The sequence below is a fragment of the Chryseobacterium sp. S0630 genome (genome assembly GCF_024158915.1).
In the GTDB taxonomy this organism is placed as follows: Bacteria; Bacteroidota; Bacteroidia; order Flavobacteriales; family Weeksellaceae; genus Chryseobacterium.
Genome location: NZ_JAMZGF010000028.1, coordinates 1 through 57,671, shown reverse-complemented (window position 1 = coordinate 57,671; position 57,671 = coordinate 1). Strand labels below are relative to the sequence as shown.

48 protein-coding genes (1 of these 48 running past the window's edge) are annotated in these 57,671 nt (G+C 36.4%); 26 read left to right on the top strand and 22 right to left on the bottom strand.

Features of this window, described 5'->3' with window-relative positions:
- The 4 genes from NK356_RS13630 to NK356_RS13615 all read right to left on the bottom strand — a co-directional run.
- Positions 1–892 carry the 5' portion of an aspartate aminotransferase family protein gene (locus NK356_RS13630; protein WP_253317232.1) on the bottom strand. The gene continues 248 nt to the left of window position 1, outside the view, so the window shows 892 of its 1,140 coding nt (coding positions 1–892); it begins with the start codon at positions 890–892; its stop codon lies off the left edge, out of view.
- Positions 893–983: 91 nt separating this feature from the next.
- Complete coding sequence (gene argC / locus NK356_RS13625; RefSeq protein ID WP_253317231.1) at positions 984–1,949, bottom strand: N-acetyl-gamma-glutamyl-phosphate reductase; 966 nt, start codon at positions 1,947–1,949, stop codon at positions 984–986.
- Positions 1,950–2,001: 52 nt separating this feature from the next.
- Positions 2,002–3,198 carry an argininosuccinate synthase gene (locus NK356_RS13620; RefSeq protein ID WP_034696251.1) on the bottom strand — a complete coding sequence of 399 codons (1,197 nt, stop codon included), beginning with the start codon at positions 3,196–3,198 and terminating at the stop codon, positions 2,002–2,004.
- Entirely contained in the window at positions 3,170–3,859 is a 690-nt protein-coding gene (locus NK356_RS13615) for a GNAT family N-acetyltransferase (RefSeq protein WP_034696255.1), read from the bottom strand. Before NK356_RS13615 ends, NK356_RS13620 begins: the two co-directional genes overlap by 29 nt.
- Positions 3,860–4,019: 160 nt before the next feature.
- Here NK356_RS13615 and NK356_RS13610 point away from each other — a divergent pair, with 160 nt between their 5' ends.
- From NK356_RS13610 to nhaA, 12 genes are all read left to right on the top strand, one after another.
- Positions 4,020–4,436, top strand: coding sequence for a helix-turn-helix domain-containing protein (locus tag NK356_RS13610; protein ID WP_034696257.1), 417 nt, complete (start codon positions 4,020–4,022; stop codon positions 4,434–4,436).
- Between the two features lie 327 nt (positions 4,437–4,763).
- On the top strand, positions 4,764–6,143 hold the full coding sequence (locus NK356_RS13605; RefSeq protein ID WP_253317230.1) for a porin: 1,380 nt from the start codon (positions 4,764–4,766) through the stop codon (positions 6,141–6,143).
- A gap of 188 nt (positions 6,144–6,331) precedes the next feature.
- Positions 6,332–7,912: an MFS transporter gene (locus tag NK356_RS13600; RefSeq protein WP_051934342.1), complete on the top strand. Its 1,581-nt coding sequence runs from the start codon at positions 6,332–6,334 to the stop codon at positions 7,910–7,912.
- Between the two features lie 43 nt (positions 7,913–7,955).
- Complete coding sequence (locus tag NK356_RS13595) at positions 7,956–8,183, top strand: DUF6814 family protein (RefSeq protein WP_034696261.1); 228 nt, start codon at positions 7,956–7,958, stop codon at positions 8,181–8,183.
- Positions 8,184–8,245: 62 nt separating this feature from the next.
- Positions 8,246–8,440, top strand: a complete 195-nt coding sequence (locus NK356_RS13590; protein WP_213278718.1) for a hypothetical protein — start codon at positions 8,246–8,248, stop codon at positions 8,438–8,440.
- The gene (locus NK356_RS13585) at positions 8,433–11,135 is read left to right on the top strand and encodes an ATP-binding protein (protein WP_253317235.1); all 2,703 of its coding nucleotides are present in this window, start codon (positions 8,433–8,435) and stop codon (positions 11,133–11,135) included. The genes NK356_RS13590 and NK356_RS13585 overlap by 8 nt, the downstream gene beginning before the upstream one ends.
- Positions 11,136–11,144: 9 nt before the next feature.
- Positions 11,145–11,504 (top strand): response regulator transcription factor, encoded by a 360-nt coding sequence (locus NK356_RS13580; protein ID WP_253317229.1) that lies wholly within the window; start codon positions 11,145–11,147, stop codon positions 11,502–11,504.
- Positions 11,505–11,593: 89 nt separating this feature from the next.
- Entirely contained in the window at positions 11,594–13,480 is a 1,887-nt protein-coding gene (locus tag NK356_RS13575; RefSeq protein ID WP_253317234.1) for an AMP-binding protein, read from the top strand.
- A gap of 366 nt (positions 13,481–13,846) precedes the next feature.
- Positions 13,847–15,775, top strand: a complete 1,929-nt coding sequence (gene acs, locus NK356_RS13570; RefSeq protein ID WP_367399306.1) for an acetate--CoA ligase — start codon at positions 13,847–13,849, stop codon at positions 15,773–15,775.
- A 1,098-nt stretch (positions 15,776–16,873) separates the two neighbouring features.
- A complete protein-coding gene (locus NK356_RS13565) occupies positions 16,874–17,239 on the top strand; it encodes a hypothetical protein (protein WP_079241209.1) in 366 nt (121 codons plus the stop codon).
- A gap of 109 nt (positions 17,240–17,348) precedes the next feature.
- A complete protein-coding gene (locus tag NK356_RS13560) occupies positions 17,349–19,559 on the top strand; it encodes a bifunctional (p)ppGpp synthetase/guanosine-3',5'-bis(diphosphate) 3'-pyrophosphohydrolase (protein WP_034696272.1) in 2,211 nt (736 codons plus the stop codon).
- A gap of 2 nt (positions 19,560–19,561) precedes the next feature.
- The gene (gene nhaA / locus NK356_RS13555) at positions 19,562–20,740 is read left to right on the top strand and encodes a Na+/H+ antiporter NhaA (RefSeq protein WP_034696273.1); all 1,179 of its coding nucleotides are present in this window, start codon (positions 19,562–19,564) and stop codon (positions 20,738–20,740) included.
- Here the strand turns inward: nhaA and NK356_RS13550 are convergent.
- A complete protein-coding gene (locus NK356_RS13550; protein ID WP_034696274.1) occupies positions 20,737–21,750 on the bottom strand; it encodes a YihY/virulence factor BrkB family protein in 1,014 nt (337 codons plus the stop codon). The genes nhaA and NK356_RS13550 overlap by 4 nt on opposite strands.
- Positions 21,751–22,025: 275 nt before the next feature.
- Here NK356_RS13550 and NK356_RS13545 point away from each other — a divergent pair, with 275 nt between their 5' ends.
- Positions 22,026–22,499 carry a 23S rRNA (pseudouridine(1915)-N(3))-methyltransferase RlmH gene (locus NK356_RS13545; protein WP_253317227.1) on the top strand — a complete coding sequence of 158 codons (474 nt, stop codon included), beginning with the start codon at positions 22,026–22,028 and terminating at the stop codon, positions 22,497–22,499.
- A gap of 115 nt (positions 22,500–22,614) precedes the next feature.
- Here NK356_RS13545 and NK356_RS13540 read toward each other — a convergent pair whose 3' ends face one another.
- From NK356_RS13540 to NK356_RS13525, 4 genes are all read right to left on the bottom strand, one after another.
- Positions 22,615–23,067 carry a tRNA (cytidine(34)-2'-O)-methyltransferase gene (locus tag NK356_RS13540; RefSeq protein WP_034696276.1) on the bottom strand — a complete coding sequence of 151 codons (453 nt, stop codon included), beginning with the start codon at positions 23,065–23,067 and terminating at the stop codon, positions 22,615–22,617.
- A gap of 65 nt (positions 23,068–23,132) precedes the next feature.
- Positions 23,133–23,945 carry a lipopolysaccharide assembly protein LapB gene (locus tag NK356_RS13535; RefSeq protein WP_253317226.1) on the bottom strand — a complete coding sequence of 271 codons (813 nt, stop codon included), beginning with the start codon at positions 23,943–23,945 and terminating at the stop codon, positions 23,133–23,135.
- Positions 23,942–24,508: a phosphatase PAP2 family protein gene (locus NK356_RS13530; RefSeq protein WP_253317225.1), complete on the bottom strand. Its 567-nt coding sequence runs from the start codon at positions 24,506–24,508 to the stop codon at positions 23,942–23,944. The genes NK356_RS13535 and NK356_RS13530 overlap by 4 nt, the downstream gene beginning before the upstream one ends.
- Before the next feature lie 2 nt (positions 24,509–24,510).
- On the bottom strand, positions 24,511–24,852 hold the full coding sequence (locus NK356_RS13525; protein WP_253317224.1) for a twin-arginine translocase TatA/TatE family subunit: 342 nt from the start codon (positions 24,850–24,852) through the stop codon (positions 24,511–24,513).
- Positions 24,853–25,285: 433 nt separating this feature from the next.
- Here NK356_RS13525 and NK356_RS13520 point away from each other — a divergent pair, with 433 nt between their 5' ends.
- A complete protein-coding gene (locus NK356_RS13520) occupies positions 25,286–26,233 on the top strand; it encodes a hypothetical protein (RefSeq protein ID WP_034696280.1) in 948 nt (315 codons plus the stop codon).
- Between the two features lie 78 nt (positions 26,234–26,311).
- Here the strand turns inward: NK356_RS13520 and NK356_RS13515 are convergent, their stop codons facing one another.
- From NK356_RS13515 to NK356_RS13495, 5 genes are all read right to left on the bottom strand, one after another.
- Complete coding sequence (locus NK356_RS13515; RefSeq protein ID WP_253317223.1) at positions 26,312–27,115, bottom strand: arylamine N-acetyltransferase; 804 nt, start codon at positions 27,113–27,115, stop codon at positions 26,312–26,314.
- A gap of 108 nt (positions 27,116–27,223) precedes the next feature.
- Entirely contained in the window at positions 27,224–28,477 is a 1,254-nt protein-coding gene (locus NK356_RS13510; protein WP_034696282.1) for a tetracycline resistance MFS efflux pump, read from the bottom strand.
- A gap of 215 nt (positions 28,478–28,692) precedes the next feature.
- A complete protein-coding gene (locus NK356_RS13505; protein WP_253317222.1) occupies positions 28,693–29,961 on the bottom strand; it encodes a hypothetical protein in 1,269 nt (422 codons plus the stop codon).
- Positions 29,962–30,043: 82 nt separating this feature from the next.
- Positions 30,044–30,616 carry a hypothetical protein gene (locus tag NK356_RS13500; RefSeq protein WP_253317221.1) on the bottom strand — a complete coding sequence of 191 codons (573 nt, stop codon included), beginning with the start codon at positions 30,614–30,616 and terminating at the stop codon, positions 30,044–30,046.
- Positions 30,617–31,059: 443 nt separating this feature from the next.
- Positions 31,060–33,969: a protein translocase subunit SecDF gene (locus NK356_RS13495; protein ID WP_034696285.1), complete on the bottom strand. Its 2,910-nt coding sequence runs from the start codon at positions 33,967–33,969 to the stop codon at positions 31,060–31,062.
- Between the two features lie 217 nt (positions 33,970–34,186).
- Here NK356_RS13495 and NK356_RS13490 point away from each other — a divergent pair, with 217 nt between their 5' ends.
- On the top strand, positions 34,187–35,554 hold the full coding sequence (locus NK356_RS13490; RefSeq protein WP_034696286.1) for a sorbosone dehydrogenase family protein: 1,368 nt from the start codon (positions 34,187–34,189) through the stop codon (positions 35,552–35,554).
- 640 nt (positions 35,555–36,194) lie between these two features.
- Here NK356_RS13490 and hemN read toward each other — a convergent pair.
- From hemN to NK356_RS13475, 3 genes are all read right to left on the bottom strand, one after another.
- Positions 36,195–37,553: an oxygen-independent coproporphyrinogen III oxidase gene (gene hemN / locus NK356_RS13485; RefSeq protein ID WP_034696287.1), complete on the bottom strand. Its 1,359-nt coding sequence runs from the start codon at positions 37,551–37,553 to the stop codon at positions 36,195–36,197.
- 178 nt (positions 37,554–37,731) lie between these two features.
- On the bottom strand, positions 37,732–38,745 hold the full coding sequence (locus NK356_RS13480) for a glycosyl hydrolase (protein ID WP_253317220.1): 1,014 nt from the start codon (positions 38,743–38,745) through the stop codon (positions 37,732–37,734).
- Positions 38,746–38,795: 50 nt separating this feature from the next.
- Complete coding sequence (locus tag NK356_RS13475; protein ID WP_034696290.1) at positions 38,796–40,313, bottom strand: amino acid permease; 1,518 nt, start codon at positions 40,311–40,313, stop codon at positions 38,796–38,798.
- Between the two features lie 164 nt (positions 40,314–40,477).
- Between NK356_RS13475 and pnuC the strand changes: the two genes are divergently transcribed.
- From pnuC to NK356_RS13450, 5 genes are all read left to right on the top strand, one after another.
- Complete coding sequence (gene pnuC / locus NK356_RS13470) at positions 40,478–41,140, top strand: nicotinamide riboside transporter PnuC (RefSeq protein WP_253317219.1); 663 nt, start codon at positions 40,478–40,480, stop codon at positions 41,138–41,140.
- A 4-nt stretch (positions 41,141–41,144) separates the two neighbouring features.
- The gene (locus tag NK356_RS13465) at positions 41,145–41,810 is read left to right on the top strand and encodes a hypothetical protein (protein ID WP_253317218.1); all 666 of its coding nucleotides are present in this window, start codon (positions 41,145–41,147) and stop codon (positions 41,808–41,810) included.
- 88 nt (positions 41,811–41,898) lie between these two features.
- The gene (gene dapF, locus NK356_RS13460; protein WP_079241193.1) at positions 41,899–42,666 is read left to right on the top strand and encodes a diaminopimelate epimerase; all 768 of its coding nucleotides are present in this window, start codon (positions 41,899–41,901) and stop codon (positions 42,664–42,666) included.
- A gap of 33 nt (positions 42,667–42,699) precedes the next feature.
- On the top strand, positions 42,700–43,725 hold the full coding sequence (gene mltG, locus NK356_RS13455) for an endolytic transglycosylase MltG (RefSeq protein WP_034696294.1): 1,026 nt from the start codon (positions 42,700–42,702) through the stop codon (positions 43,723–43,725).
- A gap of 131 nt (positions 43,726–43,856) precedes the next feature.
- Positions 43,857–46,442, top strand: a complete 2,586-nt coding sequence (locus tag NK356_RS13450) for a TonB-dependent receptor (protein ID WP_034696296.1) — start codon at positions 43,857–43,859, stop codon at positions 46,440–46,442.
- 45 nt (positions 46,443–46,487) lie between these two features.
- Here the strand turns inward: NK356_RS13450 and NK356_RS13445 are convergent, their stop codons facing one another.
- The 4 genes from NK356_RS13445 to NK356_RS13430 all read right to left on the bottom strand — a co-directional run bounded on the left by NK356_RS13445 (position 46,488) and on the right by NK356_RS13430 (position 49,721).
- Positions 46,488–46,940 (bottom strand): adenylyltransferase/cytidyltransferase family protein, encoded by a 453-nt coding sequence (locus NK356_RS13445; protein ID WP_034696297.1) that lies wholly within the window; start codon positions 46,938–46,940, stop codon positions 46,488–46,490.
- 140 nt (positions 46,941–47,080) lie between these two features.
- A complete protein-coding gene (gene galE / locus NK356_RS13440) occupies positions 47,081–48,103 on the bottom strand; it encodes a UDP-glucose 4-epimerase GalE (RefSeq protein ID WP_253317217.1) in 1,023 nt (340 codons plus the stop codon).
- 27 nt (positions 48,104–48,130) lie between these two features.
- Positions 48,131–48,589 (bottom strand): hypothetical protein, encoded by a 459-nt coding sequence (locus NK356_RS13435; RefSeq protein WP_034696299.1) that lies wholly within the window; start codon positions 48,587–48,589, stop codon positions 48,131–48,133.
- Positions 48,590–48,596: 7 nt separating this feature from the next.
- A complete protein-coding gene (locus NK356_RS13430; protein ID WP_034696300.1) occupies positions 48,597–49,721 on the bottom strand; it encodes a DegT/DnrJ/EryC1/StrS aminotransferase family protein in 1,125 nt (374 codons plus the stop codon).
- An 88-nt stretch (positions 49,722–49,809) separates the two neighbouring features.
- Between NK356_RS13430 and NK356_RS13425 the strand changes: the two genes are divergently transcribed.
- Positions 49,810–51,411, top strand: coding sequence for a S8/S53 family peptidase (locus NK356_RS13425; protein ID WP_034696301.1), 1,602 nt, complete (start codon positions 49,810–49,812; stop codon positions 51,409–51,411).
- Between the two features lie 201 nt (positions 51,412–51,612).
- Here NK356_RS13425 and NK356_RS13420 read toward each other — a convergent pair whose 3' ends face one another.
- Positions 51,613–54,147, bottom strand: a complete 2,535-nt coding sequence (locus tag NK356_RS13420; RefSeq protein WP_034696302.1) for a phosphoenolpyruvate carboxylase — start codon at positions 54,145–54,147, stop codon at positions 51,613–51,615.
- A 127-nt stretch (positions 54,148–54,274) separates the two neighbouring features.
- Between NK356_RS13420 and NK356_RS13415 the strand changes: the two genes are divergently transcribed.
- The 5 genes from NK356_RS13415 (at position 54,275) to NK356_RS13395 (ending at position 57,377) form a co-directional block, all read left to right on the top strand.
- Entirely contained in the window at positions 54,275–55,006 is a 732-nt protein-coding gene (locus NK356_RS13415) for a hypothetical protein (protein ID WP_034696303.1), read from the top strand.
- 64 nt (positions 55,007–55,070) lie between these two features.
- Positions 55,071–55,637 carry a Crp/Fnr family transcriptional regulator gene (locus tag NK356_RS13410; protein WP_253317216.1) on the top strand — a complete coding sequence of 189 codons (567 nt, stop codon included), beginning with the start codon at positions 55,071–55,073 and terminating at the stop codon, positions 55,635–55,637.
- 56 nt (positions 55,638–55,693) lie between these two features.
- Positions 55,694–56,275, top strand: a complete 582-nt coding sequence (gene def, locus NK356_RS13405; protein ID WP_253317215.1) for a peptide deformylase — start codon at positions 55,694–55,696, stop codon at positions 56,273–56,275.
- Positions 56,276–56,329: 54 nt separating this feature from the next.
- On the top strand, positions 56,330–56,734 hold the full coding sequence (locus NK356_RS13400) for a hypothetical protein (RefSeq protein ID WP_253317214.1): 405 nt from the start codon (positions 56,330–56,332) through the stop codon (positions 56,732–56,734).
- Between the two features lie 37 nt (positions 56,735–56,771).
- The gene (locus tag NK356_RS13395; protein ID WP_253317213.1) at positions 56,772–57,377 is read left to right on the top strand and encodes a hypothetical protein; all 606 of its coding nucleotides are present in this window, start codon (positions 56,772–56,774) and stop codon (positions 57,375–57,377) included.
- The last annotated feature ends 294 nt before the right edge of the window (positions 57,378–57,671 follow it).

Here is a 57,671-nt window from a genome sequence, read left to right as displayed (position 1 = left end):
CACCCATCTGTTGAGCATTTTCAAGAAGATTTTCATCTTTCATAACTTCCAGAACAGCAATTGAAGCAGCACAAGCCAGATGATTCCCTCCAAATGTAGTTCCCAGCAAACCGTTGCTTGCCTGGAATTTAGGATGAATCAAAACTCCGCCAACAGGAAATCCGTTCCCCATTCCTTTAGCTGTCGTAATAATATCTGCTTCTACACCAAATTCCTGATGCGCAAAGAAATATCCGCTTCTTCCGTATCCGGACTGAACTTCATCTAAAATAAGAACGGCATCATATTTTTCACACAATTCTTTGATTTTAGATAAAAATTCCGGAGTTGGAATCATAATTCCTCCTACTCCCTGAATTCCTTCGATGATTACGGATGAAATTTCATTCCCAAATTGTTCAAAGGTTTCTTCTAGCTGTTTTACATCATTCCATTCTGATTTGATAAATCTTTCGGAGAAGTTAACCGGAGCCACAATTTTTGGATTATCAGTCACAGAAACCGCTGCAGAAGTTCTTCCATGGAATGAACCTGAGAAATAAAGTACTTTACTTTTTCCGTTATGAAAAGAAGCCAATTTCAATGCATTTTCATTCGCTTCCGCTCCAGAGTTACATAAGAAAAGGTTATAATCTTCATACCCTGAAAGCTTTCCTAATTTCTCTGCCAGTTCAGTCTGTAATTCATTCTGAACAGAGTTAGAATAGAAAGATATTTTTTCCAGCTGATCTTTCAGTTTGTTCTGATAATGCGGGTGATTATGACCAATAGAAATCACAGCATGACCTCCGTAAAAATCAAGATACTGCTCTCCTTTATCATCCCAAAGAAATGATCCCTGAGCTTTTACCGGATTTATGTTAAATAATGGATATACGTTGAATAAATTCATGTCTTTTTATAAGTGATAATTGATAAATAATGAATGATGCTGGATGCGGGATTCGGGTTTCGAGTTCCCATACATCAATCTACTTTCTATATTAGAATGCTATCGGTTTCAGGTTCAATCCTGCATTTTCCTCCCAGTTCATCGCCAGATTCATATTCTGAACAGCCTGTCCCGAAGCACCTTTTAACAAATTGTCAATCGCTGAGTGAATAACGACAACATTTCCACTCTTTTCGATTTGAATCACACAGCGATTGGTATTGACAACCTGCTTTAAATCAACTGCCCTGCTACTTACCGTAACAAAAGGCTCCTCCGCATAAAAATCCTGATACAATTGTTCTATTTCCTCCAACGTCAAATCCGTCTTCATGGTGGAACTTGTAAAAATCCCTCTTGCAAAATCTCCTCTCCATGGAACAAAATTCAGGGTTACTTCTTTATTATTGAATGAAATCAGCTGCTGCAAAATCTCATCAACATGCTGATGAGTTAATGTTTTGTACGCTGAAACATTATCATTTCTCCAGGTAAAATGAGTGGTAGCCTGCAGAGATTGTCCGGCTCCCGTAGAACCTGTAATCCCTGTAGTAAAAACTTCATTTAACACTCCTTTTTCTGCCAATGGCAACAATGCCAATTGAATGGCCGTAGCAAAACATCCCGGGTTCGCGATGCTTTTAGCACCCACCAGTTGGTTTTTATTGACTTCAGGCAATCCGTAGATAAAATCTCTGTTTCCGAAATTTCCTTCCAAACGGAAATCGTTTCCAAGATCAATCACCAATGTTTCATCTTTAACAGGATTCTGAGTTAACCAGTTTTGACTTTCTTTATGCGGAAGACACAGAAAAAGAATATCTACGTCTTCAGGTTTGTCCGTCAAAACCATTTCACAAACCGTCGTTAAATCCGGGTACAGATCCGAAATTCTTGTTCCCGAATTCGAACGACTATATAAAAAACTCAATGTCACATGGGGATGAAAAGCCAGTAAGCGTATCAGCTCACTTCCTGTATAACCGTTGGCACCAATTATTCCTACTGTTTTCTTCATTTTAATTCTGACAGCATTTTGTGCTGCCTTTCATTATATCGTCCCTTCGGAACTAGTTGATATTTTGGTTAATCTGATGGTATATATTTAAAGAATTGCTTACAATCTTAGTATATCCTTTTACATCTTCTCCCGTCCACGCTCTGTTAGCTTCTCCGTAGCTTCCGAATTTATCAGACATCAGATCATGAGCAGATTCAATTCCATTCAAAATAAATCTGTATGGGTGAAGCGTTACAAATACTTTTCCACTCACTGTTTTTTGAGAATCTACTAAGAAAGACTCAATATTTCTCATCACAGGATCTAAGAAAAGTGCCTCATGAAGCCAGTTTCCATACCAATCGGATAACTGAGACTTCATCATTTGCTGATATTTTGAAAGAGTGTGCTTTTCCAATAAATGATGCGCTTTGATAATCACCGATGCCGCTGCTGCTTCAAATCCTACTCGTCCTTTAATTCCAACAATGGTATCTCCTACGTGAATATCACGACCAATTCCATATGCTGAAGCCAATTCTTCTATTTTTTGAATGGCATATACTGAATGTTCAAAGCTTTCTCCATTGACTCCTACCACTTCTCCGTTTTTAAACTCGATCTCCAGTTCTGAAGGCTGAGTTTCTTTAATTTGAGACGGAAAAGCTTCCTCCGGAAGATAATTCCTTGATGTCAATGTTTCTTTTCCTCCTACTGAAGTTCCCCAAAGTCCTTTATTGACAGAATATTGCGCTTTCTGGAATTCCATTTCATAACCATGTTCTTTCAAAAACTCAATTTCCTCTTCACGGGACAAAGCCATATCACGGATGGGTGTAATGATTTCAATATTCGGGCACATCACCTGGAAAATCAGATCAAAACGAACCTGATCATTTCCAGCTCCCGTACTTCCGTGAGCAATAGCATCTGCCTGTACTTCAATAGCATATTTTGCAATTTCCTGCGCCTGAATAGTACGTTCAGCACTTACAGAAAGAGGATAGGTATTGTTTTTCAGTACATTCCCGAAAATCAGATATTTCACACATGAATTATAATAATCTTCCTGAGCGTCAACGCACCTGTATTCTTTTACCCCAAGGTTTAAAGCTTTTCTCTCCAATTCTTTTTCCTCTTCTTTTGAAAAACCTCCGGTATTTACAGTAACTGCATACACCTCATATCCTAGTGTTTCACTAAGATATTTAGCACAGTAGGAAGTATCTAAACCTCCGCTAAACGCTAAGATGACTTTCTTTTTCATCTGGACTCTTTTTATTTTTATTAATTGTCAAATGGAACTCATCAATCGAATTCTGAGCAGAATACTCAAAATCAGCCTGACTCATTTCAAAATATTTACTTTCAGGCAGATTATCTACTACCTCATCTTTTTTTTTATCATTTTCAGGAACAAATAACATGGCTGTACACAGACAGTTTTTGCGTTCCTTCATCATTAAAATCTCATAGTTCACGCAGTTTTTGCAACCATTCCAGAATTCCTCATCCTGAGTCAGTTCAGAATAAATGACCGGCTTATAGCCTAAATCACTATTGATTTTCATTACTGCCAAACCTGTTGTCAAACCAAATACTTTCGCATCCGGATATTTATCTCTAGATAATTGGAAAACTTTCTGCTTAATCTGAGTAGCTACTCCTCCGTTCCTGAATTTCGGTGACACAATCAGCCCCGAATTGGCCACAAACTTCCCATGTGACCAGGTCTCTATATAACAGAAACCTACCCACTCGCCGTTTTCAGTGGCTACCACAGCATTGCCTTCTGAAATCTTCTTACTCAAATATTCTATAGAACGTTTTGCGATACCCGTCCCTCTACGCTGTGCAGAATCGTACATTTCCTGCTGTATTTCACTCACATACATTAGATGTTCGCATGAGGAAATTTCTATTTCCATTTATTTATCTAATTTTTTTGGCAAATTTAAAATATATTTTCTTTTAAATCCAAATAAAAAAGATATTTTTTTTGTTTTAAAATTTTAAGCAGGTAAAATTATCTTTACAGAAAAATATACATTTGCTAATTTATTATATATTTGCTAAAATAATATAGTTATGGAAAACACCTGTCCTAAATGCAAGAGTATCAAAGTAGTAAAAAGCGGTATCATTAATGAGAAACAACGCTTCCACTGCAAAGACTGCAACTATTATTTTACCGTCAAAAAACTGGGAAAACAAATTGATGATTACTATGTCACCAAAGCTCTTCAGCTTTATTTAGAAGGCTTAAGTTACCGTGAAATCGAAAGAATCATCGGAGTTTCCCATGTTACAATAAGCTCATGGATAAAAAAATACAACATCACAAGACCTCCTCATTCAGAATTCCATCCTGTCTATAAAATCCTGAAACAGAGCGAACTCATTGAATACATTGCACAGGAGGAAAACATTAAAAATTCCGGAATTATCATCACCCAGTTTGCAGATAAATACATGCTGATTAAATGGGAAAGATTTAAAAAGTAGTGCATGGTTCGGGGTGCGAGTTACGGGGTACAGGATCCGAGTTATATAATGCGACTATGAAAACATTGCGGGTTACGAGGTTTAAAAATCAAGGGAAAAACATCCTCACAAAATATTGTATATCAAATTATTAAAAATTATAATTTTAAAATATCGAATCCCGAATTACAAAAACCCGAATCCCGAAACCCGAATCCTTCACCCCGAAACTCAAAGCTTCACAAATCATAACTATACTATTACCAATAATATATATTAAATTTTCATAAACAAATTATTAATTACAATTTGGCATTCACAAAAAACAACGCCAAAAATTGATAATTTATGAAGAAATTACTTACATTCATTGGATTAGCCTTAATCAGCAGTTCTGCCTACTCACAAGGCTCTCCTGATTATGGCAATGGCTTAAAAATTAACCTCAACCAAAACGGTGATAAATTCGTCAGATTTATTTTATGGGACCAGTTTTGGCTAAGAAACACTTCCATGAACCCCGGAACTATGGTAGGAGGCGAACCTACCGACAATTCATGGAGCCTGGGAAACAGACGATTACGTGCTTTAACGTATGCTCAAATTTCTAAAAGATACATGATTCTCCTTCATTTCGGAATCAACAATCAGACATTCATTAACGGTGGCGCTTCAGGAACTTCAGGCACAGGCGGTTATGGAAACGGAAAGAAAACCCAGTTATTTTTTCATGATGCCTGGAACGAATACGCAGTTATTTTACCTGGAGAAGCAGGAAAATTCAGTTTAACTTTAGGGGCGGGACTTCATTACTATATGGGACTTTCCCGTATGACTATGGCTTCTACGCTTAATTTCCTCACATTAGATTCTCCTGTTTTTTCATGGCCACTGATTGACAATTCCGACCAGTTTGCAAGACAACTGGGAATGTTTGCTAAAGGAAAATACGGAAAACTGGAGTATCGTTTCAGCTTAAACAAACCTTTCTCCACAGATCTTATTCCTGTGAATGTAACAGATCCTTCAAAAGCTGTAGCCGTAGATAACAACGGAAACCCAAGTTTCTCAAAGGCAGGATATGTTGAATATCAATTCCTTGATGAAGAATCCAATACACTGCCTTTCAAAGTAGGGTCTTACCTGGGAACGAAAAAAGTATTCAATGTAGGAGCCGGTTTTTATCATCAGGCTGATGGAACAAGAACTTCCGTCAATTCAAATATTGAAAAGCATGACATCACTCTTTTCGCAGTAGATGCTTTCGCAGACATTCCTTTGGGAGAAGCGAAAAACAAGATGGCCGTTTCAGCATATGCAGGATATTATAATTACAATTTCGGCCCCAACTATGTAAGAAATCTGGGAACGATGAATATTGGGGCATCAGATCCTAATTTCATCGGCAATAAAGCCATTGCAGGACCAGGAAATCTACAACCGACCATCGGAACAGGTAATATTATCTACGCACAGGCTGGTTTACTATTACCAAGTCAGGCAGAAAAGCCAAAAATCAGAATACAACCTTTTGCCGCTTATACGCACAAAAGTTTTGAGGCTTTCGATAAATCTTCATCACAGTTTGATGTGGGAGCCAACTGGTTCATAGACGGACATCATGCAAAAATAACCACACAATATTCAACAAGACCTGTTTATACAAGTCCTACAGAAAGCCCTTCTTCTAAAGGAGAATTCATTGTACAGTTTCAAATCTACCTATAAAATCTGAACCATTAAGATAGAGTAAAGAAATTAAGATATGTTAAGCTCCACCAAAGATGGATAAAGTATACCGCTGAATAAAATGCTTTAGCTATAATCTTAATTAGTCTTAACCCCTTAAAAACCCTTAATGGTTTAAAACAATTTCAAATTAAATCCTATTCCACTAACATCAAAAACTAATCGATATGAGTGAAAATCATCACGAAACCTACGAAAATATGACCGACAGGCAGAAAAACCGCACCATCTGGAGCGTGATCACCGCCTCATCCCTTGGAACATTAATAGAATGGTATGACTTCTACATTTTTGGAAGTTTGGCCGTTGTTTTAGCTACCAAATTTTTCCCTGCTGACAATCCTACAGCTGCCTTTTTATCTACTTTGGCAACTTTTGCTGCCGGATTTGTGGTAAGGCCTTTCGGAGCATTATTTTTCGGGAGACTGGGAGATATTATCGGAAGAAAATACACTTTCCTTGTTACTTTACTGATTATGGGATTTTCTACATTCCTGATCGGATGTATTCCAAGTTATGAAACCATTGGCTTTATGGCTCCCGTTCTAGTTTTAATCTTGAGGTTACTTCAAGGACTTGCTTTAGGAGGTGAATATGGAGGTGCAGCCACGTATGTTGCAGAATATGCCCAACCTCATCGCCGTGGATACTGGACTTCATGGATTCAGACGACTGCAACAGCCGGACTTTTCATTTCATTAATTGTCATTCTCATCACTAAGACAACGCTGTCTGCAGAAGAATTCGATACCTGGGGATGGAGAGTTCCATTCTGGATTTCTATTCTAATGGTTGCTGTATCTTACATCATCAGAAAGAATATGAAGGAATCTCCTCTTTTTGCGAAAGCCAAAAGCGAAGGTAAAACCTCTAAAAATCCTTTAAAAGAAAGTTTTGGAAATAAATATAACTTCAAGTTTGTCCTATTGGCTTTATTCGGAGCAGCGATGGGACAAGGGGTAATCTGGTATACAGGGCAGTTCTATGCGATGAGTTTCCTTCAAAAAGTAATGAATGTAGAATCTGCACAAGTGGATTCATTGATGGCAACGGCTTTATTTTTAGGAACACCTTTTTTTGTATTCTTCGGATGGCTATCTGATAAAATCGGAAGAAAAGCGGTGATGATGACCGGAATGTTAGTTGCTATTTTAGCCTACAGACCCATTTATGACAGCATGTTCAAGAGTGTCAACCTCGAAAATAAAACGGTTGCAGCCAACGGGATTACCGAAAAAAGAACGGCAAAAATCCACAATGATATTGCAACAGACAGTTTAGTTACTTTTCACAAAGAAACTCTTTATACCGATGGAACCTTAATCAAAAAAGACAGTATTGTTCACTGGTCGCCTGCAGGAGTTGTCATGAAAGACGGAAAAGCTGAGGAAGCCAAAGTTTCTCAAAGTTTAAAATTAAGTGATGACACCAAATGGTATCTTATCTTCCTTGTATTCATTCAAGTGATATTTGTGACTATGGTATATGGACCAATCGCTGCTTTCCTTGTCGAAATGTTCCCTGTGAGAATCCGTTACACTTCAATGTCATTGCCTTACCATATTGGGAACGGAGTCTTCGGTGGACTTCTTCCGGCGGTAGCAACTTATCTGGTAACCACAGGAAAAGAAGCAGGACATGCGACATGGTATCTGGAAGGGCTTTGGTATCCGATTGGAGTCGCTACAGTGTGTTTGATCATCGGATTATTTTATCTTAAAAATAAGAACAATAATCTTCACGATTAGGTACTGAATCACTCAAATTTTTATTAATTTTAAAACAACTAAAATGAACGGACTAAAAAAAATATTAGGCATTCTCTGGATTGCAATAGCAGTAATTGTAGGCTATTTCGGAATTACGGTATTGGGAATACCAAAAATCGCATCCGGAAAACAGGAAGATCTGGTTTTTGGCATCATCATTCTTTTTGTGCTGATGCCGATTATCTCAGGCGGAATGGCCATTTTCGGTTATTATGCCTTAAAAGGAGAATATTCTGACGATAAAATTTAAAAACAATAGAGATAATTGATGAATGCAGTGATTCATCAATTATCTTTTATTAAAAATCATTTATGAAAAAAAGACACGAGCAAAAACTTATCATACTGAGTGTAGGGCTTATGATTGCTTTCAGTATTCCTATTTCATTGCTTTTCAACAGTGAGAGGGAAGTCTTGGGCTATCCTATGATCCTGATCTATCTGTTCGTGATCTGGATGATCTCCATTGTGATTTCTTTTGTAATTGTAAAAAGGCATGATGAGTAGTTTCGCTTTATTTTTTGTTGTTCTGTTTTACCTGGCTCTTCTTTTCTTAGTTGCTCATCTGGCAGAGAAGAAAAGGAGTAAAGTATGGATCAACAATCCATATATCTACGCTTTGTCTCTTGCAGTATATTGTACTGCATGGACCTATTATGGAAGTATTGGCGTGGCAGCTACAAGCGGATTAAACTATCTTCCGATTTATATTGGCCCTATTATGATTATTCCGGCGTGGATCTACATCAATACCTGGATTGTAAGAATTTCAAGAGTCAATAAAATAAGCAGCCTTGCCGATTTCATTTCATTGAGATACGGTAACAGCAGAAGCCTGAGTGCAATTATCACAGTAGTCTGCCTTCTGGCCATAGTTCCTTATATCGGACTGCAGATCAAAGCTATTTCTGAAACCTTTCATTTGGTGACAGAAACACCTATGTCTAAAGATATTCTAACGGACAATGCAACTTTTGTAGTGGTTTTAATTGCACTATTTTCCTCTTATTACGGAACACGATACGTGGATGCTTCGGAAAAAAGGCTGGGAATTATCTCCGCCATTGCTCTGGAAAGTTTTTTGAAACTATTTTTTATCATTATTCTTGGACTTTTCGTTATTTATTATGCTTTTGATGGATTCTCTGATATTTATGAGAAGGCAAGTAAGTTCGAAGATTTTAAAGAAAAAAATACATTCAACGGAATTGAAGGAGCCATGAACTGGATGGTTCTCTGTATGATTTCCGCCACAGCGATCTGCATTCTTCCGAGACAGTTCCACACTGCAATTGTAGAAAACAGACAGGAAAAGCATATCAGAACAGCCATTTGGTTTTTCCCGCTTTATCTTTTAATTTTTACCATATTCATTTTCCCGATTGCATGGGGAGGAAGATTAATTTTCGATGGACAGAAAGTAAATCCTGAGTTCTATTCTATTCTCATTCCACAGCATTTTGATAATACTTTAATCACAGTGCTTGTTTTTCTTGGTGGATTAAGCTCATGTATTTCCATGATTATTATTTCTGCCATTACTTTATCCATCATGCTTTCCAACAACCTTATCATTCCATACGGATTGCTGGGAAAATTAAAATCTGAAAGCGAAGAAAAAAATACGAGAAGCATCACCAACATCAGAAAGTTCAGCATTTTTGCCCTGATTATTATGGCTTTTGCCTTCTATAAATATTTCATTCTAAAAACATCACTGGATTCCGTAGGATTAATTTCATTTGTTGTCATCGCACAATTGGCTCCTGCATTTTTCGGGGCCTTATTCTGGAGAAGAGGAAGTTATAAAGGTGCTGTTACAGGTCTTTTAGCCGGATTAGTGATCTGTTATTTTGGATTAATTATTCCTCAGTATTATTTTTCCTACAATCAGGAATTCAAAGGAATAATCAGGGAAATGTATGATGCTTTCGGCTTTTTTACCATTCCTTATTTAGGGAGAATTCCGCAGATCTTTTTCTGGTCAATGCTGGTCAATACAAGTCTGTTTACTATTGTTTCCGTGAGTTCAAAAGGAAATTACCGTGAGAGAAACTTTGCTGAATTGTATGTAGATATTGACAAATATATTCAGAATCATGAAAATGCTTTCATCTGGCGTGGAACAGCTTATATTTCAGACATTCAGAATATTCTGGAACGTTTTTTAGGCAAAAATAAAACAGAGCAAGCCTTAAGAATTTTTAATTTAAAATATAATATTGATTCAAAAACTGAAACTGCGGATTCAAGATTTATCAAATTTTCAGAAAACCTTTTAGCCGGAAGAATCGGTACAGCTTCCGCAAAAATACTGATCGAAGGAGTAACCAAAGAAGATAAAATATCTTTAAAAGAAGTTTTAAATATCCTTGAAGAATCAAAAGAAAATATCAGCTTAAATAAAAAACTTACTGAACAGTCTGAAGAATTACAAAAACTCTCAGATGACCTAAGAACAGCTAACGAAAGTCTGATCATCAAAGACCGTCAAAAAGACGACTTCCTGGACTCTGTTGCGCATGAGCTCCGAACTCCAATCACTGCCATACGCTCTGCCGGAGAAATTTTAGCCGATGATGATGATATTCCTTTTGACATCAAACAGGAGTTTTTAAACAATATCATTACAGAATCTGACAGATTAAGCGAAATCATCAACGATATTCTTTATCTGGACAAATTACAGCATGGCGAAATCTCTTTACACATTCAGGAAAATAACATTATTGAAACGTATAAAAAAGCATTAAACCCTCTCCTTCATCTGATACAGCAGAAAAATATTCATTTGAGTGAAGTTAATCTCCTGAATCATTTTATATTTGAATATGATGAAGCGAGAATGATTCAGCTGTTTCAGAATATCTGGGGAAATGCCTTAAAATTCACAGAAGAACAGGGAACAATCCAGACTAAATTATTTGAAAAAGACCAAGAGTTGGTAATTACCATTTTCAATACCGGAAAACATATTCCGGAAGAGGATCTGGAAATGATTTTTGACAAGTTTTATCAGTCCAAAAACCAGAATATTTTAAAGCCTACAGGAAGCGGACTGGGACTGGCCATTTCCAAAAAAATAGTACAGGCACACGGAGGAAATATAAAAGCAGAAAACAGCGGATTGGGTGTAACTTTCACCATCAGCCTTCCTGAAAAAACTAAAAAAGAGATTACAAATGAAGTTGAACACCATTAAAACCTTCCTATGAGAAAGATAATTATTGCGGATGACGAACACAAAATATTAATGTCGTTAGAATACAGCTTTAAGAAAAACGGATACGATGTCTATATCGCCCGTGACGGAACAGAAGTTCTTGAATTCCTGAAAACAATGATTCCGGATGTTATTCTTCTCGATATTATGATGCCTAACCTTGATGGTTACAGCACACTCGATCTCATTAAACAAGATGAAAGAATGAAAGACACCAAGGTGATCTTTCTGAGTGCTAAAAACAATCCAAGAGATATTGAAAAAGGATTGGAAATGGGAGCAGATGCTTACGTTACCAAACCCTACTCGATTAAGAAACTGATGCAGCAGATTGAGGAGATGTTTTGACACATCAAATAAACCATTAAGATATTGCTTCGCCTTTGGCTCGCAATGACATGCAGATACGCAACACAACTATTGACCTTGATATTGATATGAATACAGATACCTTATTTAAACAAAGCATAGAAAACAAAGAAGACTTCTGGAAAAAACAAGCAGAAGAAATCAAATGGTTTGAATTTCCACAACAGATTCTTTCAAATGGGGAAAACGATTACCCACAATGGTTTTCTGACGGAAAACTCAATATGTGTTATTTGTGTATTGACAAACACATTGAAGACGGTTTCGGGGATCAGTTAGCAATTGTTTACGATTCTCCTGTAACCCATCAGAAGAAAACCTATACTTTCCATCAGGCAAAAGAAGAAATCTCAAAACTGGCAGGAGGATTGGTTTCTCTGGGATTAAAAAAGGGAGACACTGCTGTTATTTATATGCCTATGATTCCGCAGACGCTTTTTGCTATGCTGGCTTGCGCAAGAATCGGGGTTATTCATAATGTGGTTTTTGGAGGCTTTGCTCCACATGAGCTTGTTGTGAGAATTGATGACTGCAAACCTAAAGTTTTAATTACCGCTACAGCCGGTGTGGAAATTGCCAAAAGAATCCCTTATCTGCCGTTGGTAGAAAAAGCAATTGAACTGGCACAGGATAAAGTAGACAATATCATTGTATACAACAGAAAATTAGTAGATAATCAAGATGAAATGTTCGAAGGATTGATTGATTATGAAGAACTGGTAGAAAAATCTACTCCAGCAGACTGTATTTCTGTAGAATCTACTCATCCGCTTTATTTGCTTTACACCTCGGGAACTACCGGAAAGCCTAAAGGTATTGTTCGTGATACCGGAGGTTATGCTACGGCATTACAGTTCTCAATGAATTATGTTTATGGTGTAGAACCAGGAGAAACCTATTGGGCAGCTTCAGACTTTGGATGGGCCGTAGGGCACAGTTTTTCCGTGTACGGACCATTAATCAACAGAAATACAACGATAATTTTTGAAGGAAAACCCATCATGACTCCAGATGCAGGTACTTTCTGGAGAATTATTTCGGAATATAAAATTTCGGTGATGTTTACGGCTCCTACCGCCATCAGAGCGATTAAAAAAGAAGATCCCAACGGAGAACTGGTAAAAAAATATGACCTCTCGCATTTCAAAAAACAGTTTCTGGCTGGTGAAAGATGTGATGTAGCCACTTTGGACTGGTTTGCAAAACATATTGGTGTTCCCGCAATAGATCACTGGTGGCAGACAGAATCCGGCTGGCCTATGCTTGGATTGCTGACTCACGATGAAAGTTATCAGATCAAAAGAGCATCAGCTGGGAAACCTGTTCCAGGATATGACATTAAAATCTTTGATGAAAACGGATTGGAACTCGATCCTCACCATGAAGGTTATCTGGTAATCAAACTTCCTCTTCCACCCGGTGCCATGCTTGGAATATGGAAAGATTACGGCCGTTTTGAAAGCAGCTATCTGTCTCAGTACAAAGGATATTATTTTTCTGGAGATGGTGCCATTCAGGATGAGGATGGCTATATTTTCATTACAGGAAGAGTGGATGATGTGATCAATGTAGCGGGGCACAGGCTTTCCACTTCTGAAATGGAAGAAATTGTTTCATCCCATCCCGATGTTGCAGAATGTGCGGTGGTAGGTATTGATGATGATTTAAAAGGACAGGTTCCTTTTGCCACGGTTGTTTTGAAAAACGGTTCAGCTATCTCTGAAGAAGACATTGAAAAAGATATCATTCAGATGGTCCGCAACAAAATCGGAGCAGTGGCTTTTCTGAAAAATGTAATGGTTGTCAAACGCTTGCCTAAGACAAGATCGGGAAAGATATTAAGAAAACTGATCCGAACACTGCTTGACGGAAAAGATTTTCAGATTCCGTCCACCATTGATGATGAAAAAATCATTGATGAAATTCAGGAAAAAATCAAGGAATATAGAGGCTAAACGGGAAATTAGACTTAAATTTAAATACATGTTTAATTCAATAAAAAAATTAAACCATTAAGAGAAATAAAGATGTTAAGGAAAATTAAGTTCATCCAAGATGAATAAAACAAATAGCTTACTCTATGACTTCAACAATATTAAATCATGGAGCTGTTTAAACTTATCAAAAATATTGGATATTTCTTAAACCATTAAGAAAGATTTAAGCAGTAAAGCATAGTTAAGTTAAGATAAATCATTCTGATTTTTAAGCTTAAAGCGAAGCTCACCTTAATGCAATCTTAATGGTTCAAAAATGTTAAACAAGTTCCATTTAAAATTTAATGGCTTAAAAATCAAAACATAAAAAATTATCAAAATAAAATCAATAAAAACGAAAGGGATATGAGAAATTACTTAATAGAAGATTTACCACAATATTTTGAAGACTATAAGAAGTCTATCAAAAATCCTAAAAAATTCTGGGATAAGGTAGCGGATCAAAACTTCGTGTGGTATCAAAGATGGAGCAAGGTTGTTAAGTACGACATGAATGAAGCTAAGATCACCTGGTTCAAAAATGCGAAACTCAATATTACTAAAAACTGTATCGACAGACATCTTACCATAAGAGGAGAAAAAACAGCAATCATCTGGGAACCTAACGATCCTAAAGAAGAAGCACAGCATATTTCTTACAATGAACTGTATACACGCGTTAATAAAACAGCCAATGTTTTACGCGATATGGGAATTGAAAAGGGAGACAGAGTCTGTATTTATCTTCCCATGATTCCTGAGCTGGCCGTTACGATGCTTGCCTGTGCAAAACTGGGCGCTGTACATTCTGTTATTTTTGCAGGATTTTCTGCTTCTGCAGTGGCTTCAAGAGTCAATGACTGTGAAGCCAAAATGGTCATCACATCAGACGGAAGCTACAGAGGAAATAAAGTTCTGGATCTGAAAACTATTGTAGACGATGCTCTGGAAAAAACGCCGACTGTTGAGAAAGTTCTTGTTGTAAAAAGAACCCACAACGAAATTAAAATGAAAGAAGAGAGAGATTACTGGATGGCTGATTTATATGAGAAAGCTTCTCCTGATTTCGTTACTGTCATTATGGATTCTGAAGATCCGCTTTTCATTTTGTATACTTCCGGATCTACAGGAAAACCCAAAGGAATGCTGCATACCTGTGCAGGCTACATGGTGTACACCGCTTATACCTTCAAAAACGTATTCAATTATAAAGAAAATGATATTTATTGGTGTACCGCAGATATCGGATGGATTACAGGACACTCTTATATCCTTTATGGACCATTATTAAATGGAGCGACTACCGTAATCTTTGAAGGCGTACCTACTTACCCTGAACCTGATCGTTTCTGGGAAGTGATTGAAAAACATAAAATCACTCAGTTTTACACCGCTCCTACCGCCATTCGTTCTTTAGCAAAAGAAAGTACGGAATGGGTGGATAAGCATGATTTGAGCTCTCTGAAAGTAATCGGATCTGTAGGAGAACCTATCAACGATGAAGCATGGCACTGGTTCAATGATCATGTAGGAAAGAAAAAATGTCCGATTGTGGACACATGGTGGCAAACGGAAACAGGAGGAATTATGATTTCACCATTACCTTTTGTAACACCTACCAAACCTACTTATGCCACTCTCCCATTGCCTGGTGTACAACCTGTATTAATGGATGATAAGCGAAACGAAATTACAGGAAATCAGGTGACCGGAAATCTTTGTATCCGCTTTCCATGGCCGGGAATTGCCAGAACCATCTGGGGTGACCACCAAAGATATAAAGAGACTTATTTTACCGCATTCCCTGGAAAATATTTTACAGGTGATGGCGCTTTGAGGGATGAAGTTGGATACTACAGAATTACAGGCCGTGTAGATGATGTGATTATTGTTTCAGGGCACAACCTTGGAACAGCACCTATTGAAGACAGTATCAACCAGCACCCTGCCGTTGCTGAATCTGCTATTGTAGGTTATCCACATGACATCAAAGGGAATGCATTGTACGGTTATGTGACACTTAAAGAAACCGGGGAAGGACGTGATAAGGAAAATCTGAAGAAAGAGATCAACCAACTGATTTCAGATCAAATAGGACCTATTGCAAAACTGGACAAGATACAGTTCGTTTCCGGGCTTCCAAAAACACGTTCCGGAAAAATTATGCGTAGAATCCTGAGAAAAATTGCCGAAGGTGACTTCAGTAATTTCGGAGATATCAGTACGCTTTTAAATCCTGAAATTGTAGAGGAAATCAAAAACGAAAGAATATAAATTTTATCAATTTTTTAACCAATAGAAGCTCTGGAAATGATTTTCAGGGCTTTTTATTATAGAACAAGAAAATTATCATAGATGAAGACACATCTTATCCCTAGCTACCGCACGATTGCACCGTGTGAAACCTATACTACCAATCCAATATCTATCAGGTGTGATGTTGATATATTAACTTAGAATAATAAACAGTTTTAACCACACGAAAGGATTCGTGCGGCAGCAGGGAAAATATAAGATCATTAAAAAAGAAAAGTTTTTAGGAATTCAAGCTGAGGTTTTGATCTATAGTTTTAACCACACGAAAGGATTCGTGCGGCAGCAGGGGAATTCAAAAACGAAAGAATTTAATTAATCATTATTTAACCAATAGTGGGCCCCGGAATTTATTTCAGGGCTTTTTGTTTATAAATAATTTAAACCAAATCACCTCGCCTTTCTCCTACTCATTAAATACTGTAACTTAATAAAGTAGATTTCACTATTTTTATACCGTGAACTAAACTAAATTTTAATTCAATCAAAATCTTTAAGCAATTAAATTCAATAGAAAAACGATGAAAAGGAATATCATAAGAGCAATTATATATTTATTGATGTTTTGTGGAATTATCTTAGTGATTGATATTACATATAGCCTTACAGTTTCTCATCATTTAACATCAACTAATCTAATAGTTGATCTTGTTTTTGGTTTTTTATTTTGGATATTATTTATTTTTTCTGGTAAATTAAAAAAATAATGCTTTAGAATTTTCCTTTGCTACTTTGGGCATTAAGTATGATGATAAGGCAACTTTGAAATCCTTCGCTGGCACGAGCATCTCGCTCGTTTAAAAAAACCTTGCAAGTTGTGAGTTTTTTTGTTTGTGACTTTCTATTTTAAACAGAAAACAAAGCGAAAGAGACATCCAGGTTTCAAAAAGACACATATTATCCAATTGTTAAAATTAAACACCCGTTCAATAATTATTCTTAAACATTATCATTATCTATTGAAAACTGAATATTAATTAACAAATTATATTGACTCAAATGCAATGATAATAAGAAAATTATTACTAACTTTAATGAGAACTTTAAAACCAATTAACTATGTCACATATATTAGCTGGAGTATTTGGTCATCACAGCGACTACAAAAAACTGGAAAGTGATCTGGAAAACTCAGGATTCGGAACTTCAGATTACATTGTATACCTTAATGATGGTTCCGGTAATTCCCAATATTTGGCAAGTGTTACCGTTAATGATCTTAATCAGATTGACCTTGCACGAAATGCATTTGTTCAGAATGCAGCATTGAAATCCTATCTCTTTGAAAACATGAAGATCAATGAAACCAATTACGATACCATCAAAAAGTATATTGATGCAAGAAACAGAGCAGAAATCCACAGCAGCCCTGATATTAAAATCAAAACGTCAAGTGACGGTATGAATTCTGAAGTGAAATTCTAATCGATATAAAATCTAATAGCCGGAGATCCGCAGTATATGCTGCGGATCTTTTATGTTTGAAAAAACTAAAAAATTTCGTATTTTCGTCTTATTATAGGCATGTGCACAAATGAGCTACGATTTAGAACAAGAGAATAAAGAGATCCTTGCCAGATATAAGGACCTGATTTCTAACACATACAGAACATTGGATGAGGAAAACAATAAACTCATCCGAAAGGCATTCGATATTGCGCTGGATGCCCACAAGGATCAAAGGAGAAAATCCGGAGAACCTTACATCTACCACCCTATTGCTGTTGCTAAAATTGTAGCGACAGAGATTGGTCTGGGTGCTACTTCTATTGCCTGTGCGCTTTTGCACGACGTAATTGAAGATTCCGATTATACCTACGAGGATCTGAAGAAAATCTTTGGTGAGAAGATTGCGAATATCGTGAATGGACTGACCAAAATTTCCATCATGAACCATCAGAATATTTCCGTACAGTCTGAAAACTACAGAAAACTGTTATTGACATTATCTGAGGATTTCAGGGTGATTCTGATTAAAATTGCTGACCGTCTCCATAATATGAGGACTCTGGAAAGCATGGCTCCGGACAAGCAGAAAAAAATTGCTTCCGAAACGGTTTATATCTACGCTCCAATGGCTCACCGTCTTGGGTTGTACAACATCAAATCTGAGCTTGAAGATCTTTCTTTAAAGTATAACAGCCCCGAAGTATACAACGAAATCACGGAAAAATTGGAACTGGCCAAAGAAAGCCGTGAAAGATATATCGAGGAATTTAAGAAAGAAGTATCTGAAAGACTTCATGAAGAAGGCTTAAACTTTAAAATCAAAGGCCGTGCAAAAGCGATCTCTTCTATTTACAGAAAGATGCTGAAACAGGGCGTTTCCTTTGAAGAAGTTTTTGACAATTACGCCATCAGGATTATTTATAAATCGGATGCAAAAAATGAAAAATTTCTGGCATGGAAGATCTACTCTATCGTTACGGACGTATACCACAGTAACCCTTCAAGAATGCGTGACTGGATTACACAGCCCCGTTCTACAGGATATGAAAGTTTACATTTAACCGTTTTAGGGCCGGACAGAAAGTGGATTGAAGTACAGATCCGTTCGGAAAGAATGGATGAAATTGCTGAAAAAGGGGTCGCTGCTCACTATAAATACAAAGAAGGTTACAAACAGAGTTCTGATGACAGAAACTTTGAAAAATGGGTGACCGAGATCCGCGAGGTACTGGAACAACAGCAGAACCTTTCCACTTCGGAACTCTTGGACAATATTAAGCTTAACTTATATTCGAAAGAAGTATTTGTCTTTACTCCAAAAGGAGAAATTAAAATCCTACCAACCAATGCTACCGCTCTGGATTTTGCCTTCTCTGTTCACTCCGATCTGGGAATGAAATGCTTAGGTGCCAAAATCAATGGAAAGCTGGTTCCTATCTCTTACATTCTTCAAAATGGAGATCAGGTAGACATTCTTTCTTCACAGAATCAGAAGCCAAAATCTGACTGGCTGGAATTTGTAGTAACTTCGAAAGCCAAATCCAAGATTAAAAGTTATCTGAACTCTCAGAAAAACCAATTGGTAGAAGAAGGAAAAGAAATTCTGCAGAGAAAACTTCGTCATGCGAAAATCAATTTTAATGATGAAGAAATTAATAAGCTTCAGAAGTTCTTTAATTTAAAATCATCTCAGGAGCTCTTCCTTAAATTCCAAAGTAATGAACTGGATGTAAGCAGCCTGAGAAAATATATAGAAAGTAAAAACGTATTTAATAACTTACTTTCAAGATTCAGAAAATCACCTAATAAAAGCCAGCATTTCGAGGATCCGAAAGAGGAAAACCTTGACATGATTGTTTTTGGGAAGGATGAAGAGAAGCTTAACTACACGTATGCAAAATGCTGTACCGTGATTCCGGGAGATAAAATCTTCGGATTCATCACCATTTCAGATGGAATCAAGGTGCATAGTGACAACTGCCCGAATGCCATCAATCTGAGAGCTCAGTATGATTACCGTGTTATTCCGGCCAAATGGGTGAATGCAGAAAGCTTCAAAAACAGAGTAAAAATTGAAATTGAAGGACTTGACAGAATGGGAATGATTAATGATATCACAACTGTCATCAGTGGAAGTATGGGGATGGATATGAAAAGTATGTCTATTGAATCCAACAATGGTGTTTTCACAGGAAATATCAACCTCGAAGTCAAAAATAAAGGTCAGTTAGAAGAAACCTTTAAAAAACTTAAAAATATTAATGGTGTTTCCAGAGTGAGACGAGTACAATCGTAAACATGAATTTATCTCTTTATTTTAAAAAATTTTTCAACAACAGTCAGTCCTCAGGAATTATTCTTATTTTCTGTGTACTTATTTCATTGCTTATTGCCAATTCATCTGCTGCAGAGAACTTTCAGCATTTTTTAGACCAGGAAGTGGGCACTCATCTTTTTGGATTAGAATATCCTGTCAGTATCTGGATCAATGACGGATTAATGGCAGTTTTCTTCCTTCTGGTAGGCCTTGAAATAAAACGTGAACTCGTAGAAGGTGAACTGTCATCCTTTAAAAATGCCTCCCTTCCTATTTTTGCAGCGGTAGGCGGAATGCTTGTTCCTGCAGTAATCTACAGCATTTTCAACACAGGAACGGAATACAGTAATGGTTGGGGAATTCCTATGGCAACCGATATTGCATTTTCCCTTGCTATCATTTCGATGTTAGGTAAAAAAATCCCTAATTCTATCAAAATATTTTTGGCAGCATTAGCTATTGTAGATGACCTGGGAGCGATCCTCGTAATTGCAATTTTCTATACAGAACAAATCCACTGGAGTTATCTTCTACTATCTTTTGGAGTGACTGCCCTGCTTTTTATTTTAAACTTTTTAAAAGTAACCAAAACAATATTTTACATCATTCCGGGATTGTTCTTATGGTATTTCCTTCATCATTCCGGAATTCATGCGACGATAGCAGGTGTTTTGCTTGCATTTTCCATTCCTACCAATGCATCGAATGTAGAAATTTCACCATTGGAAAAGCTGGAGCATCAGCTTCATATTCCGGTAAGTTTTCTGATTATGCCCATATTTGCTTTAACGAATACCAATATTACTTTTTCCAGTGAAATGGTGGCAGGAGTTACAAGTACATTAGGATTGGGAATTATCTGTGGATTGGTATTGGGTAAGCTGATTGGGATCAATTTATTTTCATTGATTGCCATTAAATTAAAACTCAGTTCCCTTCCTCAAAACAGTAACTGGCTACAGATGATTGGTGTAGGATTGTTAGCCGGAATCGGGTTTACCATGTCTATTTTTATTGCATTGCTTTCTTTTAAGGGAGAAATTCCGATTCAGGATGAAGCGAAGTTTGCGATCCTGATTGCGTCCTTTATCGCTGCAATTGCCGGATTTACCATACTCAGCGTAAGCTCAAAAGAAAACCCTGAACTGGAAGAGAATTAATCTTTCTTCCGGTTCTCCAATTTTCTTTTATGTTCCTCATCACTATCAAAATCAGGTTCAGTAATCTGGGCATGATATTCTGAGGCTTCCTTCTCGATCTCATCAGACAACAGCTTTTCTATTCTGAGTTTTCTAATCGCCATATTCAGCTCATTTCCGAATAAAAGGAGATATACATTAACATTCACCCAAACCATCAGTAGAATCATACTTCCAATAGAGCCATAAAGTACGTTATATCGGGCTATATCCTTTACATAAATGGCAAAAATATACGTTGTAACCACAAACAATACTGTGGTAAGAATAGCTCCTGGAACCGCTTGTCGGAATCTTGTAATCTTCACAGTTCCCAGCCAGTAAAATAAAGTCAGAAGTATAAAATAAAAAAGCGGAAAAGAAACAAACCCGATAATTTTGGAAAGGTTGTCTACAAGCCACGTTACATCATACGCCGGAGTAAAAAGCTTCATTACAACCTCTGCATAATATACTCCGAATAAGGTTAGAAAAACGATGGTGATAAAGCCTATGGTGATAAAGAATGAAAGGATAAACTCTTTTACATCACTTAATTTTTCATCCGTATTTTCATTAAAACCGTTGATCAGGGAAAATGTACCGTTGGTAGCAAAAATAAGAGCCAGAAGAATGGTCAGGTTACTGATTCCTTTCATGTTCGGAATGATATTGCTTACGATATATCCTTTTACGTCTCCTTCCATATTAGAAGGAAAAACATTATGCATCAGCACATCAAAAATATAGAACTGAAGCTCATCATATAGCGGCATATGAGGCAGCACAGAAAGCAGAAACAGAATAAAAGGAAAGAGGCTTATGGTAAAGCTCCACGAAATTGCAGCTGCTTTTCTTCCTATTTTTCCTTTAAAAATTCCGGAGATATAGATCTGAAACATCTGCCAAAGCGATATTCCCAAAACAGGAATATGAATGCTGTCAAAAAACTCTTGAATCTTTAAAATAAATTTAGGAACCTTTACACTCATCGATCTGTTTGTCTTTATACAAAGGTAGGGGAATTAAATTAAATAGGGAAAAGATAGGTGGCAGATGTTAGGTAGCAGGTGGCAGGTTTTAGAGATTAGGGGTTTGAGAGTTTGAGAGTGGGAGGGCTTTAGAGTTTAAGGTAACCCGCAACCAATATAACTTGCAACTCGAATCCCGGAACCCGAAACAAATAACCTTGAATCCCGAAACTGCAACCAAAACCAGCAACAAATTAGCCGCTAAACCCTATCTTTGCACTCTGAAAATTCTTACAATGCGAATCAGTTTACTTTGTATCGGTAAAACAGATGATAAGGAAATTACCTCTTTAATCAATTATTATCTCAACCGCTTACCCAAACACTGGAATTTTGAAATCACAGAAATTCCGGATGTAAAAAATGCCAAAAACCTATCCCCTGACCTTCTTAAAAAGGAAGAAGCCAAGTTATTCTTAAACCATATTGACAAAAACGATCTGGTTGTGATTCTTGATGAAAAAGGGAAACAGTTTACCAGCCGTGAATTTTCTCAGAAAATTGATACCTGGATGAATTCTTCTGTAAAAAAAGTACATATTCTGATTGGAGGAGCCTATGGCTTTTCTGAAGAGATCTACACCAGAGCCAATGAAAAAATGTCTTTATCCAAAATGACGTTTACCCACCAGATGATCCGTCTGTTTATTGTAGAACAGCTTTACCGTGCAGATCAGATTTTACAGGGGAAACCTTATCATAACGATTAAAACAAAAGAGGCTCTCAAGAATGTCATTCTAACGAAGGAAGAATCTCACCAATACAATTTATGAGATTCTTCACTACATTTCGTTCAGAATGACATTTTTTAACAACCTCCTTTTTTATTTCAGACTGATCTGTCTCTTGGCTTCACCCACTACAAAAGCAACGGAATTGGCAATATTAAAGCTCCTGATGAGTTTCGACATAGGAATGGTTAAATGATTTTCAAAACGGTCCAGAACCTCTTTACTCAGTCCCACACTCTCCTTTCCGAAAACCAACCAGTCTCCATCCTGAAAATCAGTTTCAAGATATGATTTTTCGGCATGTGAACTCATTAAAAATACCCGTGACTTATCAGGGATACTTGTAATCCATTCTTCCACATCTGCATATTCAGTAACATCGAGATGCACCCAATAGTCCAATCCCGAACGTTTTAGATTTTTATCATTAATTACAAATCCAAACGGATGAATCAGATGTAATCTGCTTTCGGTTCCTACACATAATCTTCCGATATTTCCTGTATTATTAGGTATTTCAGGTTCTACAAGAACAATATTCAACATCTTTCTATCTCTTTCGTTTTTTAGTATGGATTTATTTAAATGATTTGGGTAGAGTATTTTTTAATTTACTTCTTTATACATTTAGCATAAGAATCAGTCAGGACTGCTTTTTCATACCCTAAAGCGACCGCTTTATCCAGATTTTCACAAGCTTCCTTAATTTTGGAAGTGTCCATCAGAATCATGGCTTTGCTTACATAAGACTGGGCAAATTTTGGGTCTATGGAAATCGCTTTATTGGCATCTGTAAGAGCTTCTTTATATTTTTTCATTTTAAAATAGACGTCTGCTCTGCCGTTATAAAGTAATGATTCCGGTTTTTCAGCAATAAGTTTATTATAATCTTTTAAAGCTCCGTCAAGGTCACCATTATTCTTTTTCAGATTGGCCAACCCTGTTTTTGCAAAAATATTATCCGGAGCAAAAGTCAGAATCTGATTTAGATCTTTGATAGCAAGTTCTTTTTTTCCCTGACTGTCGTAAATTTTGGAACGTGTAAGATACAGATCCGGAGTTTCAGCATTCACCTGAAGTCCTTTTTCTATATATTCCAGTGCTTTTACCTTATTTCCTTTCTGGCTGTAAAGCGATGAAAGATTTACGTATACAGAAACGGATAAGGGATTTGCTTTCAGAGCAGAATCATAGGATTTAAAAGCCTGAGTCGTTTTTCCAAGCCTTCTCTGAGCTGTACCCAGATAATCGTAATATTCAGATTGAAATTTTTGGATCTGTTCTTTTTCTGCCAATTTTAAATACTGCTCTTCTGCACATTTATAATCAGCTTTTTGGAAGCACTCTTCGGCCAGTTTTTTATTCTGGGCATAGAAATTAAAGGAGAAAAAGAGGGAAATTACGGCTAGTAAAGTTTTTTTCATGAATTTATAGTTTGTTTGTTGATCACTTTTTTGGCGAGTGCACCAAATATCACTCCCAATAAAGATCCAACAAACGCCCCCACCAAAATATCTATCGGGAAATGCACTCCTAAATATATACGGCTGTAGGAAACCACTATAGCCCATACAAATATAGCATATGGAAACCATTTAAGTTTATTTTTTAATAAAATACTTAAAAAGGCAGCCAAAAAGAATGTATTGGAGGCATGAGCAGAATAAAACCCAAATTGTCCACCGCATTTCACGATTCTCATATGATGTTCCAGAGTAGGATCATGACACGGTCTCAACCTTGCCACACCATATTTAAAGACACTAGCCAACTGGTCAGAAACCGTTGCCCCAATAGCCAAAAATATAAGGATAAAAACTAATGATCTTAGTTTGTGGTTTTTGTATAAAAAATAAAGAAATATAATATAAAGAGGCACCCAGATCCAGGTACTGGAAATCAGCATCCAAAACTGGTCGAAAGATGAATCGCCCAAATTATTAAGGTAAAGAAATACCTTCTTATCTTCCTGAATGATTTCCTCCATCGTTATCTGCTTACAGGTCCTTCGTAAGTCTCATCATCTGCCGGTTTCGGTTTTGAAGGCTCATTAGAAGCCACTGAAGAAGGTTCCGTCAGAATATCTTTCTGAATATCATTCATCGGGTTGAAATCCTTTGCAGCATCTTTTACTTTCTCAATCTCACGTTTGATTTCAGAAACAGGATTATCCGTTTCCTTCATGATTTCAGTTTTGATATCTTCTACTGCTCCACGCATCTTTCTAACGCCTGCACCTAAGTCACGCGCAATCTGAGGCAGTTTATCCGGACCGAATAATACAACGATTGCAATGGCAATGAGTGCCATTTCTCCAATGCTTAATTCCATGGCGTAAAATTACGAAAGATTATTGCATTTATGGAATGTAAACTAAAAATTTAAACAAATTTTAAGATTTTATAATGAAGTTCAGGGTTCAAAGTTCAAAGTTCAAAGTTCAAGGTTTAATGTTTAATGTTTGGTGGACGGGTTGCGGGTTTCGAGATTATTTTGGTGCAGGTTGCTTGGAGACGAGTTTTTGGTGTTGGTACGAGTTTCAAGTTTATTTTGTTACGAGGTGCGAGGTGCTGTTTTTTTTTATTCCTGTTTACCCACAAGCTTTAAACTCAGAACTTTGAACCCTCAAACTCTCCCACTCTCAAACTTAACTACCTAACATCTGCAACCTCTACTTATTAATTAACAAATATTTAATTCAAAACAATGAGAATTACACAACAATTCTGTATATTTATAATGCACAACCAAATAAATATTAATTATGAAAAAACTAGTGACTACTTTTAAAGTTTTCGCCGTGTTATCGGTATTGGCATTCCAAAGCTGCCAGAATGAAAACAACGAAATGAGCCAACAGGAAGCGGTTCAGGCTAAGACAACCATAGATGAGCTGAAAAAAGAAATCACTCCTTCTTCTTCTCAACTTGTTCCTGAAGCAGTACAGCTTCAACTGAATGAATCCACCAAAAATCTTGAAACTTATTTAAAAAATGATTTACAAATTGTTGGAGTGGCTGTATTAGGAAAAATTTCAACCCAACAAGGGGTAGAACTTTCCAAAAAACTGATTACAGATAAAGATCAGTTCATTGCATCCGGAAATATTATGGATCCATCTTCTGTAAAAATCGGAAAAATTGGAGATTTGTATAATGGTGAGGATTTAACAATCGCACAACAAGGGTTAAAAGAAGCCATCACCGAAGAAGTAAAACCAGGCACCCAGGTTATGGAAGTAACATGGAACGGCAAAAACGGGAAATTTACCACCTTATGTTTTTATGGTGATTCAGGAATTATCTGGGATAATATCTTCGGAGGTCTTGTGATGATGGATACCCGTGGAAATTCGGAAGCATCGAACAATCAGGCTTCAAAAGTGGTTTCTACATGGTATAAACAATGGTGGACAGCCAACTGGCTTTGGGGTTCTAAACGAGGTGAAGCAGGATATCAGATTACCATTTATTATTCAGGGTCTACGGTGTCCAATGCAGATGTAAGTGACTGGGGATATATCAGTTTAGGAAAAGCAAAAAGTGAAAGTAAGATTACCAAAAAGACAGGAGCTTACGGACAATGTCGTTATGCACTGGGACTTTGTACACCTACAGGTTCTTTGAGCTTTAATTCCACTAATTTCTCTGTATCATTCTCCGGATTGGGCAGTAATATTGTAAGTAACGGGACAAAATCCCTTTATCCATAATAGTTATTCTCATAAAAATCAGATTTTAATCAAAACGGGAAGCTCAGTGAGCTTCCCGTTTATTGCATTTTATAAGTTCTACCAGATCCTGACTTTTGACTTCAATGCTTCTATTGCATTTTCTTTAAGTCCGAAAGTATTAATCAATATCTCATAGAGCTGTACATCATTTTCTATCCTTATAGATTCTTTTTCACCATCATCAGACCGGATATTCAGTACATGGTCTGTATAAGTGTAGCGGGCATTCTCATCTACTTTTGAAAGAATCAGTCTGTTCTTAAAATGAGAATCCGGATGAGTAGACAAATACCAGTTGGAAATATCAAGATCAATAGGTTCTACATACTCAGGAATAAATCGGTACACCGGAAGCCATTGTTCTTTCCACATCCAAAGTGTATAGGTTTCTTCTTTATGGGAAACTTTAAATATTCCGTTGGGTGTTTGCTGCTGTTCTTCTTCATTTAAAAGTACTGGTGCAGTAAGGGTGGCTGTTCCAAATCCGCAGTCTACCACATATTTTTCTTCTTCAAAATCAACAATAAGCAATAGATGAGTCTGCGCAGCAATACTATCTTCCTGTCTTCCCCACACTACCCTTCCAAGCTGGAGTTTTACATTGAATCCTAATTTTTTTAAAACTTCACTTAAAAGCAGATTCTGTTCATAGCAGTATCCACCTCTGGATTCAATAACCAGTTTTCTGAAAACATCATCTACATTCAAAGAAGGAACAATTCCTGTATAAGAATCAATATTCTCAAAGGGAATATACTTGGGATGGAGCTGATGTATTCTTTTCAATGTCTCCATAGTCAATTCCGGAGCTCCGGAGAAATGAATCCGTTCAAAATACTTTTCCAGTTCTGATGTATTCATAATTTGGTTTTTCCTGTTTCAACAATGAGTAAAACTATTTCACTCATGTAAAATTATTGAAAGATGTAACCCAAAATCATCTATATCTCATCAATAGAACAAATCTATTTAATGAAAATCTTTTTTTGAAGTCACATCAACTAAATTTTTATTTTTCTTCTGAAAAGCAGAATAGGTAATTACCACGCTGATTGCCATTAAAATAAAAGCTAAAAAGAAAGGTGCACCGGAAAATTTGAACGGCGCTTCATCATGAGTGAAATAATAAAATAAATTAGTCATCATTGGAGGTCCGATAATGGATGTAGCACTCATTAAACTCGTTAATGCTCCCTGAAGTTCTCCCTGTTCATTGGAAGGAACACTTTTCGTAATAACCGATTGTAAAGCCGGTCCGCAGATTCCTCCTAAACAATAAGGTACGAGAAACACAAACATCATCCAGCCTTCTGAAGCAAAGGCAAACAATAACATTCCTACCGCATAGAAAGCCAATCCGTAATAAATACTTTTCTGTTCTCCCAGTCTTGGGGTTGTATATCTGATAAGACCACCCTGTACGAGACCTACCAACAAACCTACAACTCCTAAGGAGATTCCAACCATTCTTTCTGTCCAGCTGAACTTATACATGGTAAAGAAACTCCAGTTGCTCTGTACAGCATGACCTGCAATATAGATTAAGATCAAAGAAACAATCAAACCTGAAATTTCAGGGTGTTTCCCTAAAAACTTAAATGAACCAATGGGATTGGCACGTTTCCAGTCGAATTCTCTTCTTTTATCTTTATCCAAACTTTCAGGAAGAATGAAGTATCCATAAAGGAAATTAAGCAGACACAGGCCGGCAGCCGCATAGAAAGGAACCCTGGCTCCATAATGTCCAAGAACTCCACCCAGAACAGGTCCTATGATAAATCCGAGCCCAAAAGCAGCACCTATCAGGCCGAAATTCTTAGCTCTGTCTTCATCCGTGGAAATATCTGCAATATAAGCACTGGCCGTGGTGACACTTGCTCCTGTAATCCCCGCAATAACTCTTCCCAAAAATAACCACCAGATCGTGGGAGCCAGTGCAAGGAAAATATAATCTACTGCAAATCCGAAAAGAGAAATCAGAATGATGGGTCTTCGTCCGTATTTATCACTAAGGTTTCCTACTAACGGAGAGAATATAAATTGTGTAAATGCATAGGCAAATCCAAGCCAGCCACCATATTTTGCGGCTTCACTAATATCTGCATGAATAAGTTCCTCAATTAATTTAGGAACAACAGGAATGATGATTCCCCATCCTGTAATATCGATCAGTAAAGTAATAAATATGAAGCCTATAGCCGCTTTTTTCTTTGAATTTTCCATGATGGTGCAAAATTAATCAAATCTGAAAAATAATGATTCTAAATTATGAATACTTCATATAAATTTTAAAAAACAAAAAGACTAAAACGTTATTAAATAACACATTACATTTACCATAGCTTTATTTTTTCCGTATTTTCCTACCGAACATAAAGAATAAACCTGCTCCAAAAATGAATTTGAAACAGGTTACTATCCTTAATTAGAGACCAATCTTAGTTGCTGTTCAACGTCGTATAAATCATTCTGTTTGTTATGATACACTTAATCAAACAACTTTGTTTTACCGTTACTTTTACCACATTGCTGTATTGATAAGCCGTTGTGTTTCCGTTCAGAACAGATCTTACTCCCCGACGGTAATAAGCAGTTTGTGTAATAGGCGGAGCATCATAAGTAGCAGATGTAGCGTTGGTAATATTTACAAATGTTACGTTATCTGCGGAGCTTTGCCACTGATATTCTGCAGAACCACTTACCTGCGCCACTGTAGTCTGACTAAATGCGGCAGGATCATTGCTGATATCCATACATATTGTCTGATCCGCTGAAATAGTTCCGGGAGCATTCACTGAGTTGACAAAAAGTCGTCCCACAGTAGAAATTGCCTGGAAGGAACAGGTATGGAAGCTGGAATTGGCAACAACTCTGTACTGATTATTGTGAAATCCTGCAGGAACATTATTAATACTAAGAGTAGATGAAGTGACATTCGCATAGTTGGACCCGTTTGCAAGATTATTCCATGTACTTCCGATAAGAACCTGCCACTGATAGGTAATATTATCCGGTGTTTCATCTGTAGAAGTATTATTGATTACCGCTGTCATCGTTGTAGATCCTCCGGCAACAACTGTTTTATCAGAAGGCTGAGACAGAAAGGTCATAGGAGCCAGATAATACTCTGAAAGAATGTTATATACTCTCATCTGGCTGAAGGAAAAACCAATACCAATAGCTTCTCCGAAAGCCAACTGCACTTCATCCCATGCAGCTGTCGGAATTACTTTAATAATTCTTCGCTCCTGATTATCTCCGAAATCAAAGAAGAAATGCCCGTTGATACCAGTACGATAGACTTCCTGCCCATTATTGTAGAAAACAAAATTCCCCCCATTAAAACTGGGATTAAAATTGAATCCATCGGAAGCAAAATCAATATAAACAGGTTTATTAGCCTGAAAATCGGCTCCCGAAGTTCCTACCCCGATATACATACTACAGAATAGTCCGGCACCAGTTCCTGGTTTCAAAGATGCATATGAGTTGACATCCGTATCCGTCATATTATTAGGATTAACAGCTTCTTTTCCTAATCTGAAACAAAGAAAACCACCATCACTTGAACTTGAGGTATTGGTATCCAATAATCTTCCACATCCACCATTGGGAAGGGCAACCATCTCCTGCGATGCCACTTTGCCTGATACAAAAAGACATATTACCATAAGCAAACAGCGTACTATTGAAATTGTTTTCATCATCAATAATTTTTAAAGTTAATTATACGTGGTAGACACTCATCCCTGGATAAGGATGATCATAATGACTGTATGTCACTTCAAATTATTTGATTACAAATACAATGTTGACAAAAGAGCAGGCCGTTGCCGTTCCTACCACATCATATTTCAATATTCCATTGGGATCAATGCTTACATTACTCAATACAGTATTATCAAAATCGGTAACATAATAATACAAATCTGATGCATTAGCAAAGAAAGGAATTCCCCCTGGAGCTCCCGTACTTGAAACCTTAGGGGTCGAAAACTGAGCCTTATAAAGCTGGAACAAATCTTTTGTTCTTCCTGTACCTAAAGTAGAGGTATCAATACTGATGGACGGCATATAGAAAAACTTAACAATATTACCACTGATGGGAACCCAGTTAGGACTGGAAGGAGTTCCTATATTCTGAGTTAATGCCTGTCTTTGGAGATCATAAACCAGCAAGCCGTTGGCCGGTGTGGCTATTGTTGACAGATTGGAAATTCTTGGGATCAGTACACCTTTAGTGCTATTCGTAATATCTAAGGCAGCACTTTTATCAGGATTAGGAGTTCCAATTCCTACCTGTGCTAAAAGGAAACTAGCAGCACATAATGCCACAGCAACTAATAATTTTTCGATTTTCATTTTTGTTTTGTTTTATATAAATATAAAATATTTTACTACATAAAACTCTTATTTTTTAATATTTTTAAATTAAAATAATTATTTCCATATAAACTCACAAAAACTCTTTATTATTCAACAATTACACACAACCCAATTATTCTCCAAAATTAGAGTTATTATATATAACTCCAATTAAAACTCTTTAAAAAAAAGTAAAATCTACAATATAAATTATAAAAACAAGGTTTAAAAAACACTAATAAATAATTACCAATAGAAAACAGATAAAATAATTAAAAACTAGATGAAAATTCAATCATTCAAAACAAAAGCTTTCAAATAGTTAGGGTGAGATACCCTATTTATCATTTGAAATGATCAAAAAGAAAAAAAAACGGATAAGTATATAAAAAAAGACCGCTTCTTTCGAAACGGTCTTTACTAATTTATTGTAGTTTGTATTACTTTGAAGCAAGTTCTTCTTTAGCAGAAGTGGATTTTCCATGTACCTCTTCTTCTTTCCCTGTTTTAAGGAAGTCGTAAGCAATTGCAGACGCAATAAAGATGGATGAATAAGTACCGAATCCAATACCGATTAACATCGCAAACATGAATCCTCTCAAGTTATCACCACCGAAGATGAAGATCGCAAGGATAACCAAAATCGTAGTGAATGAGGTGTTGAATGTTCTACCCAATGTACTTGAAATAGAGTCATCAAACAGACCTGCTAATGTTAAAGATTTTTTCTCTCTCAGGTATTCTCTAATTCTGTCGAAGATAATTACGGTATCGTTAATTGAGTATCCTAATACAGTAAGAATCGCAGCAATGAAATCCTGGTTGATCTCCATGTTGAACGGCATATATTTGTGAAGCAATGAATATGCTCCTAAGATAATTACCGCATCGTGGAATAGAGCAGCAACTGCTCCAAGAGAGAACTGCCATTTTCTAAATCTTACTAAGATATAAATGAAGATCATTGCTAATGCAGCTAATACCGCATAGATACCGTGAGTCTGGATATCATCAGCAACAGAAGGTCCTACTTTCTCAGAAGAGATAATTCCTGCGTGGTCTTTATCAGCAGATTTGAAATCTTTCAATGTAGTTCCTGCCGGTAAGTTTGATTTTAAACCTTCGAATAATTTCTGTTCGATAATCTGGTCAGCTTTTAAAGATTCGTCCTCGATAAGGTAATCGGTAGAAATCTTTAATTGTTTGTTGTTTCCGAAAGTTTTAGCTTCTACAGAAGAGTTTTTACCGTCTTCAGTTTTGAATAATGCTACTAATTTTTCTTCAACATCTTCAGCTTTTACATCTTTATCAAATCTTACCACATAGTTTCTACCACCGGTAAAGTCGATACCGTATTTGAAACCATGCGTTGCGATTGAAATCACACAAATAACGGTAAGAACAGCAGAAACGATGTAAGCATATTTTCTCTTTCCGATGAAATCGATCCAGGTATTTCTGAATAGGTTCTTCGTAGCCGGAGTCCAAACAGAAAGTCCTTTTCCTTTATTTAATCTTGAGAAGATCATTACTCTTGAAAGCAATACAGACGTGAATAATGTCATTAAAATACCGATCATCAACGTCAATGCAAAACCTTTGATAGGTCCTGTTCCGAAGAAGAACAATACAACTGCCGTTAGGAAAGTAGTAGTGTGACCATCGATAATCGCGTTTAATGCATGTTTGAAACCATCTTTGTAAGCTTCAAGGATACTTTTCCCAGCGAATAATTCTTCTTTAGTTCTTTCATAAATGATAACGTTCGTATCAACCGCTACTGCCATCGTAAGAACGATACCCGCGATACCTGGAAGCGTAAGGGTAAAGTCACCCGAATCCATGATACCGAAAATATAGAATAAGTTGATCACCATTGCAATTACCGCATATACACCAGCTCCACCGTAGTAGAAAATGATATAAACAATGATAATAGCGAATGCAATGATAAACGACATTAAACCAGAATCAATAGCCTCTTGCCCTAAAGATGGACCTACAACGGTAGCCTGAACTACTTTTGCACCTGCAGGCAATTTACCAGCACCTAACACGTCTACCAATTCTTTAGCTTCTTCCTGAGAGAAGTTACCAGAGATCTGAGTTCTACCGTTAGGGATAGCACCTACAACGTTAGGAGCTGTGTATACTCTGTTATCAAGAGTTACTGCAACCGGTTTTCCAACATTTTTCTCAGTTAATGTTTTCCACTCTTTTGCTCCTTTAGAGTCCATCTGCATATCTACCACTACTCTGCTTAGTTCATCGTAGCTGATATTTGCAGTTTCAACAGCACCGTCTACCGGAGCTTTCTGGTTGATGTTACCTCTGATCGCATACAATACTAAGCTTTCGCTATCTGTAGCTTCAGGTTTGTAACCCCACATGAACTGTGTATATTTAATGTTAGACGGACGTAAAGACTGACCTACTTTGCTGTTTAAGATTTTGTTTACAACAGCAGTATCAGATAGTTTTACGTTAGCAACACCATTTGTTCTTAATTTGTCAAGCTGTAAAAGGCTCATGAAGTTCACATTTTTTGCCACTCCCATAGAATCTCCTTTTGTAGCAACCATAGTTGTCAAAGTCTGGAAATAAGGCGCAATTTCAGGAACCTGCTGTACTTCCCAGAACTGAAGTTTTGCAGAAGTCTGAAGCATTTTCTTCACTTTATCGATGTCCTTCATACCAGGCATTTCCACAGAAATTCTAGCTGTACCAGGTACTCTCTGAACGTTTGGCTGGATGGCTCCAAGCTTATCAATTCTCGTTCTGATTACCTCGAAAGCTGTTCCTACAGATGCATCGATTTTTCTTTTAACAATGCTTTTCACCTGCTCATCAGGCGTGTTGTACTTCACCTCAGTAAGGGTTGTATTTCCGAAAATTTCCGGATCTGCCAACTTAAGGTTTGTCCCTTTAGCTTTGTTAATTACATCGAACTGCTCAAAGAAGTTGTCGATGTAAGGTTTAGTAGAATTCTTCTGTGCTTCATCAGTTTTGTTTAAAGCCTCAATAAGAACAGGATTTGTAGAATAATTGGTTAAATCATTCACAAGATCTCTTTGGTTGATTTCCAAAAGAACGTTGATCCCTCCTTTCAAGTCAAGACCAAGTTTCATTTCCTTGTCTTTGGCTTTAGTGTAATAAAGTTTTGTGAATCCTAAATTCAAAGTATCCTTAGAAAGTCTTGCGATTTCTTTTTGATACTTCTCCGGATTGTCTCCTGCAATAGCAGTCGCCTGCTTTTCAATTTTGCTGGCGTACCATGTTGGTAATAGCTCGTTTAAGCAAATCAACCCTAGTACAATAGCGACAATTGTAATAAGTCCTTTTCCTTGCATTTTGTTATAACTACGTTAAATTAAGTCGGCAAATATAATGATTTTCTTGTATTTTATGAATTTTTAACAACAGAAATGGTTTATTTCCAGATATATTGGTATCGTGATTTCTATTTAAGATTTAACAATTTTTTCATACTATCATAACGAAGTTTTCAAAATATGATTGGTATAAAATTTTCATTCATCATATCAACGCACTAACTATCAAAATATTATGAAAAAATTACTTTTTTGCATCAGTATTTTTTCTTCCTTAATTGTTAATTCTCAAAGCATTAATTTGGAAGAATTTGCCACGGGGCTTACCAGTCCTGTAGAGATTACGAACGCCAATGACAACCGTCTTTTTGTGGTTCAACAGGACGGCATCATTAAAATTATTCAACCCAATGGGACAATTAACACAACCCATTTTCTGAATATCGGATCAAAAATTACTTTCGGCGGTGAAAGAGGCCTTCTCGGTCTTGCATTTCATCCTCAATACTCTACCAACGGGTATTTTTTTGTGTATTATAACAACCTTTCAGGCAATATTATTGTTGCCAGGTACAGTGTAAGTTCTACAGACCCCAACGTAGCAGATCCTGCTTCAGAAAAAATACTGCTGAATATTCCCAAGCCATTTGACAATCACAATGGAGGAAGCATTCATTTTGCTCCTGACGGAAAGCTCTGGATCATCACCGGAGACGGAGGAAGTGGTGGCGACCCTAATAATAATGCCCAAAATAAAAATGTGTTATTAGGAAAAATGCTGAGAATAGATGTAGATGCTACCGGCCCTTACAATATTCCACCAGACAACCCTTTTGCCGGAGCCGGAGTGGATGGTGCAGACGAGATATGGGCTTACGGCCTTAGAAATGCCTGGAAATTTTCTTTTGATCTGACTACCGGCAATGCCATGATTGCGGATGTTGGTCAGGGAGCAATAGAAGAAATCAATAAAATGCCTATTACTACAGCCGGATTAAATTATGGCTGGCGCTGCTATGAAGGGAATAATGCCTACAATACTGCAGGATGTGCTGCCCAATCCACCATGACCTTCCCTGTTGCTGTATATAACCATTCTGGCGGAAAATGTTCTATCACGGGTGGTTATGTCTACAGAGGAAGCCAATACCCGTCACTTCAGGGGAAATATTTCTTTGCTGACTATTGTTCTTCTCAGATCGGAATTCTGGATACCAATAATGCCATTACGTGGACGACTCCTTATTCCGGAAATAACTTTTCTACTTTTGGAGAAGATTATCAGAAAGGATTGTATGTAGCAGATTTGAGCAATGGAAAAATTTTCAAAATATCCACAGGAACTTTAGGAACTAATGAAAATACTTTAGGCACAATAAAAGTTTATCCTAATCCTGCTTCCAAAGAAATTTTCATTGAGGGAGTGAAAGATAAAAAAGCAACCCTGGAAATCATCAGTGCAGAGGGAAGAAAGGTTATGGAAACGGATCAGATTATTAATGGCAAAGGAATTAATATTTCAGGGATTCCCGCCGGAGTGTACTACATTAATCTTAAATCCGGGGAACTGAAATCATATAGCCAGAAATTGATTATTAAATAGTAGTAGCTGGTTGTAAACGCAAACGAAACGCTAAGGCTTTTCACTAAGCAAAAAACATTGGATATTTCTTAAACCATTAAGAAGGATTTAAGCAGTAAAGCATAGTTAAGTTAAGATAAATCATTCTGATTTTTAAGCTTAAAGCGAAGCTCATCTTAATACTCTAAACACCTTAATGCAATCTTAATGTTTCAAAAAAGTTTAAACAAGTTCAAAATAAGCCATCTCAACAAAAAATTGAGACTGCCCAAACTTTTTGGACAGCCTCTTGTATTATTACTGTCTGATAAAAAGTGTAAATACATTGGAAATATCAATATTTACGGCATGAATTAACAGGTCGCTCCTTCGGAGCTTTATTTTATGGCGATCTCATTTTTTCTACTAACAGTTGATCCCGATGGGATCAAATCCAGCTCCAATAGGAGCTGACTGTTAATAGGACGTATTTATTTTAAAATTAGAGCTCCGGAGGAGCGACCTGTTAATTCTATTTAAATTTTATCGAACAAGAATGGTTTTATATAAATGTCAGATCCAAGGTTGAATCAAGACATTGATATGACTCTCAAACTCTCCTAAATTCTATTTCTTTATAACAAAAGAGACTGCCCAAACTTTTTGGACAGCCGCTTTTGTTTTATATAGTCATTGAGAAAATCCTTGTTTCAGGTTTATTTCTCATCATTCTCAGATCAAAAACCATCGCTACATTTCTCGTGAATGCTCTTCCGGCTTCTGTTATTTTAACTTCAGTTCCGTTGATTTCAACCAAACCGTCATTTTCCATTTCTTTCAACATTTCCAGTGCATTGTCAAGCTCAGGGAAAGAATTATTAATATCAAAAGTGGTTTCAAGCTGACACATCAGATTCAGAATATGCCTTCTTACCGTAAGATCCTCATCGCTCAGAACATGTCCTTTTACAACAGGAATCTCACCCTCTTCAACCATTTTCTGATACTCTTCCACTGTTTTTACATTCTGAGCAAAAGCATACCAAGAATCTGAAATGGCAGACATCCCAAGTCCAACCATCAGCTGGGTATTGCTGGAAGTATAGCCCATGAAATTTCTGTGTAGTTTTTTATGAATCAAAGACTGATACAGATCATCATGCTCAAGAGAGAAGTGATCCATTCCTACTTCAATATATCCTAAATCCTGAAGAAGCTTTTTCCCATCTTCATACAAACGGCGTTTCTCTTCTCCACTTGGAAGGTCATTTTCATCAAATCCTCTTTGTCCAACACCTTTCACCCATGGAACGTGTGCGTAAGAGTAGAATGCCAGTCTGTCTGGCTTCAATTCCATTGTCTTTCTGATCGTATGTTCCATGGCATCCCAATTCTGGTGCGGCAATCCGAAAACAAGATCATGACTGATTCCTCTGTATCCAATTTCCTTAGCCCACTCTGTAACATTTTTTACATTTTCAAAAGGCTGGATTCTGTTGATCGCTTTCTGAACTTTAGGATCATAATCCTGAACTCCAAAACTTACTCTTCTGAAGCCGAGATCATATAAGGTCTGAAGATGTTCTTTCGTAGTATTGTTTGGATGTCCTTCAAAAGAAAATTCAGGATGTTCCGCAATATCTACCGATGAAAAAATACCTTCCAATAATGTTCTTAAATTCTCAGGAGAGAAAAACGTAGGAGTACCACCTCCAAGGTGTAATTCTTTCAGTTTAGGTCTTTCGTTGAAAAGATCAAGATACAGTTTCCATTCCTTTAAAACACTTTCCAGATAAGGTATTTCAACACTATGTTGTTTGGTAATACGCTTATGGCAAGCACAGAACGTACATAATGCCTCACAGAAAGGCAAATGGATGTAAATAGAAATTCCCTCCTCTGCATTGCTTTCATGAAAAGACCTGATTACAGTTTCCTTCCATTTTTCCGATGAGAATGTTGATTCATCCCAATATGGAACGGTAGGATAAGAAGTGTAACGCGGTCCGGGAATATTATACTTATCTATTAAAGAGTTCATTTTGAAAATTAAAATTTTATAAGGACATGAAATTTAACATCATTTAAATTTCATCTTACAAAATTAACCATTAGTTATGAATTTTAACCTATGAATTATATTAGGTTCTATTTTATAATGAGTCTAAATACGTATGATCAGGCTTTTGACAAATAGTGATAAATTCTATTCCTGATATTTAAAATTTTAATTTCATCACTGCAATTCTGTTATTTCCTGCAAGAACCACATGGTTAGCATCAATCCACTGACAGACAAAGAAGCCTTTCTCATCAGAAATTTTCGTCCATGTTTTTCCAAAATCTGAGGAATAACTGATGTGCTTATCTCCCACTGCAATAATTTCTTTTCCTTTGGATCCCGGCTTTATTTTCACGCAGGTTGTATATCCTGCATTCTGTCCTGAAGCCTGAATCTGCCAGGTTTTCCCTGCATCACTTGTGGTTGCGATATTATTGATATTAGCATCCTGTTTTGTATAATCTCCTCCAGCTGCAATTCCAAAGCTTTCATCAAAAAAATCTACAGAATACATTCCCTGTGAAGATTCTCCCTGTACAAATGGGGTATTGAATATTTCAAATTTTTCATCTTTCAGATTCATTCTTAAAATTCTTGAAGCTTTTCCTCCGGTGGCAATCCATAAGTATTTTTTAGAGGATGAAATATTGGTATTACTTGCAGCAAAAGCAGCTTCACCCTCATTTAATTTTACATTATTCTTAAACATACTCCATTTCCCGTCTTTGTAAACAGCCAGCTTCAACATCTGATCTTTATCTGCATCACTAAAAGTATAGGCCAGCTTATCATTCACAAAATGTAAGGCATCATAAAAAGCAGTTTTGGCTGTATCTTTAAAAACAACCTGTGATTTCAGAGTTTTCTTATCAATGGCAAAGAAACGTCCTGGACTTTCGATGTTGATTGCATAAAAAGTCGTTTTGTCCTGTGCTAATGTTCTGAACTGAAGTTTTTCTTCAGATAGCTTGATCTGTTTCTGGTTTTTATAGTCTTTAAGATCTACAAATCCAAATTTAGAATTTGTACCGCTGTACCAGACCTTATTGTCATATAATTCAAGAGCTCTGATACTGATCTTATCATTAAGAATGGTTTCAAGACTTTCCACCTGTTGGGAAAACGCTGTAAATCCTATGGACAGGAATAAAATGGACAAAATATTTTTCATAGTAATAGTATTGGGACGAAAAAAACCGCCGAAGCGGTTTAATATGATGATTAATCTTGATTCTGATATTTTTCAGGATTGTTAAGCTTACTGTTTGATTTTCCATACAGGAAGTATACCAAACCTCCTAAGAACAACCATACTGCAGAAAGCTCCAAAGCATGAGCACTTAAGTTAAAGATCAAATAAATATTGATAAATACTCCTAATGCTACCACTATTTTGTAAGCCGGAACTTTGAAAGGTCTGATCAAATTAGGTTCTTTTTTTCTCATCACCCAAACGGCAATACAAACCAGGGTAAATGCGAATAGAGTTCCGAAACTTGTCATATCTGCCAATGTTGAAATTGGGGTAAATGCTGCGATCAATGCTACCACAAGTCCTAACAAAATGATTCCTTTGTAAGGTGTTTTTGTTTTTGGATGAAGATCACCGAAGAATTTAGGAATCAATCCGTCTTTTGCCATCCCGATGAAGATTCTGGACTGTCCCATCATCATTACCATTACTACGGAAATTAATCCTACAGTAGCTGCAATGGTTACAATATTACTCGCCCAGTGTTTTCCTGCAATTTCAAAAGCATACGCTACAGGAGCTTTGATAGCATCCGGATATTTTCCTTCCGGGTTAAAGTCTGTATAATGCATCATCCCCGTTAATACAAGAGATACACAGATATATAAAGCAGTACAAACCAATAATGAAGCGATAATAGCGAAAGGTACATCTTTCTTAGGGTTAATAGCCTCTCCAGCTTGTGTAGAAACAGCATCAAAACCGATATAAGCAAAGAAAATAGCTGCTGCTCCGGAAATAATTCCTTTAATACCGTAGGCAGAAACCATATCTCCTTCAGAATTTTTAATCTGAACCTGATCCGGAATAAAAGGCTTCCAGTTTTTAACACCATCTACTGCATTGTAAAGATCTGTATTAGAGAAAATAATATATACACCAGCGATAATTACAAAGATAACCGCTGAAGTTTTCATTAAAACGATCAGATTATTCGCTCCTGCAGCTTCTTTAGTTCCCTTTACCAATAATGCAGTAATTAAAAGAACCAGAATAAATGCTGGCAGGTTCATTGAAAAACCATCTCCGGTATAACTTGCCGGATCTGATGTCAGATAAGCGGGCAAGTGAATATTAAAAATCTTCAAAAATTTGTTAAAATATCCGGACCAACTCACGGAAACCGCCATACTCGCCATGGCGTACTCGAGGATGAGACACCATCCCATGGCCCATGCAAAAATTTCTCCTACTGTTCCATATGCATAAGCATAAGCTGAACCCTCTACAGGAATAATGGATGCAAACTCTGCATAGCACAATGCAGCAAAAACGCAGGCGATCCCTGCTATGATAAAGGAAATTGCAAGTGCTGGTCCTGCATGATAATAGGCTCCTGTTCCTGTAAGAACAAAGATTCCACCACCGATAATAGCACCTACTCCAATTGCTGTTAAACTCCATTTTCCAAGGACTTTTTTCAGCTCACTCTTCTTCATATCTGCCTCATAGGCACTTAGTGGCTTTTTAACCCAAATTTTCGACATGTTTTTTTATTTATTAAGGATTTACGAAAATATAAAAAATTTAGGAACTCCCACGTTTATCGTTAAACTTTCCTCATTTATTTTACATTAAAGGTTTAAAAACCTGAACAACACATTATATAATCCATTTTAAAAAGTCCATATTTTTGCTTATTTTTGATTGCATGAATTTATATGATCTTTTTGTAAAGCCTTATGAAAGCTATGATTCTTTACAGATTACGTTGGAAGCATCAGGTGCAATTTTCGGAATACTGAGCGTATTTTTTTCCATAAAGAAAAATATATGGGTATACCCTACCGGCATTATTTCAACCCTGATCTACGTATATCTTCTTTTCAATGCCGGGCTGCTGGGAGACTGTATGATTAACGTCTATTATACTGTCATGAGTATTTATGGATGGGTTCTATGGGCAAGAAATTCTGAAGATCATGTTCATGTAGAAGTTACATGGGCTACCCGAAAAGAATGGATACATGCAAGTATTCTTTTTGTGCTGAGTTTGGGATTTGTTACTTTTATTTATTATTGTAAACCTTACATTGATCATTTAGAAGGTGCTTATTGGGGATTATATCATCTCGATTGGGCCAATTGGATGGATATTTTTACCACTTCCATATTTTTAGTAGGAATGTGGTTGATGGCCAAACAGCGCATTGAGAGCTGGATTTTCTGGATTCTCGGAGATCTTATTTGCATCCCTATGATGATTTTTAAGGGACTTGGAATCACTTCGGTTCAATATTTGGTATTTACTATAATGGCGATCTTAGGATACGTCAATTGGAAAAAAAGTTTTAAAGAAAAAAAAGTACAATAAAGTCATGAAAAATTTATTTAAAATAGCAATCAGTATTTTTGCTATTACCAGTTTAACCTCTTGTTTAGCATATACTGACGGATACGGAAGCAATAGTGGTTACGGATATGGTGATCCCTATTACAACAATGGGTATTATTATGCTCCTTCAGGATACTACGGAAGCGGTGGATATTGGGGCAATGACGGCTATTATTACAGAAACAACGTTAATTATTACTATGATAATGGCATTCCTTATTATTATGACAGTTATAACAACTCCAGAAGAAAAGTCTATGTAGAAAGAAGATCTTCTTCTTCATCAAGACCTCAAAACGGATTCCAGAATACGCGTACAACGAACAGTAACGGTTCATACAATAATAACGAAGGATTCAATAATAATAGAAACTCCAACAGCAACAGCGGATTCAGAAACCAGAATAGTGGTTATCAAAACAATCAGGGAAATCAAAACAACAGTGGTTTCAGAAATTCTAACAGTAACAGCGGATTCAGAAATCAAAACAGCAGTAATCAGAACAATCAGGGAAACCAGAATAACAGCGGTTTCAGAAATTCTGAAAGCAGCAGATCAGAATCTTCTGGCGGTGGATTTAGAAATAGCTCAGGCAGCCAAAGCACCAGTTCAAGCAGACAGCAGAGCGGCGGAGGCGGCTTTAGATAAAACGATTATAAATAAGAAAACGAACAGCTAACACTGTTCGTTTTTCATTTAAAATATAGTAATTTTGCTTCTTTATTTAACAAAAAATATGGAATTTTATAAATATCAGGGAACAGGGAATGATTTTGTAATGGTAGACAACCGTGATCTGCAATTTACTAAAGATAAAGATAGTATTGAAAAATTATGTGACAGACGTTTCGGAATAGGTGCTGACGGTCTTATTCTATTGGAAAACGATCCTGAATATGATTTTAAGATGGTGTATTACAATTCTGATGGTGGAGAAAGTACAATGTGTGGAAACGGAGGAAGATGTCTTGTTGCTTTTGCTTTTTTCCTGGACATTTTTGAAGACAAATGTAAGTTCATTGCAACCGATGGTGAACATGAAGCTGAAATCCATAACGGAATCATTAAATTAAAAATGATCAATGTGGATACTGTTTCCCATGACGGCAATGACTTTGTTCTGAACACCGGATCTCCTCATTATGTAAAATATGTAGACAACCTGAAAGATTATCACGTTTATGACGAAGGATATGGCATCAGAAATTCTGAAAATTATAAAGAAAAAGGAATCAATGTGAACTTTGTAGAAAAAATTTCTGATAATGAAATTTTTGTAAGAACCTATGAACGAGGCGTTGAGGACGAAACTTACAGTTGCGGAACAGGAGTTACAGCTTCTGCTTTAACTTTTCTTCAAAAACATAATCTAACCTCTGTAAAAGTTAAAACTTTAGGTGGAAACCTTAAAGTATATGCTGAAAAAAGCGGTGACGCATTCCAGAATATTTGGCTGGAAGGTCCTGCAAAGCAAGTTTTTAGAGGTAAGACAGATCTTCTTTAAAAACAAAAAACTTTTAATCAACATTTATAAAGAATGAAAAAAGCAATTCTCATTGTCATTCTGCTGGTTTTTGTAGTGGCAGGATTTTTTGGTTTGAGATTTTATAATAAATATTTAGGAAATAATGTAGAAAAGGATGGTTATGTTCTGATTCCTCATAGAGCAGGCTTTAAACAGATCCTCGATTCTATTGCTCCTTATATTAAAGACAGAGAGTCTTTTGAAGCTGTAGCTAAGGAAAAAGGCCTTGATACGAATTTTAAAGCAGGGCGATATCATATTCAGAGCGGAACAGGTAACAAAAACCTTGTCAATATGATCAAAGCAGGTAACCAGACTGCAAATTCTTACAGAATCGGTGATTTTGGAGACATGTATCAGATGATTGGTAAGGTGACTAAAAAAACAGAAATTGATTCATTGCATTTTGTGAATGATCTGGATGCTGTTGCGCAGGAGAAAGGCTATAAAAATGTTGAAGATTTAAAAAAATATTTTTTCATTGATACTTATAATTTTTTCTGGACAGTAAGTCCGAGAGAATTTTTTTCCAAGTTCGAAAATCAATATAATGATTTCTGGACAAGTGAAAGAAAAAACAAAGAACAGCAGTCCGGTCTTACAAGAGATCAGATTTATGCTTTAGCTTCTATTGTTTATAAGGAGTCCGGAGGAAAAAAGGACGAAATGAAAACAATTGCTGGATTATATTTAAACCGTTACAGAAAAGGCATGAAGCTTCAGTCTGATCCTACGGTAATTTATGCGATCAATAAGCAGACTAATTTTAAAGAACCTATAAAAAGGGTATTATATAAGCATTTGTCTACACCATCACCTTATAATACTTATGCCAATGCAGGTATTCCTCCGGGACCTATCTGTGTAGTGGATAAGAATTCAATAGATGCTGTTTTAAATGCCGAAAACAACAATTATATATTTATGTGTGCTGATCCGGCAAGATTCGGATACCATAAGTTTACTGCAAGTGCTGAAGAACATGCAGTGAATGCAAAGGCTTATCAGGACTGGCTCAACTCAAAAAATATAAAATAAGCTTAGAAAGCACCTGAAAATTTAAACAGTTAGAAAAAACATACAACCATAATGTTTTGAAGATCAAATTGATATGGATATTCAAAATATTAAGGGTTATTCTTTCACGATCTTATACAAAAAAATAACCTATGAAGAATAAGACAGAAATTGTCAATATTTTCACCAGAAAAACTTTAGGACTTACCCTAGTACTTTCAGCGGCAGCACTGGCTTTTGCACAGGAGAAGGCTGGAGTTTCAGGAATCATTGTCAACAAAAAAAATCAACCGGTTCCTTATGCTTCCGTAACTTTTAGCAATAAGGCCAACAAGACTTTAAGTGATGCTGTACTGACAGATGAAAAAGGGCAATATACACTTCAGCTTATGCCCGGAGACTATGATATTACAGTAGAAGCTATTGATTACAAAAAAAGTGTAGTCAGCAAAAATATTGCAAAAGCAGGTAATATCGGAGCATTATCTATTGAAGCAGAGCCAACCTCTACTGTTGATGGTAAAACAAAGGAAATACAGGGTGTTGTGATTACTGCTTCAGCCACCAAAGCATATAAAGTAGAACTTGATAAGAAAACCTATGATCCTTCACAGGATATTGTGAGTAAAGGAGGAAATCTTCAGGATGTTTTAACCAATGTTCCTTCGGTTTCTGTAGATACAGACGGAACGGTATCGATGAGAGGAAATTCCAATGTAAAATTTCTGATTAACGGAAAGCCCTCTTCTCTTCTTGGAATAGATGATGGAGCCAACGCTTTGCAAAGTATTCCGGCAGATCAGATTGAAAGAATTGAGGTAATTACCAACCCTTCTTCTAAATTTGAGGCAAGTGGGACCGCTGGTATTCTGAATATCATTCTTAAAAAGGATAAAAAAATGGGATTCAATGGTAGTGTAACCGGAACTTTAGGTTATCTTCCAAGAACCAATCTTAATGCGAATTTAAACTGGAGAAAAGGTAACTGGACCTGGTTTTTAAATGGCGGCGGTGGTTATCAGAAGAATGAAAGCACCATGAAGAATACAACTACCAGAAAGGATGATATTGGCAGCCTGGCTTCTGATGCATTCCCTTTTACACAGTATTCTCAACAAAATGGTAAAACGACAAGAGAAAGTAACACTTATAATGTGACTGCTGGTTTTACTCATGATTTCAGTGATAAAACATCCATCAATTTCTCAGGAATGATCAGAAGTTTTGATACGGATCAGACAGGTCTTAATTCTTATAATGAAAGACTGTATACGACTCCTACTTCTGGTGTAAGCAATGTTTTAAGGGAAAGAAACAGCTACGGAAATAACACAAACCTGGCAACCCAGTTTGATCTTGGACTTGATCAGAAAATTGGAGATAATGGCCAGTTATTATCCGCATCCGCAAGTTACCAGACCAACAAAACAGACGGAATTAATAAAATTGATCAAAGAACATTTATTGAAAATATTGTACAGCCAAACGGTAATATCATCAATAATGTAAGTACAGATTCTAAAACGGATACTTTCATTGGAAAAATCGATTATGAACTTCCAATAGGTGAAAAGTCTAAATTAGAAGCAGGAGCACGTTATGATTATAACAGAAATACCTATAACTATTTTGTAGATCAAAAGTTAAACGATCAACCTACAACTACCAGGTTCGATTTCACAAGTAATACGGTATATTCTGAAAAGATTTTGGGAGTTTATGCACAGTTTAAAAGTAAAATTGGAGAAAAATTTGCGTATCAGTTAGGATTAAGAAGTGAGACTTCAAAAATTGACGTTAATTTTCAAAATTTTGATGTAAACGGAAACCCGGCAAATACTCCGGAAGTTAATAAAAACTATACTAAGTTCTTCCCTTCTGTATTTTTAAGCTATGATCTGGCAAAGAACAATCAGATCTTGTTAAATTATTCAAGAAGAATTAACCGTCCGAGAGCTTTCTCCCTGATCCCTTTTATGTCTTTTGATGATGACAGAAACTATTTCAGAGGAAACCCGAATCTTAATCCAACCTACGAAAACTCTTTTGAACTTGGATACAATCTTTCAAATAAAAAGATTACGTTTAATCCAACTCTGTATTTTAAAAAGTCTGAAGACGAGCAAAACAGATATCAATATGTAGATCAGACGGGAGCTGTAAACACCATTCCTTTCAACGTGGGTACGGAGACCAATTATGGTTTGGATCTGAACGGAACTTATGATCCTTACAGCTGGTGGAAAATAATGCTTTCTGCTGACCTTTACGGATATAAAAATACAGGAAGCTATAACTTATTCCCGGACAATCCAAAAACCTTAAATGATTTCTCTGGTTCCGGATTCTCATACAGAATACGTTTTAACAATACATTTAAGCCTACTAAAAACTTAAGCCTTCAAATTCAAAGCTTCTACAGAGCTGCTGAGAAAACAGCTATGAACAACAGAAAGGCAATGTATGGGATAGATTTTGGAGCGAGCCAGACCATCTGGAAAGGAAACGGAATTATAGGATTCAACATCAGAGATATCTTTAATACCAGAAAAATGAAAAACTTCTCTGATAATGCTCAGTTTACCCGAGAAATGGAAATGCAATGGCAGCCAAGACAGTTTGCTTTATCTTTCACTTATAAGTTCAAGCAAGGCGAGAAAATTGATGCCAAACCTAAAATTAAAAAAGATATTAATTCTAATACAAAAGGGGACGAAGAACAAGGCGGCCCAATGTAATACAACAAAAATCCCGAAAGTTCTTTCGGGATTTTTTTATTTCTGTTATTTTACAGGTTCTGCTTTTGCGTATTTTTCTTTTTCAGCTTCATAGATTCTTCTTCTCAGATCACTGGTGGAAAACCTATGGTCTCTTTTGTTGAAAAAAAGCTCAATTCCTTTTTCTTCACAGTATTTTTTACCTGTAAAGTCTCTGTCCATATAATCATCCCCGATGATTCTTACGTCAATCACAAATGATTTAAGAATATCCAAAAGGTCTTCTTCTGTGTAATAAGGAATAATCTCATCCACAGCATTCACTGCTTTCAGCTGGATATATCTTTCAACAATAGTCTGACTTGGCTTATTTTTGTTTGGACGATCGTGGGACGGATCGATTTGAAGTCCGACGATTAAATAGTCACATACAGTTTTAGCTTCTTCAAGCATTTTAATGTGACCTGCATGCAATAAGTCAAATGACGAAAATGTAATACCTATTCTCTGTGTCTTCATATTAATGTTAAATTAAAGCTTCGCTGAAATAAATGTTTTTTAAAAAGATAAAACATTCAATTTTCAAGGAAGATGTTTTTGTAATTTGTTTTATGATCGTTTAAATTGCTCTTTCTATATAAGCATTTCTCAATGCTAAGTTATGAATTTCTGGTGTTCAGATATTTTTGCCATTCCCAAACTGTTCTTAAAGCCTCTTCAAGCGAGGTTTCAGACTTCCAGTTGAGTTCTTTTTCCGCTTTATCGGGATTAGCATAGGCAATAGTGATATCTCCTTCTCTTCTGGCACAGATCTGATAAGGCACTTCTACATGATTGGCTTTTTCAAAAGCTTTTACCACTTCCAGTACAGATGAACCTTTTCCTGTCCCCAGATTGTAAATATCTATTACAGCATCCGATGAAGGATCCTCTATCAGTTTCTTTAATGCTGCAACGTGTGCTTTTGCCAGGTCAACAACATAGATATAATCACGAACGGCTGTTCCATCCTCTGTAGAGTAATCATCACCCCAGATATTCAGTTTCTCACGAACTCCAGAAGCCGTCTGCATCACATAAGGCACTAAATTATTAGGAATCCCTATCGGCAATTCTCCCAGCTTTCCGGAAGGATGTGCTCCGATTGGATTAAAATACCTTAATAGTGATATTTTACTCTGATAGGCTTTTGCAAAATCAATCAGGATCTGTTCTCCCATTTGTTTTGTTTTCCCATAGACACTTTCAGGGGTTTTCAACGGAGTATTTTCATCTATCGGCATTACATCTGCCTGTCCGTATACCGTACATGATGAGCTGAAAATAAAATTGGAGATCTTTCTTGCTTTAAATTCCTGAAGAATATTAATCAAAGAAAACAGATTATTCTCATAATAATCTACTGGAATGATCTGGCTCTCTCCTACCGCTTTAGAGGCAGCAAAATTGATACAACCATCAATCTGGTGAGCATCAAACACCTGAGTAAGAAGTTCTTTCCTTCTTAAATCAAAAGGATAAAAAACAGGCTTCTTACCTGTAATTTCCTCAATATTTTTTAAAATAAACCTTTCCGTATTGGATAAATCATCTACAATAACCACTTCAAAGCCGTTATTAAGAAGTTCTACAACAGTGTGAGAACCAATATATCCAAGTCCGCCGGTAACAAGTATAGCCATCTTTATTTTTTAAATCTTAGCGGTTTCTTAGTCTTCGCGTTTTCCTATATTCTCTATTTCATTTATTCCTATCTCTTCTTTCTCACTATTTTTATTGAGATAAAAGATATAAAAAACAATAAAACCTATAACTCCTGTATTAAAAGTAATTACAAAGTTATAATATGAGTTATTAACATAAGTTTTAATCAGGGTATATTCGGCATAACAAACCAAAATAAAGATCATTACTGCAAAAAAATTGAGGATAGTCTTTGCTCGTTTTATTTTAAAATAAATGATCGCTACCGAAATTAAATTTATGATAATATAAAAAGAGTATTTTGCGATATTTTCATAAATACTCTCTTTATAATATGTTGAATAAGATGAGGAATTATAAGACTTCAATGTATTTATGATATAGATTGAATAAAGCCCTACAATAAAAAGGTGAAATCCTAAAAAGAATTTATACTTTCTCCCTTTTAAAAAAAATTCCTTCATGCTTATTTTATCCCATAAACTCAAGCACTGCATCCGTAATATACTTCAGCTGCTCTTCGTCCAATTCTGTATGCATTGGCAACGAAATTACCTGATCCAAAAGCTTATCAGTATTCACAAAGTCTGCAGCATTACTTTCCTGGAAGTATGCTTTTTGCTTTCTTAATGCTACCGGATAATAGATCATTGCAGGAATTTCTTTTTCCGTTAAAAACTTCTGAAGCTCATTACGTTTTCCATTCAGGATTCTTAACGTATACTGGTGGAATACGTGAGTAGAGTTCTCCGCTCTTTTTGGAGTCAGAATATTCGGGTTTCCTTCGAATGCTTCATCATAAAAATCAGCTGCTTTTCTTCTCGCTTCGTTGTAAGAATCAAGGTGAGGAAGTTTTTTTCTTAAAACTGCTGCCTGAATGCTGTCCAAACGTGAGTTTACTCCTACCTCATCATGATAATATCTCTCATACATTCCGTGGTTTACAATTCCTCTTAAACGGTGAGCTAATTCATCATTATTGGTAAAAATAGCACCTCCGTCTCCGTAGCATCCCAGGTTTTTGGAAGGGAAGAAAGAAGTAGTTCCCACAGTAGACATTGTTCCTGCCTGTTTTACAGTTCCGTCAGAGAATGTATATTCTGAACCGATTGCCTGAGCATTGTCTTCAATAACATATAAATTATGCTCTTCAGCAATTTTTAAAATTTCTTCCATGTTGGCACACTGTCCGAAAATATGCACCGGAATAATCGCTTTTGTTCTTGGCGTAATTGCTTTTTTAATCTGTTCAGTAGAAATTGTGAATGTATCATAATCTACATCTACCAGTACAGACTTTAATTTAAGCAGGTGAATAACTTCTACTGTAGCAGCAAAAGTAAAATCAGCCGTGATAATTTCGTCTCCTTCTTTCAGATCCAAAGCCATCAGGGCAATCTGTAATGCATCTGTACCATTGGCACACGGAATCACATGTTTTACTTCTAAATAAGACTCCAATTCATTCTGGAAAGACTTTACTTCAGGACCGTTAATAAATGCCGCAGAATCCATTACATTCAAAACTGCATTGTCTACATCATTCTTTATTTTGTAATACTGACTTTGCAAGTCAACCATCTGAATTTTTTTCATATACTAAATATTTCTGTAAAAATAAGGAATTTAAAATCCTATCAAAAATTTTATTGATTTTGTTTTTATCTTTATACAAATAAATTTTATGAAAAAACTTTTACTCTTTTGTTTCCTAACGGGTTACCTTACTGTTTCCGCACAAACGGAACTCGTTTTTGTTTACTTCACGGATAAGCCTAATAAAGCAGCTTTTTATGCAAATCCGCTATCAGAACTCAGCCAGAAATCACTCAACAGGCGTACGACGCTGGGAATACCACTCAATGATCAGGACGCTCCTATTGAACAATCTTACCTTCAGAATCTTCAAAATTTGGGATTTGTTGTTACGGATTATTCAAAATGGCTTAATGGTGCAGCAGTCAATGCCACACCTGCACAAAAAACGTTACTTCAGGCTCAAACTTTTGTTTCCTCTGTTGAAAGTTTTGCCAGAAACAATTCTACTACCGTGAAAACAGCCCCGGGAAAATGGAAAGACGATGCCAGCATTAATAAAACACTTACCAATTTTAATTATGGTTCCGGTGCAGGACAAATAGATCAGGTCAATATCCGACCGCTACATCTGGCGGGCTACACCGGAACAGGAGTTTCTATAGCTGTGATTGATGCCGGATTTCCAACGGTGAACACAGGAAGTGCTTTTTCAAGATTGTGGACCAATAATCATATCAAAGCTTCTTATGATTTTGTGACCAAAACCGGAGATATTTACAATGCAGCTCTCAGCACTCATGGTTCCGTCGTGCTAGGTGTTATCGGTGGATATCTGCAGGATGTTTTTGTAGGAGCAGCCCCTGATGCTGATTTTTATCTTTATCGAAGTGAAAATGCTGCTGTAGAAATTCCAGAAGAAGAGCTTTACTGGATTGAAGCTGCTGAAGAAGCAGATCGAAAAGGAGTAGAAATTATTACCTCATCATTGGGATACAATGTTTTCGACGAAAGCCGTTATAATTATACGTATGCCAACATGGATGGGAATACTTCATTTATTGCCAGAGGCGCTGGGATTGCTGCTGAAAAAGGTATTTTTGTTCTTGCCGCTGCAGGTAATTCCGGACAGCAGCCTTGGCACTATCTTATGACACCCTCTGACAATGCTAAAGTATTTTCTATCGGATCTGTAGATTCTGCCGGAAATGCATCCGGATTTTCTTCTTTCGGGCCTAATGCTCTCGGGGTGGTAAAACCAGACGGAAGTACACAGGGAACCGGTACAACAACCGTGTATGATAATGCGACCTTAGTTGTAAATGGAACTTCTATTGCTACTCCTATTGCCGCAGGCGGTGTTGCATGTCTTATTCAGGCGTTTCCAACGATGAACAGAGAGCAGATGAGAACAAAGCTAAGACAAACGGCTTCACTTTATCCTCTTCATTCGGATCAGACAGGATTTGGAATTCTTAATTTCGGAAGTTTATACAATCTGGTTCTAAATACCTCTGAGACTGTAAAAAAAGAGAAGTTTTCTATCTTCCCGAATCCTGCAAAAAATATTCTGAATGTTGCTTCAGAGCAAGAAGTTCAGTCCCTGGAAATTTATGATAATCTGGGGAGACTCATCAGAAAAAGCAACCACCAGAAATCTATAAAAGTAGAGGATTTTGCAAAGGGAACCTATTATCTGAAAATTCAGACGAAGGATAAAGTTTTCTATGAGAAATTCTTAAAAGAGTAATCTTTTTGTTTCTCGCAGATTATTCAGATTGAGCAGATTTAGTACAACATAAACATCTGTGTGATCTGTGTAATCTGCGGGAAATATTCTTTTAATATGTTTGGGCTAAAGCCAATGGATTGGGTCTATAAAAAAGAATGGGCTAAAGCCCATTCCTATTGATATAATATTGTACGATAGGTACAAAACTTTTGTAATAATTTATGCAGAATTTCTACTCGCATTGATATTTCCGAATAAGGAACGTGTCACCAGCTTTTCATACGCTTCTTTGTTTCCTTCTCCTTTCTGAATTTTCATCAATGCATACTGCTGAATACTTAGCAATGGAAGGACAATCTTCTCACGGATCTTCACAGATTTTCTGGATAACGGATCTTCTTCCTGAAGCATTTTAAATCCTGTCAACTCCAGCATAATGTCTCTTGAAAGCTCATATTCATCGAAAAGGACATTCCAGAATGCACCGAATTTCGGATTGTTTTTAATGTAATAGGTCAAAGGGAAATAAGACTTATTCATACTCATCATGGAGTTCAAAACTAAAGTTTTAAAGAAGTCTGAACCTTTGTACAATTCTCTTACCTCTTCAAACCTACCCTGTTCTTTCATCTTTTGCATCGCATATCCAAAACCGAAGAATCCTGGTACGTTCTGCTTCAATTGTGACCATGAACCTACAAACGGGATTGCTCTCAGATCTTCAAATTTCAATTCACTTCCGCTTCCTCTTTTTGAAGGACGGCTTCCTATATTGGTTTTTCCATAGTATTCAAGCGTACTCATTTCCTGAAGGTAAGGAACAAACATTGGGTGGGCTTTCAGATCTGAATATTTTTTATAGCTGATATCCGCCAACTCAATAATCAAAGTTCTTTCCTTTTCGGTAAGTTCTTTTTTTTCATTTTTGAATACATCATTTTCCACACCGGCTGTCAGAAGTTGTTCAAAGTTGTATTTTGCCTGTTCTTTATTTCCAAAAATACTGGTAATCGTCTGCCCCTGAATCGTTAGTTCGATTTTATTATTCGCAATCGTTTTTCCCTGAGAAGCATAGAAATCGTGGGTTTTCCCTCCTCCTCTGGCTGGTGGTCCGCCTCTACCGTCAAAAAATACTACTTTAATATTATTTTGCTCAGAAAGTTTTGTCAATACTTCTTTTGCTTTATAAATTTCCCAGTTGGCTTTTAAATATCCTCCGTCTTTGGTTCCATCCGAGAATCCAAGCATAATCGTCTGCTGGTTTCCTCTTTTCTCAAGATGCTTTTTGTAGACAGGGTTATGGTACAGCTCATTCATTACATGTTCTGCATTGGCAAGCCCTTCCATTGTTTCAAATAATGGAACAATATCCATATTGATAGCTTCATCTTGATAACCGCATATTTTAAAGAATGCGTATACATTCATAACATCTTTTACGGCATCAGAATTGGAAATAATATAGCGGTTCATTCCTCTCAGTCCATTCAGATTCTGAATGTCTGTAATCTGTGAAACCGTTAACAAAGTATCTTTTACAATATCTTCGAAATCTTCTGCATTGACAGTTTCAGAAATCTGAATCAGTTTATTGAACTTCTCTTCGTGATCAGCGTCTTCATTTCCATACACTTTTGCATATACCTCATCAATCACTTTCTGATGAATTCTGCTGTCCTGACGGATATCCAACGTTGCAAAATGAGTTCCGAAAATCATCACACGGTCTCTGAAATTGACCAAAAGATCTAAAAACAAAGCGTTGTGCTCATTGATTAATATTTTTTCTGCTTCATTCGCTTTCTTTAAAATATCTTCTGCTTTAATGCTTTTTCCATCAAAAATTGCAGCATACAGTTCTTCACTCAATTGGGTCAGCACTTCAGAAACGCCTCTGAAACTTAATCTTCTTCTGATAAATTTCAAATGGCTGTAATAAGACTTCAGAATGGCAGAACGAAGTTCTTCTGCTACTCTTTTCGTTACCTCTGCGGTTACAAAAGGATTTCCGTCTCTGTCTCCTCCCGGCCAGAAACCAAGCTGGATAATATCTTCATGAAGATGAAAGTGACCGTTTCCAAAAGTCTTTTTAATCTTTGTAAATAATTCACCGATGGTATCATAATACACATATCTCAGGTAAGAAATAATGCTCAGTGCTTCATCTATCGGAGTAGGTTTTTCTTTGTTAACAAATGGAGTCTTCCCCAGCTGCTGTAAAAGCATATCAATCTGCGTCACCGAATCACCGGTAATCGCTCCTCTCAAATCCTGAATAATTCTTTGTACTGAACTCGGATAAAACTGAGTGGGGTGCGCAGTAAATACAACCTTAACACTAAAATCTTTTAATTTCTCACGTACTTTTTCAATTTTATGATCCTGAAAAGAACGTTCAAAGAGGTTGGTCACAGTCCCATTATCACTTTCTGAATGGAGGTTAGGAAATGCAGCATCTTCAATACTGTCAAACAAAACAACCTGTCTTTCTATATACTGAATGATCTTGAAAAGCAGTTCCAGTTTCTGCTCTTCGTTTTGGAGATCGGTATGGTTTTTAAAGAATTCTTCGACGATATCTTCAGGGGTTTTCCCTGCTTCATAACCGGTTCTGCTTTCTTCATAGAGAAACGGAAGCAGCATTCCGATATTCGTCATTTTATCATAAGGCAGGCTCATAAATAATGAATTGTAGATCTGGAACTTATTTTCCACAATCTGCCTGAATTTTTCTGCGCGTTGGTCATGTATCATATTAACAAATGTAAGTGATTTTGAAATTAATTTAATTGACAAATGACAAAAATTAAGGTCGAAATACAAAAAAATAATATTAATTTTTGTTTAAAATTTGATTAGTTTTGGCAACCATGTTAACTCTATGATTAAATTCAATTTCAACGGCAATATAGATATTAAAAGCAACGGAACTAAAATTGATAAAAAAGCATTTAAAACTATACTCATTGTATTTGCTGTATTTATCTTTGTCTGTATCTCCTCAATAATAGGATTCGGGGCTTTTATATACAGAAGTTTAGATTCAATGGAACAGGCTGTGGAAGCCCACAACAATCAATTGGATAATATTGCTGATTTGCCGGTACTGAAGTGCAAAATATATACTGATCAAACAATCACTTCACCTATGTCTGGAACAGAATCTTCTTTATATCTTCTACGTATTGGTGTTGTTAATTTCAGCACCCATATGAACAGCAAACGTCCATCGAAAATTTTCGAAGAGTTTGATTATAGTGCCATTGCAGGTTTTCCTAAAGGAACTCAGCTTTCAATTAATAATCAATTATATCCTGTTGATTTTAAATTATGTATTGCTGATAATATAAATGGAGCAGTGCATTTCACAAAAGATACTTATGCCACCAATCATGAAACATCATATTATTTAAGAAATTATCATACAACAGAAAATCATAAGATATCGCTTTTAAAAGGTCAGCATCCTTGGGTTAATTCATTTCTTGAGCCGTATGGTTTAACCAATCTGCTGGTGAAAGAATATGTCTTTAAAAATGGTGATTCTATTTTTATCAAAGGAAAAATTGAGAATGAACGAATTGTTCCATTTGTAGAGCATATGGTGAATTAATCTTCCAAAAAGCATTTCTGAAGGTTTACTGGATTTCATTAACTTTGTAAGATAATTCAACCCTATGGGCTACATCAGAGAATATTACGAACAGATCGTCAAACTGCAGGAATCAGAATGGGCATTTATAGCGGGACATTTTCATAGAAAGGTTTTTGCTAAAAATGACATCATTACCCAGCAGGGCGATACGGAGAATTACTTATCTTTTATTGAATCCGGACTGGTAAGATTTTATATTCCTGATGATGAATACGGCTATACTTTCAGCTTTAGTTTTGAAAAAGAATTCAGCTGTGCTTATGACTCTTTTCTTACCCAAACTCCTTCTGAATATGAAATGCAGGCCTTAACAGAAACTGTGGTATGGCAAATTTCCTATGATGATCTGCAGAAAGTCTACAATCACACCAACGTTGGAAATCATCTGGGGCGTTTTGCTTCTGAAAAATTATTTCTGGCAAAAAGCAAAAGAGAACTTTCTCTACTAAAACTTACAGCCAAAGAACGTTATCTGAAATTATTTACAGAACAGCCGGAAATGATTAAGCGCGTTCCTCTAAAATACATCGCATCCTATATCGGAATTACGCCACAGGCTTTAAGCAGAATCCACAGACAGATTAGTTAACATAGGTTCATTGTGTATCTGTTCTCTTCTCCTGAACTTTGTGGGAAAATACGACAATGAATTTATCTATTCTCGCTTACGGAAATCAGATTTTAAAGCAAAAATGCTCAAATATCATAGAAAACACCTCTGAAATCCAGAAATTGGTAACAGACATGTGGGAAACCATGGAAAATGCCAATGGATGCGGCCTTGCCTCTCCTCAGATCGGAAAATCTTTACAACTTTTCATTATTGACAGTGAGATTGTTTTTAAAAATCTGGATATGGAAGATCAGATCTTATATTTCGGGAAGGATAACAAAGGGATTAAAGAAACTTTTATCAATGCAAAAATAACTCACAGTTCGGAAGAAACCTGGGAAGATTATGAAGGCTGCCTGAGTATTCCCGGACTTTCTCAAAAAGTAAAAAGGCCCTGGGAAATTACCATTGAATACCAGAATCGGGATTTCACAAAACATACGAAAACCTTCACTGGATTAACCGCCAGAATTATCCAGCACGAATATGATCATACGTTGGGAATCTTATATACAGATCACCTGAAACCTCTGACCAAAAAATTGATGGAGTCTAAGCTTAAAAAAATCATCAATGGAAATGTTACCGTGGGATATCCGATGAAGTTTTTATAAATTTGATTATTAGACATTAATAATTAACTTTACTCTTCACACCATCTGTAATCCATGAAAAAAATTTTTACTCTTTTACTCATAGCCCTTCTTTTCATCTCATGTGAAAAAGATTGTTATAACCCACCTCTGCCGATCCTTTTTAAGTTTGTGGATTCTAATGATGAAAATCTTATTGCTAATGGGACATTGACAACTTATTCAGTTCAGGACGAAGACAACAATAGTGTACAGCTATCCAAAACATCTGACAATATGATCATTGTAGAAAATGTAGGGGCTTACAATGGAACAAAAAAGTATAAATTCTTTTCTAATATTAAAGACTTAGATTTTTCAATACAGTCGTCAGAATTTAATGGAGGTTGTGATGGCTATCAAATTAATAAAATAACGTTTACAGGTATAGATATTGATGTAACTGCTGAAAAAGGATATTATAAAATTGTATTGGAATAATTCTCTTTCTTAAATTTGCACCGGAAACCCATTCTCTATGAAAGTAATCATCGCATTTTCCCTGATTCTCTCCAATCTGCTTTACAGCCAGATCAAGGTTCCTGATGATTATAAAAAAATTCCTGATATTCTTGACACGGTAGAATATCTCTATCCGTTCATTGTTCCTGATAAAGACTATGCTTACTGGCGTGTTCTCAGTAATGATATGGACTATGAAAAATCAGTACTCTATGAAAGCCAGGCTCCTGATTTTATGACCATCAATGAACCTGTTCCTGAAAAAGGTTTTTTCCAGAAATGTATTGGGAACAATTGTTTTTCATACATTCTGGCGTGTAAGAATGAAAGGTCTGTTTATTTTTCCAATGAACAACAACTGAGAGATTTTATCGGAACGGTAGACAATCTTCCGGAGGCTATTTTACTGGCAAAAACGTATGGTTATTCAGTGGATACAAGTAACCGCTTTACAGGAGCTTATAAAATTGAAGACCGCCATATCTCTATGTACCTTATGCAATCAAAGGGCTGTCCGGCTGTGAAAGAATCTTTTTGGGTTAAAATCAATAGAAAAACCGGAAAGCTGGAGGCAAAAAGCAATGGAGTGTACGCAAAGGATGAAAACTGTACTTCTTTGTAACTGAATTTTAAAAAACGCCAAGACGCAAACTAATTTAACAAGATACAGCTTGAAGGCGCGAGGATTTTATCTGCGATAAAATTTATAAACTGCTATTTTAAACCATTAAGATGTGTGAAGAGCATAAGAATAATTAAGATTCATCTTAGATGAAAAAAAGCATCTTGCTCAAAAATAGCCTTAGCTATTCCCTTAACTATCCTTATCATCTTCAAAGATCTTAATGGTTTAAAATAGCAGTTTATAAATTTTATCGCAGATAAAATCCTCGCGCCTTCAAGCTGTATCTTGTTA

Coding starts and splice junctions, on each gene's coding strand:
- NK356_RS13580 (WP_253317229.1), top strand. CDS start 11,145: ATGAGAAAGATAATTATTGCGGATGACGAACACAAAATATTAATGTCG.
- NK356_RS13525 (WP_253317224.1), bottom strand. CDS start 24,852: ATGGAATTAAGCATTGGAGAAATGGCACTCATTGCCATTGCAATCGTT.
- NK356_RS13575 (WP_253317234.1), top strand. CDS start 11,594: ATGAATACAGATACCTTATTTAAACAAAGCATAGAAAACAAAGAAGAC.
- NK356_RS13620 (WP_034696251.1), bottom strand. CDS start 3,198: ATGAAAAAGAAAGTCATCTTAGCGTTTAGCGGAGGTTTAGATACTTCC.
- NK356_RS13395 (WP_253317213.1), top strand. CDS start 56,772: ATGAAAGTAATCATCGCATTTTCCCTGATTCTCTCCAATCTGCTTTAC.
- NK356_RS13585 (WP_253317235.1), top strand. CDS start 8,433: ATGAGTAGTTTCGCTTTATTTTTTGTTGTTCTGTTTTACCTGGCTCTT.
- NK356_RS13425 (WP_034696301.1), top strand. CDS start 49,810: ATGAAAAAACTTTTACTCTTTTGTTTCCTAACGGGTTACCTTACTGTT.
- pnuC (WP_253317219.1), top strand. CDS start 40,478: ATGAATTTATATGATCTTTTTGTAAAGCCTTATGAAAGCTATGATTCT.
- NK356_RS13600 (WP_051934342.1), top strand. CDS start 6,332: ATGAGTGAAAATCATCACGAAACCTACGAAAATATGACCGACAGGCAG.
- NK356_RS13400 (WP_253317214.1), top strand. CDS start 56,330: ATGAAAAAAATTTTTACTCTTTTACTCATAGCCCTTCTTTTCATCTCA.
- NK356_RS13450 (WP_034696296.1), top strand. CDS start 43,857: ATGAAGAATAAGACAGAAATTGTCAATATTTTCACCAGAAAAACTTTA.
- NK356_RS13495 (WP_034696285.1), bottom strand. CDS start 33,969: ATGCAAGGAAAAGGACTTATTACAATTGTCGCTATTGTACTAGGGTTG.
- NK356_RS13560 (WP_034696272.1), top strand. CDS start 17,349: ATGAGCTACGATTTAGAACAAGAGAATAAAGAGATCCTTGCCAGATAT.
- NK356_RS13415 (WP_034696303.1), top strand. CDS start 54,275: ATGATTAAATTCAATTTCAACGGCAATATAGATATTAAAAGCAACGGA.
- hemN (WP_034696287.1), bottom strand. CDS start 37,553: ATGAACTCTTTAATAGATAAGTATAATATTCCCGGACCGCGTTACACT.
- NK356_RS13505 (WP_253317222.1), bottom strand. CDS start 29,961: ATGATGAAAACAATTTCAATAGTACGCTGTTTGCTTATGGTAATATGT.
- galE (WP_253317217.1), bottom strand. CDS start 48,103: ATGGCTATACTTGTTACCGGCGGACTTGGATATATTGGTTCTCACACT.
- NK356_RS13435 (WP_034696299.1), bottom strand. CDS start 48,589: ATGAAGGAATTTTTTTTAAAAGGGAGAAAGTATAAATTCTTTTTAGGA.
- NK356_RS13595 (WP_034696261.1), top strand. CDS start 7,956: ATGAACGGACTAAAAAAAATATTAGGCATTCTCTGGATTGCAATAGCA.
- NK356_RS13515 (WP_253317223.1), bottom strand. CDS start 27,115: ATGAATACATCAGAACTGGAAAAGTATTTTGAACGGATTCATTTCTCC.
- NK356_RS13465 (WP_253317218.1), top strand. CDS start 41,145: ATGAAAAATTTATTTAAAATAGCAATCAGTATTTTTGCTATTACCAGT.
- NK356_RS13550 (WP_034696274.1), bottom strand. CDS start 21,750: ATGAGTGTAAAGGTTCCTAAATTTATTTTAAAGATTCAAGAGTTTTTT.
- nhaA (WP_034696273.1), top strand. CDS start 19,562: ATGAATTTATCTCTTTATTTTAAAAAATTTTTCAACAACAGTCAGTCC.
- mltG (WP_034696294.1), top strand. CDS start 42,700: ATGAAAAAAGCAATTCTCATTGTCATTCTGCTGGTTTTTGTAGTGGCA.
- NK356_RS13430 (WP_034696300.1), bottom strand. CDS start 49,721: ATGAAAAAAATTCAGATGGTTGACTTGCAAAGTCAGTATTACAAAATA.
- NK356_RS13615 (WP_034696255.1), bottom strand. CDS start 3,859: ATGGAAATAGAAATTTCCTCATGCGAACATCTAATGTATGTGAGTGAA.
- NK356_RS13510 (WP_034696282.1), bottom strand. CDS start 28,477: ATGGAAAATTCAAAGAAAAAAGCGGCTATAGGCTTCATATTTATTACT.
- NK356_RS13530 (WP_253317225.1), bottom strand. CDS start 24,508: ATGGAGGAAATCATTCAGGAAGATAAGAAGGTATTTCTTTACCTTAAT.
- NK356_RS13445 (WP_034696297.1), bottom strand. CDS start 46,940: ATGAAGACACAGAGAATAGGTATTACATTTTCGTCATTTGACTTATTG.
- NK356_RS13475 (WP_034696290.1), bottom strand. CDS start 40,313: ATGTCGAAAATTTGGGTTAAAAAGCCACTAAGTGCCTATGAGGCAGAT.
- NK356_RS13545 (WP_253317227.1), top strand. CDS start 22,026: ATGCGAATCAGTTTACTTTGTATCGGTAAAACAGATGATAAGGAAATT.
- NK356_RS13520 (WP_034696280.1), top strand. CDS start 25,286: ATGAAAAAACTAGTGACTACTTTTAAAGTTTTCGCCGTGTTATCGGTA.
- def (WP_253317215.1), top strand. CDS start 55,694: ATGAATTTATCTATTCTCGCTTACGGAAATCAGATTTTAAAGCAAAAA.
- NK356_RS13490 (WP_034696286.1), top strand. CDS start 34,187: ATGAAAAAATTACTTTTTTGCATCAGTATTTTTTCTTCCTTAATTGTT.
- NK356_RS13610 (WP_034696257.1), top strand. CDS start 4,020: ATGGAAAACACCTGTCCTAAATGCAAGAGTATCAAAGTAGTAAAAAGC.
- NK356_RS13420 (WP_034696302.1), bottom strand. CDS start 54,147: ATGATACATGACCAACGCGCAGAAAAATTCAGGCAGATTGTGGAAAAT.
- NK356_RS13540 (WP_034696276.1), bottom strand. CDS start 23,067: ATGTTGAATATTGTTCTTGTAGAACCTGAAATACCTAATAATACAGGA.
- NK356_RS13590 (WP_213278718.1), top strand. CDS start 8,246: ATGAAAAAAAGACACGAGCAAAAACTTATCATACTGAGTGTAGGGCTT.
- dapF (WP_079241193.1), top strand. CDS start 41,899: ATGGAATTTTATAAATATCAGGGAACAGGGAATGATTTTGTAATGGTA.
- NK356_RS13500 (WP_253317221.1), bottom strand. CDS start 30,616: ATGAAAATCGAAAAATTATTAGTTGCTGTGGCATTATGTGCTGCTAGT.
- NK356_RS13605 (WP_253317230.1), top strand. CDS start 4,764: ATGAAGAAATTACTTACATTCATTGGATTAGCCTTAATCAGCAGTTCT.
- NK356_RS13410 (WP_253317216.1), top strand. CDS start 55,071: ATGGGCTACATCAGAGAATATTACGAACAGATCGTCAAACTGCAGGAA.
- NK356_RS13565 (WP_079241209.1), top strand. CDS start 16,874: ATGTCACATATATTAGCTGGAGTATTTGGTCATCACAGCGACTACAAA.
- NK356_RS13480 (WP_253317220.1), bottom strand. CDS start 38,745: ATGAAAAATATTTTGTCCATTTTATTCCTGTCCATAGGATTTACAGCG.
- NK356_RS13535 (WP_253317226.1), bottom strand. CDS start 23,945: ATGAAAAAAACTTTACTAGCCGTAATTTCCCTCTTTTTCTCCTTTAAT.
- argC (WP_253317231.1), bottom strand. CDS start 1,949: ATGAAGAAAACAGTAGGAATAATTGGTGCCAACGGTTATACAGGAAGT.